Source organism: Klebsiella sp. KE9456 (assembly GCF_043832615.1).
Taxonomy (GTDB): domain Bacteria; phylum Pseudomonadota; class Gammaproteobacteria; order Enterobacterales; family Enterobacteriaceae; genus Klebsiella; species Klebsiella indica.
On the sequence record NZ_JBDYQK010000008.1, the window covers coordinates 57,672 to 115,342 of the forward strand.

48 protein-coding genes, 6 tRNA genes, 1 other RNA gene and 1 pseudogene (2 of these 56 cut by a window edge) are annotated in these 57,671 nt (G+C 53.2%); 25 read left to right on the forward strand and 31 right to left on the reverse strand.

What is annotated here, in order from left to right:
• Positions 1-2,415 carry the 5' portion of a multidrug efflux RND transporter permease AcrD gene (gene acrD, locus ABK821_RS09890; protein ID WP_343178220.1) on the reverse strand. The gene continues 699 nt to the left of window position 1, outside the view, so only the first 2,415 of its 3,114 coding nucleotides appear in the window; its start codon is at positions 2,413-2,415; its stop codon lies beyond the left edge, outside the window.
• Between the two features lie 388 nt (positions 2,416-2,803).
• On the opposite strand from acrD, the gene aegA reads away from it, so the two are divergent.
• From aegA to ABK821_RS09905, 3 genes and pseudogenes are all read left to right on the forward strand, one after another.
• Complete coding sequence (gene aegA, locus ABK821_RS09895) at positions 2,804-4,786, forward strand: formate-dependent uric acid utilization protein AegA (RefSeq protein WP_142502370.1); 1,983 nt, start codon at positions 2,804-2,806, stop codon at positions 4,784-4,786.
• Positions 4,787-4,844: 58 nt separating this feature from the next.
• Positions 4,845-5,442 (forward strand): annotated as a pseudogene (gene nudK, locus ABK821_RS09900) (GDP-mannose pyrophosphatase NudK).
• 65 nt (positions 5,443-5,507) lie between these two features.
• The gene (locus ABK821_RS09905) at positions 5,508-6,554 is read left to right on the forward strand and encodes a DUF1176 domain-containing protein (protein ID WP_138361137.1); all 1,047 of its coding nucleotides are present in this window, start codon (positions 5,508-5,510) and stop codon (positions 6,552-6,554) included.
• On the opposite strand, the gene tkt is transcribed toward ABK821_RS09905, so the two are convergent.
• On the reverse strand, positions 6,544-8,538 hold the full coding sequence (gene tkt, locus ABK821_RS09910; RefSeq protein WP_308561015.1) for a transketolase: 1,995 nt from the start codon (positions 8,536-8,538) through the stop codon (positions 6,544-6,546). The genes ABK821_RS09905 and tkt overlap by 11 nt on opposite strands.
• Positions 8,539-8,829: 291 nt before the next feature.
• Here tkt and maeB point away from each other — a divergent pair, with 291 nt between their 5' ends.
• Complete coding sequence (gene maeB / locus ABK821_RS09915; protein WP_138361094.1) at positions 8,830-11,109, forward strand: NADP-dependent oxaloacetate-decarboxylating malate dehydrogenase; 2,280 nt, start codon at positions 8,830-8,832, stop codon at positions 11,107-11,109.
• A gap of 411 nt (positions 11,110-11,520) precedes the next feature.
• Here maeB and hemF read toward each other — a convergent pair whose 3' ends face one another.
• Positions 11,521-12,420 (reverse strand): oxygen-dependent coproporphyrinogen oxidase, encoded by a 900-nt coding sequence (gene hemF / locus ABK821_RS09920; protein WP_138361095.1) that lies wholly within the window; start codon positions 12,418-12,420, stop codon positions 11,521-11,523.
• Entirely contained in the window at positions 12,420-13,292 is an 873-nt protein-coding gene (amiA, locus tag ABK821_RS09925) for an N-acetylmuramoyl-L-alanine amidase AmiA (protein WP_138361096.1), read from the reverse strand. The genes hemF and amiA overlap by 1 nt, the downstream gene beginning before the upstream one ends.
• Positions 13,293-13,503: 211 nt before the next feature.
• Between amiA and ABK821_RS09930 the strand changes: the two genes are divergently transcribed.
• From ABK821_RS09930 to cysM, 9 genes are all read left to right on the forward strand, one after another.
• Entirely contained in the window at positions 13,504-13,929 is a 426-nt protein-coding gene (locus ABK821_RS09930; protein ID WP_138361097.1) for a GNAT family acetyltransferase, read from the forward strand.
• Complete coding sequence (locus tag ABK821_RS09935) at positions 13,916-14,365, forward strand: DUF2919 domain-containing protein (protein WP_138361098.1); 450 nt, start codon at positions 13,916-13,918, stop codon at positions 14,363-14,365. Before ABK821_RS09930 ends, ABK821_RS09935 begins: the two co-directional genes overlap by 14 nt.
• 61 nt (positions 14,366-14,426) lie before the next feature.
• Complete coding sequence (locus ABK821_RS09940; RefSeq protein ID WP_138361099.1) at positions 14,427-15,002, forward strand: RpoE-regulated lipoprotein; 576 nt, start codon at positions 14,427-14,429, stop codon at positions 15,000-15,002.
• Positions 15,003-15,096: 94 nt separating this feature from the next.
• Positions 15,097-15,996: a Dyp-type peroxidase gene (locus ABK821_RS09945; RefSeq protein WP_138361100.1), complete on the forward strand. Its 900-nt coding sequence runs from the start codon at positions 15,097-15,099 to the stop codon at positions 15,994-15,996.
• 346 nt (positions 15,997-16,342) lie between these two features.
• Positions 16,343-17,359 carry a sulfate ABC transporter substrate-binding protein gene (locus ABK821_RS09950; protein ID WP_142502367.1) on the forward strand — a complete coding sequence of 339 codons (1,017 nt, stop codon included), beginning with the start codon at positions 16,343-16,345 and terminating at the stop codon, positions 17,357-17,359.
• Complete coding sequence (cysT, locus tag ABK821_RS09955) at positions 17,359-18,192, forward strand: sulfate/thiosulfate ABC transporter permease CysT (protein ID WP_138361102.1); 834 nt, start codon at positions 17,359-17,361, stop codon at positions 18,190-18,192. Before ABK821_RS09950 ends, cysT begins: the two co-directional genes overlap by 1 nt.
• Positions 18,192-19,067 carry a sulfate/thiosulfate ABC transporter permease CysW gene (gene cysW / locus ABK821_RS09960; RefSeq protein WP_343178221.1) on the forward strand — a complete coding sequence of 292 codons (876 nt, stop codon included), beginning with the start codon at positions 18,192-18,194 and terminating at the stop codon, positions 19,065-19,067. The genes cysT and cysW overlap by 1 nt, the downstream gene beginning before the upstream one ends.
• Complete coding sequence (gene cysA / locus ABK821_RS09965) at positions 19,057-20,151, forward strand: sulfate/thiosulfate ABC transporter ATP-binding protein CysA (protein WP_138361104.1); 1,095 nt, start codon at positions 19,057-19,059, stop codon at positions 20,149-20,151. Before cysW ends, cysA begins: the two co-directional genes overlap by 11 nt.
• A 112-nt stretch (positions 20,152-20,263) precedes the next feature.
• Positions 20,264-21,175 (forward strand): cysteine synthase CysM, encoded by a 912-nt coding sequence (gene cysM / locus ABK821_RS09970; protein ID WP_142502365.1) that lies wholly within the window; start codon positions 20,264-20,266, stop codon positions 21,173-21,175.
• A 132-nt stretch (positions 21,176-21,307) separates the two neighbouring features.
• Here the strand turns inward: cysM and ptsJ are convergent, their stop codons facing one another.
• Positions 21,308-22,609, reverse strand: a complete 1,302-nt coding sequence (gene ptsJ / locus ABK821_RS09975; protein WP_343178222.1) for a transcriptional regulator PtsJ — start codon at positions 22,607-22,609, stop codon at positions 21,308-21,310.
• 82 nt (positions 22,610-22,691) lie between these two features.
• On the opposite strand from ptsJ, the gene pdxK reads away from it, so the two are divergent.
• On the forward strand, positions 22,692-23,579 hold the full coding sequence (pdxK, locus tag ABK821_RS09980; RefSeq protein WP_142502363.1) for a pyridoxine/pyridoxal/pyridoxamine kinase: 888 nt from the start codon (positions 22,692-22,694) through the stop codon (positions 23,577-23,579).
• A gap of 59 nt (positions 23,580-23,638) precedes the next feature.
• Here the strand turns inward: pdxK and crr are convergent, their stop codons facing one another.
• The 5 genes from crr to cysZ all read right to left on the reverse strand — a co-directional run bounded on the left by crr (position 23,639) and on the right by cysZ (position 28,492).
• Positions 23,639-24,148 carry a PTS glucose transporter subunit IIA gene (gene crr / locus ABK821_RS09985; RefSeq protein WP_101978383.1) on the reverse strand — a complete coding sequence of 170 codons (510 nt, stop codon included), beginning with the start codon at positions 24,146-24,148 and terminating at the stop codon, positions 23,639-23,641.
• A 40-nt stretch (positions 24,149-24,188) separates the two neighbouring features.
• Complete coding sequence (ptsI, locus tag ABK821_RS09990; RefSeq protein ID WP_138361108.1) at positions 24,189-25,916, reverse strand: phosphoenolpyruvate-protein phosphotransferase PtsI; 1,728 nt, start codon at positions 25,914-25,916, stop codon at positions 24,189-24,191.
• A gap of 44 nt (positions 25,917-25,960) precedes the next feature.
• Positions 25,961-26,218 (reverse strand): phosphocarrier protein Hpr, encoded by a 258-nt coding sequence (ptsH, locus tag ABK821_RS09995; RefSeq protein WP_002913505.1) that lies wholly within the window; start codon positions 26,216-26,218, stop codon positions 25,961-25,963.
• Between the two features lie 380 nt (positions 26,219-26,598).
• Positions 26,599-27,570, reverse strand: a complete 972-nt coding sequence (cysK, locus tag ABK821_RS10000) for a cysteine synthase A (RefSeq protein WP_142502362.1) — start codon at positions 27,568-27,570, stop codon at positions 26,599-26,601.
• A 160-nt stretch (positions 27,571-27,730) separates the two neighbouring features.
• Complete coding sequence (gene cysZ, locus ABK821_RS10005) at positions 27,731-28,492, reverse strand: sulfate transporter CysZ (protein ID WP_138361110.1); 762 nt, start codon at positions 28,490-28,492, stop codon at positions 27,731-27,733.
• A gap of 231 nt (positions 28,493-28,723) precedes the next feature.
• Here cysZ and zipA point away from each other — a divergent pair, with 231 nt between their 5' ends.
• The 3 genes from zipA (at position 28,724) to ABK821_RS10020 (ending at position 32,050) form a co-directional block, all read left to right on the forward strand.
• Positions 28,724-29,740 carry a cell division protein ZipA gene (zipA, locus tag ABK821_RS10010; protein WP_171034870.1) on the forward strand — a complete coding sequence of 339 codons (1,017 nt, stop codon included), beginning with the start codon at positions 28,724-28,726 and terminating at the stop codon, positions 29,738-29,740.
• Between the two features lie 74 nt (positions 29,741-29,814).
• Positions 29,815-31,839, forward strand: coding sequence for an NAD-dependent DNA ligase LigA (ligA, locus tag ABK821_RS10015; RefSeq protein WP_343178223.1), 2,025 nt, complete (start codon positions 29,815-29,817; stop codon positions 31,837-31,839).
• Positions 31,832-32,050: a DUF3820 family protein gene (locus ABK821_RS10020; RefSeq protein ID WP_138361112.1), complete on the forward strand. Its 219-nt coding sequence runs from the start codon at positions 31,832-31,834 to the stop codon at positions 32,048-32,050. Before ligA ends, ABK821_RS10020 begins: the two co-directional genes overlap by 8 nt.
• Here the strand turns inward: ABK821_RS10020 and ABK821_RS10025 are convergent.
• The gene (locus ABK821_RS10025; RefSeq protein ID WP_138361113.1) at positions 32,047-33,045 is read right to left on the reverse strand and encodes a bile acid:sodium symporter family protein; all 999 of its coding nucleotides are present in this window, start codon (positions 33,043-33,045) and stop codon (positions 32,047-32,049) included. The two genes, ABK821_RS10020 and ABK821_RS10025, sit on opposite strands and share 4 nt — an antisense overlap.
• A gap of 89 nt (positions 33,046-33,134) precedes the next feature.
• Here ABK821_RS10025 and ABK821_RS10030 point away from each other — a divergent pair, with 89 nt between their 5' ends.
• The 4 genes from ABK821_RS10030 (at position 33,135) to ABK821_RS10045 (ending at position 37,313) form a co-directional block, all read left to right on the forward strand.
• Positions 33,135-34,061 carry a LysR family transcriptional regulator gene (locus ABK821_RS10030; protein WP_138361114.1) on the forward strand — a complete coding sequence of 309 codons (927 nt, stop codon included), beginning with the start codon at positions 33,135-33,137 and terminating at the stop codon, positions 34,059-34,061.
• A 114-nt stretch (positions 34,062-34,175) separates the two neighbouring features.
• Entirely contained in the window at positions 34,176-35,009 is an 834-nt protein-coding gene (gene xapA / locus ABK821_RS10035; RefSeq protein WP_138361115.1) for a xanthosine phosphorylase, read from the forward strand.
• A 67-nt stretch (positions 35,010-35,076) separates the two neighbouring features.
• Positions 35,077-36,333 carry a nucleoside permease gene (locus tag ABK821_RS10040; protein ID WP_138361116.1) on the forward strand — a complete coding sequence of 419 codons (1,257 nt, stop codon included), beginning with the start codon at positions 35,077-35,079 and terminating at the stop codon, positions 36,331-36,333.
• Positions 36,334-36,428: 95 nt separating this feature from the next.
• Positions 36,429-37,313, forward strand: coding sequence for a LysR family transcriptional regulator (locus tag ABK821_RS10045; RefSeq protein ID WP_138361117.1), 885 nt, complete (start codon positions 36,429-36,431; stop codon positions 37,311-37,313).
• Between the two features lie 184 nt (positions 37,314-37,497).
• On the opposite strand, the gene focA is transcribed toward ABK821_RS10045, so the two are convergent.
• The 17 genes from focA to ABK821_RS10130 all read right to left on the reverse strand — a co-directional run bounded on the left by focA (position 37,498) and on the right by ABK821_RS10130 (position 52,374).
• Positions 37,498-38,355, reverse strand: a complete 858-nt coding sequence (gene focA, locus ABK821_RS10050; protein WP_138361118.1) for a formate transporter FocA — start codon at positions 38,353-38,355, stop codon at positions 37,498-37,500.
• A 115-nt stretch (positions 38,356-38,470) separates the two neighbouring features.
• Positions 38,471-40,483, reverse strand: coding sequence for a sigma-54-dependent Fis family transcriptional regulator (locus ABK821_RS10055; protein WP_138361119.1), 2,013 nt, complete (start codon positions 40,481-40,483; stop codon positions 38,471-38,473).
• Between the two features lie 111 nt (positions 40,484-40,594).
• Positions 40,595-41,008, reverse strand: a complete 414-nt coding sequence (locus ABK821_RS10060; RefSeq protein ID WP_343178224.1) for a formate hydrogenlyase maturation HycH family protein — start codon at positions 41,006-41,008, stop codon at positions 40,595-40,597.
• A complete protein-coding gene (locus ABK821_RS10065; RefSeq protein ID WP_138361121.1) occupies positions 40,989-41,768 on the reverse strand; it encodes an NADH-quinone oxidoreductase subunit B family protein in 780 nt (259 codons plus the stop codon). The genes ABK821_RS10060 and ABK821_RS10065 overlap by 20 nt, the downstream gene beginning before the upstream one ends.
• The gene (hyfH, locus tag ABK821_RS10070) at positions 41,765-42,313 is read right to left on the reverse strand and encodes a hydrogenase 4 subunit H (RefSeq protein ID WP_138361122.1); all 549 of its coding nucleotides are present in this window, start codon (positions 42,311-42,313) and stop codon (positions 41,765-41,767) included. The genes ABK821_RS10065 and hyfH overlap by 4 nt, the downstream gene beginning before the upstream one ends.
• A gap of 10 nt (positions 42,314-42,323) precedes the next feature.
• A complete protein-coding gene (locus ABK821_RS10075) occupies positions 42,324-44,042 on the reverse strand; it encodes an NADH-quinone oxidoreductase subunit C (protein ID WP_171034872.1) in 1,719 nt (572 codons plus the stop codon).
• Complete coding sequence (hyfF, locus tag ABK821_RS10080) at positions 44,029-45,621, reverse strand: hydrogenase 4 subunit F (protein WP_138361124.1); 1,593 nt, start codon at positions 45,619-45,621, stop codon at positions 44,029-44,031. Before hyfF ends, ABK821_RS10075 begins: the two co-directional genes overlap by 14 nt.
• 4 nt (positions 45,622-45,625) lie before the next feature.
• Positions 45,626-46,276 carry a hydrogenase 4 membrane subunit gene (gene hyfE, locus ABK821_RS10085; RefSeq protein ID WP_138361125.1) on the reverse strand — a complete coding sequence of 217 codons (651 nt, stop codon included), beginning with the start codon at positions 46,274-46,276 and terminating at the stop codon, positions 45,626-45,628.
• A gap of 11 nt (positions 46,277-46,287) precedes the next feature.
• Positions 46,288-47,727 carry a hydrogenase 4 subunit D gene (locus ABK821_RS10090; RefSeq protein ID WP_138361126.1) on the reverse strand — a complete coding sequence of 480 codons (1,440 nt, stop codon included), beginning with the start codon at positions 47,725-47,727 and terminating at the stop codon, positions 46,288-46,290.
• A gap of 16 nt (positions 47,728-47,743) precedes the next feature.
• Entirely contained in the window at positions 47,744-48,691 is a 948-nt protein-coding gene (locus ABK821_RS10095; RefSeq protein WP_343178225.1) for a respiratory chain complex I subunit 1 family protein, read from the reverse strand.
• Between the two features lie 10 nt (positions 48,692-48,701).
• Positions 48,702-50,723: a hydrogenase 4 subunit B gene (gene hyfB / locus ABK821_RS10100; RefSeq protein WP_142502355.1), complete on the reverse strand. Its 2,022-nt coding sequence runs from the start codon at positions 50,721-50,723 to the stop codon at positions 48,702-48,704.
• The gene (locus ABK821_RS10105) at positions 50,723-51,340 is read right to left on the reverse strand and encodes a 4Fe-4S dicluster domain-containing protein (RefSeq protein ID WP_395033937.1); all 618 of its coding nucleotides are present in this window, start codon (positions 51,338-51,340) and stop codon (positions 50,723-50,725) included. Before ABK821_RS10105 ends, hyfB begins: the two co-directional genes overlap by 1 nt.
• A gap of 362 nt (positions 51,341-51,702) precedes the next feature.
• A non-coding RNA gene (locus ABK821_RS10110) (RtT sRNA) lies at positions 51,703-51,834 on the reverse strand.
• A gap of 24 nt (positions 51,835-51,858) precedes the next feature.
• A tRNA-Lys gene (locus ABK821_RS10115) sits at positions 51,859-51,934 on the reverse strand.
• Positions 51,935-51,938: 4 nt separating this feature from the next.
• Positions 51,939-52,014, reverse strand: a tRNA-Val gene (locus ABK821_RS10120).
• A 43-nt stretch (positions 52,015-52,057) separates the two neighbouring features.
• A tRNA-Val gene (locus ABK821_RS10125) sits at positions 52,058-52,133 on the reverse strand.
• Between the two features lie 165 nt (positions 52,134-52,298).
• Positions 52,299-52,374: transfer RNA gene (locus ABK821_RS10130), tRNA-Val, on the reverse strand.
• Between the two features lie 258 nt (positions 52,375-52,632).
• Here ABK821_RS10130 and gltX point away from each other — a divergent pair.
• On the forward strand, positions 52,633-54,051 hold the full coding sequence (gene gltX, locus ABK821_RS10135) for a glutamate--tRNA ligase (protein ID WP_343178226.1): 1,419 nt from the start codon (positions 52,633-52,635) through the stop codon (positions 54,049-54,051).
• Between the two features lie 55 nt (positions 54,052-54,106).
• On the opposite strand, the gene ABK821_RS10140 is transcribed toward gltX, so the two are convergent.
• Together ABK821_RS10140 and ABK821_RS10145 are read right to left on the reverse strand one after the other, a co-directional pair.
• Positions 54,107-54,499, reverse strand: a complete 393-nt coding sequence (locus ABK821_RS10140; protein WP_138361456.1) for a YfeC-like transcriptional regulator — start codon at positions 54,497-54,499, stop codon at positions 54,107-54,109.
• Positions 54,500-54,507: 8 nt separating this feature from the next.
• The gene (locus ABK821_RS10145; RefSeq protein ID WP_138361455.1) at positions 54,508-54,861 is read right to left on the reverse strand and encodes a YfeC-like transcriptional regulator; all 354 of its coding nucleotides are present in this window, start codon (positions 54,859-54,861) and stop codon (positions 54,508-54,510) included.
• Between the two features lie 219 nt (positions 54,862-55,080).
• Between ABK821_RS10145 and ABK821_RS10150 the strand changes: the two genes are divergently transcribed.
• From ABK821_RS10150 to ABK821_RS10160, 3 genes are all read left to right on the forward strand, one after another.
• Positions 55,081-55,156 (forward strand) — tRNA-Ala (locus tag ABK821_RS10150).
• Positions 55,157-55,197: 41 nt separating this feature from the next.
• Positions 55,198-55,273: transfer RNA gene (locus ABK821_RS10155), tRNA-Ala, on the forward strand.
• Between the two features lie 423 nt (positions 55,274-55,696).
• Positions 55,697-57,460, forward strand: a complete 1,764-nt coding sequence (locus ABK821_RS10160) for an EAL domain-containing protein (RefSeq protein WP_343178227.1) — start codon at positions 55,697-55,699, stop codon at positions 57,458-57,460.
• A gap of 41 nt (positions 57,461-57,501) precedes the next feature.
• Here the strand turns inward: ABK821_RS10160 and ABK821_RS10165 are convergent, their stop codons facing one another.
• Positions 57,502-57,671, reverse strand: partial view of a NupC/NupG family nucleoside CNT transporter gene (locus ABK821_RS10165; RefSeq protein WP_138361453.1) — the end only. Its footprint extends 1,033 nt past the window's final position; the window shows 170 of its 1,203 coding nt (coding positions 1,034-1,203); its start codon lies beyond the right edge, outside the window; the stop codon is at positions 57,502-57,504.

Below are 57,671 nucleotides of genomic sequence, written 5' to 3' on the forward strand. Positions count from 1 at the left end.
GGAGGTGGCGAAGGCGGAGAAGGGGACCATTGTGCCGCTACTGTTGCGCACGTACCATAGATTGATATCGTCTGGTAGCATGCGATACGGCGCAGCCGCCTGGACATAGACTTTCTTTACGCGCCCACGATCCATAAAGTCATTGACGTAGCTTGAACCCCATGCGGTTTGCAGCGTGTCGTTGATATCGTCGATGGAAAGGCCCAGCGCCTGAGCTTTACGTTGATCGATATCGATCTGCAATTGTGGGCTATCGTCGAGGCCGTTGTGGCGTACGCGGGTTAGCTGTTTATTTTGCGCGGCCAGTTCCAGCAGAGTATCGCGGGCGGCCATCAGCGCATCGTGCCCGTTGCCCGCGTGGTCCTCCAGTTCCATATCGAAACCGGCTGAACTGCCGAGTCCGCTGATAGCCGGTGGGCTGCTGGCAAAGACGCGAGCCTCTTTAATCTTGTTAAACGCTTTCGTTGCGCGTTCGATGATGGCGAAAGAGGAACCGCTCGTCGGATCGCGCTGGTTCCAGTCTTTCAGGCGTATGAACATTCGCGCCACGTTCTGGCCGTTGCCACCGGGGCCGGCACCGATTGTTGCGAACACCGATTCAACGTTCGCTTTCTCCTTTTTCAGGAAATAATCTTCTACCTTCTGCACCACTTTCAGCGTTTGTTGCTGGGTCGAGCCGCCAGGCAACTGTACTGAAGTGATAAACATTCCACGGTCCTCCTGCGGCAGGAACGACGTCGGCAGATGCAGAAACAGAAAGACCATGCCGCCCAGCAGCAGAATGTAGATCATTATCCAGCGCAGCGAACGATGAAGAATTTTCGCCACCGCGGATTCGTAGCGGCTGGCGTTGCGGTTAAATAGGCGGTTAAACCCGCCGAAGAAGCCCCGTTTCCCGTGATCGTCTCCGCGGTGAATCGGCTTCAGTAAGGTGGCGCACAGGGCGGGCGTCAGAATCATCGCCACCAGAACAGACAGTACCATCGCTGAAACAATGGTAATTGAGAACTGACGATAGATCGCGCCGGTTGTGCCGCCGAAAAAGGCCATTGGCACAAATACCGCCGACAGGACCATCGCGATGCCAACCAGCGCGCCCTGGATCTGCCCCATCGATTTACGCGTCGCTTCGCGCGGCGAGAGGCCCTCCTCGCTCATGATACGTTCGACGTTTTCCACCACCACGATAGCATCATCCACCAACAGACCGATTGCCAGCACCATGGCGAACATGGTTAAGGTGTTGATACTGTAACCGCAGACATAGAGGATGGCGAAGGTGCCCATCAGCACCACCGGTACGGCAATCGTCGGGATAAGCGTGGCGCGGAAGTTTTGCAGGAACAGATACATCACGAGGAACACCAGTACGATGGCCTCAAGCAGCGTTTTGACGACGTCGGTAATGGATGCTTTGACGAAAGACGTCGTCTCGTAAGCGACTTTGTATTGCAGGCCGTGCGGGAAGTATTGCGATAGTTCGTTCAGGCGATCGATAACGCGCTCGGCGGTTGCCATTTCGTTAGCGCCGGAAGCCAGCTTGATCCCCAGGCCGGAGGCCGCCTGGCGGTTGTAGCGACTGAGATAATCATATTTCTCCGCGCCCATTTCGACGGTAGCCACGTCGCCAAGGGTGACTTCGGAACCATCCGGATTCACTCGTAACGTGATATTGCGGAACTGCTCCGGGGTTTGTAACAGCGATTGCGAATTAATGGTGGCGTTCAGCGCCTGCTTATCCACCGATGGCGTGCCGCCCAGTTGACCGACAGCGATTTGCGCATTTTGCGCGGAAATGGCGTCAGTGACATCGCTCGCCGTCATCTGAAAACTATTGAGTTTGGCCGGATCGAGCCAGATGCGCATCGCGTACTGCGAACCGTAAGCGTCGATATCGCCGACGCCGTTCACGCGACTGAGCGGCTCCTGAATATTACTGGCGACGTAGTCGGCGATGTCTTGTTTATCCATACTGCCGTCGGTGGAGACGAAAGCAAGAGTCAGGATGTTGGTGTCCCCGGTTTTTCTCACCGTCACGCCCTGGTTTTGTACGGCCTGGGGGAGCTTGCGCATTGCCGATTGCAACTGGTTTTGTACCTGCTGGACGGCTTCATCCGGGTCGGTGCCGGCGGTAAAACTTAGCGTAATCGTGGCCTGGCCGGAACCGCTGCTTTGCGATGACATATACATCAGGTTGTCAAGGCCCGTCATGTTTTGTTCGATAACCTGGGTGACGGTATTTTCCAGCGTCTGTGCTGAAGCGCCGGGATAGTTCGCGGTGATCCGCACGTTAGGCGGGGCCAGTTCGGGATATTGCTCAACGGGAAGCGATAAGATTGCAAGCGTTCCGGTCAGGCATAAAAGGATGGCCAGAACCCACGCAAAAATGGGGCGATCGATAAAAAAATTCGCCATCAGAATCAGGACCTCATTGTGTGCATTTTTTTGTTATTGCGCAGCCTGTGACACTCTAGCGGCAAGCTCTCAGACAACTGTGGAGAAAGCAAGGAGAACGTGTAAGTTATCGTGCGCCGTTTCTGGTAGCGTAAAGAATCGTCCTTCTCTCTCTACCTTTATCAATATTTCCACGTTCTTCCCGTCGCCGCAGCTTCTCTGGCGTAAGCAATTATTACCTGAATAAATAAAACGCAATTTCATTTAAGTCAAAAAAATTGATCCAACTCGGGTTATTACCAAAAAATCGCCATCCTGGGCAAATGTACATTGTTCCGGTACCGCCTTGTCGGTTAATAGATAGGCATGCGAATTGAGGGGTTATTCACCACTAATACTGAAGGATGTCATGAACCACTTTATTTTAAGCGATAGTCATAAGTGCATCGGATGCAAGGCTTGTGAAGTTGCCTGCGTTATGGCGCACAACGATGAGCAGCATGTATTGACCCCGCAGCGTTTTTTGCCGCGTATCACGGTTATCAAAGGCGAGCAAAAGCGTAACGCAGTAACATGTCATCATTGTGAAGGGGCTCCCTGTGCCCGCAGTTGTCCAAATGGCGCCATCAGCCAGCTTAACGGCAGTGTCCAGGTTAATCAGGAGAAATGCATTGGTTGTAAATCCTGTATGGTCGCCTGTCCGTTTGGTGTGATGCAAATCGTCCTTACGCCGGTAAAGGCGGGAAGCGTCAAGGCGACAGCACACAAATGCGATTTGTGCAGCGGTCGTGAAGAGGGGCCTGCTTGCGTACAGAATTGCCCGGCCGAGGCACTGCAGCTGGCGACGGACGACACGCTGCTGAATCTGGCGAAACAGCGCCGGCAACGCGCGGCGCGGATGGACGCTCAGCCGTGGCACAGCCATTCCGGCGCGGTGGTCCCACTGCGCTCTGTCGGAAAAGCGGCGCGCATGGCCGCCACGCCGCCGCGTGGCGAGGCCGATAAACTGTCTGCTGAGGCGCGTAAAGCTAATTTCGCCGAAATATATCTCCCGTTTAGCGCCGGACAGGCCAGCCGTGAGGCGGAACGCTGCCTGAAGTGCGGCGAACACAGTATTTGCGAATGGACCTGTCCGCTGCATAACCATATTCCGCAGTGGATTGAGCGCGTCAAAGCGGGCGATATCTCCTCCGCGGTGGAGCTTTCTCATCAGACCAACTGTCTGCCGGAAATTACTGGCCGTGTCTGCCCGCAGGATCGCCTGTGCGAAGGGGCCTGTACGCTGCGCGATGAGTACGGTTCGGTCACTATCGGCAACATTGAACGCTATATTTCCGACCAGGCGCTGGCCAGCGGCTGGCGGCCGGATCTCTCGCAGGTGGTTGAAAGCGGCAGGCGAGTGGCGATTATCGGCGCCGGCCCCGCCGGGCTTGCCTGCGCTGATAATCTGGTGCGCAACGGCGTTCGGCCAGTGGTGTTTGATCGCCACCCGGAAATCGGCGGCTTGCTGACCTTTGGTATTCCGGCGTTTAAGCTGGATAAATCGCTCCTTGCCCGGCGGCGTGAAATCTTTACCCAGATGGGCGTGCGCTTTGAGCTTAACTGCGAGATAGGCAAAGATCTCCCGTTGACCACGCTGCTTGACGACTACGATGCGGTGTTTATCGGCACCGGAACCTACCGTTCAATGAAAGCGGATCTGCCAAATGAAGACGCGCCAGGCGTGTATGATGCGTTGCCATTCCTGATTGCCAACACCCGGCAGGTGATGGGGCTTGCTGAGCTGCAGGATGAGCCTTACATCAACACCGAGGGGCTGAATGTTGTCGTGCTGGGCGGCGGCGATACGGCGATGGACTGTGTGCGGACTTCGCTGCGCCACGGCGCGAAACAGGTCACCTGCGCCTATCGTCGCGATGAAGCCAACATGCCGGGCTCGAAGAAAGAGGTTAAAAACGCGCGTGAAGAGGGGGCGATGTTTGAGTTTAACGTCCAGCCAGTGACGCTGGAACTGGATGCGGAAGGCCACGTTAACGGCGTACGCTTCCTGCGTACCCAACTTGGCGAGCCGGATGCTCAGGGGCGTCGCCGTCCGTCGCCGATCCCGGGAAGCGAGTTCGTGATGCCTGCCGATGTGGTGATCATGGCTTTTGGTTTCCATCCACACGGCATGCCCTGGCTGGAGTCGATCGGCGTACAGCTTGATAGTCGCGGTCGGATTAAAGCCAGCGTTGAAAGCCGCTATCGTTATCAGACTACCCATCGTAAGGTGTTTGCCGGGGGGGATGCCGTGCGCGGCGCTGACCTTGTGGTGACGGCGATGGCGGAAGGACGCCATGCTGCGCAGGGGATAATGGATTTCCTCGGTGTGAAATCGAATCCGCTTCACTAACGACAAAGCGGGTCCCGCGGCGTAGTATGACGACGTCATTCTATGCTGTGGGGCCTGTATGTCACTCAATATCAACGTCATCAAAGATAAAATCCTCTCCGAAAACTGGTTTGTTTTACGCAATATGACCTATGAACTCACGCGCAGCGATGGCAGCGTGGTGCGCCATAAGCGTGAGGTTTACGATCGCGGAAACGGCGCCACCATCATGCTGTATAACCGGCGTAAGCAGAGTGTCGTGCTGGTACGCCAGTTCCGCGTCGCCACCTGGGTAAACGGTAATCAGGATGGCATGCTGATCGAAACCTGTGCCGGGCTACTGGATAATGACGAGCCGGAAGTCTGTGTGCGCAAAGAGGCCATTGAAGAGACCGGTTTCGAGGTTGGGGAAGTGCGTAAACTGTTTGAGCTGTATATGTCTCCAGGCGGCGTCACCGAGCTTATCCATTTCTTTATCGCCGAATACAGCGATGCCCAACGGGCAAACGGCGGTGGCGGCGTTGATGATGAAGATATTGAGGTGCTGGAACTGCCTTTTAGCCAGGCGCTGGAGATGGTCGCGAACGGGGAGATTCGCGATGGCAAAGCGGTGATCCTCCTGCAATATTTGCAAACATCCGGGCTGATGACGCGGGATATCTGATAAATCTGATTGAGTAAAACCTTGCCGCTGGTGAACATGGCCGCTGTTTATCGCGTTTTCACCGGGGTTGTGCCGCTCATGTTGTATCGGGTTATTCTTTTTCTGCTCTTCGGTTTGCTGCCGATGTCGCAGGTGCGGGCGGCACCTGCCCAACAGCTATTCAGCGACTGGCTGGTGACCTGCAATAATCAGAATTTCTGCATCGCCCGCAACGTCGGGCTGCACTATGGTCTGGTTATGACGGTCAGTCGTAGCGCCGGGGCGACGACTAACGCCAGTCTGCGTATTGAACTTGGCGGCGTGGGCAACCCCGTCTCGGCGCTGGCACCGATCGCACCGCGTCTCCAGCTTGACGGCCATCCATTGATCCTCAGCGATAAACAGTGGCAGATCACCGATAAACTGCTTAAAACCGACGATAGCCTCACCATTGATGCTTTCCTGCAGCAGGTGCAGGACGCGCAGGCCATTACCCTGGAGAATGGCCTGCAGAGTATTTCTCTGCAAGGGCTGAAAGCCGCTTTATTGTTCATTGACAGCCGACAAAAGCGTGTGGGGAATGAAACCGCGTGGGTAGGTAAGGGAGAGACTCTGTCGTTTAGCGTTCCGCCCGCGCCCGCTTTACGCGCGGTGGGAAAAGTCGATATGGCGCAGTCACCCCTCAGTCGCGATGAACTTAACGATCTGATGGATTACGGCAACGAGAAGATGAACAGCAGCGCTTGTTCACTGGACCCTTTTCGCCGCGAAGTACGGGTTAGCGCATTGACCGATGACAATGTTCTACTGATGACCAGTTGTGAAGCGGGCGCTTACAACACCATTTGGCTGGCCTGGCTGGTTTCGCGTCAGCGGCCATTCATTGCGCGTCCGCTCCATCTGGCGTTGCCGTTTCAGCCGCCCGGCGATGCCGCGCGCGACATTGAGCTGGTTAATGCCAGCTATGATGACCAGCGTCAGGAACTGGTGACGCTGGATAAAGGGCGCGCGTCCGGCGATTGTGGCACACAAACTCGCTGGCGTTACGATGGTCAGCGATTTAATCTCGTACGTTATGCGCAGCAGCCGCGGTGCGATAACTGGCAGGGGCCAGATGCCTGGCCCACGCTGTGGGTTACCCGTTGAGTATCTCATTTGCCACATTAACAATATGCTCAACGGTAAAGCCGAAGTGAGGGAAGAGCTTGTCCGCGGGTGCTGATTCGCCATAACTGGTCATACCGACGATTTTTCCTTTTAGCCCCACGTATTTATACCAGTAGTCGGCGATTCCGGCCTCGACGGCGACGCGGGCGTCGACGTCTGCTGGCAATACCGATTCCCGATAGGTTTCGTCCTGAGCATCGAACACGTCGGTCGATGGCAGGGATACCACACGGACATTCACTCCCCGGGCGAGCAGTTTTTCTGCCGCCAGCACCGTTATCTCTACTTCTGAACCGGTCGCTATCAGGATCAGGTCTGGTTTACCTCCGGCATCTTTCAGTACATAACCGCCGCGGGCGATATTCTGTACTTGTTCCGGCGTCCGCGCCATTTGCGCCAGGTTTTGCCTTGAGAGGATCAGCGCCGTCGGGCCGCAGTGTCTTGCTACTGCTGCCTGCCATGCGACGGCTGTTTCGACCTGATCGCATGGTCGCCAGGTGCTGAAGTTGGGCGTCAGTCGCAGGCTGGCCAGTTGCTCAACCGCCTGATGAGTCGGGCCATCTTCGCCAAGACCGATAGAGTCATGGGTATAAATCATGATTTGTCGCGCTTTCATCAGCGCCGCCATCCGCGCCGCATTGCGGGCATACTCGACAAACATCAGGAACGTGGAGGTGTAGGGGATAAAGCCGCCGTGTAACGCGATGCCGTTAGCAATAGCGGTCATGCCGAATTCACGTACGCCATAGTGGATATAGTTGCCTGCGGGCTCTTCTTTAATTGACTGCGAACCGGACCAGATGGTCAGGTTGCTGGGCGCGAGATCCGCCGAACCGCCCAGTAGTTCAGGCAGGATGGGGCCGTATGCGTTCAGCGCGTTTTGTGAGGCTTTTCGGCTGGCGATTTTCGCCGGTTCCGCCTGCAATCCGGCGATATAATGCTGAGTGACTTCCGTCCAGTTTTCCGGAAGCTTGCCGCTCATCCTGCGGGTGAGTTCCGCTGCCAGTTCCGGATATTGTTGTTGATAATCGGCGAATTTTGCGTTCCACGCCTGTTCGGCCTTTTCGCCGCGCGGACGGGCATCCCAGCCCTGATAGATTTCTTTGGGAATGTCAAACGGCGGATATTTCCAGCCCAGTTTCTCGCGGGCCAGAGCGACCTCTTTTTCCCCTAATGCGGCGCCATGTGACTCTTCGGAACCGGCTTTATTCGGTGAGCCAAAGCCAATAATGGTGCGGCAGATAATCAGCGAGGGCTTATCCTTAACGCCCTGCGCTTCAACAATGGCCTGTTTGACTGCCTGTGGATCGTGGCCGTCAATATCGCCGATGACGTGCCAGTGGTAGGCGTTGAATCGCGCGGCGGTATCATCGGTAAACCAGCCTGCGGTTTTACCATCAATAGAGATGCCGTTATGGTCGTAGAAGCCAATGAGTTTCCCTAACCCCAGGGTGCCCGCCAGTGAACTGGCTTCGTGAGAAATCCCCTCCATCAGGCAACCATCGCCCATAAACACGTAAGTGAAATGATCGACTACCTCATGCCCTGGACGGTTGAACTGAGCAGCGAGCGTGCGTTCGGCAATCGCCATTCCCACGGCGTTGGCGAGCCCCTGACCCAGCGGACCGGTGGTGGTTTCGACGCCAGGCGTATAGCCATACTCCGGATGACCGGGGGTTTTCGAATGTAGCTGGCGAAAGTGTTTGAGTTCCTCTATCGACAGCGCATAACCGGTCAGGTGCAGCAGGCTATAGAGCAGCATGGAAGCATGACCGTTGGAGAGAATAAAACGGTCGCGATCGTACCAGTGAGGATTCTGCGGATTGTGTTTAAGAAAATCGTTCCACAATACCTCGGCGATATCCGCCATTCCCATTGGCGCGCCGGGATGGCCTGAGTTGGCTTTCTGGACCGCATCCATACTGAGGGCGCGGATGGCGTTAGCAAGTTCTCTACGGGACATAATGTACTCCTGAAACAATACGTTGCATGAGTTTTTATTGATTTAGGATAGAGAGGACGATGAGTTGCATAACTAAAAAGCATAGCAGACAGGGCCATCCTTGCTTTCAAGGGCAAGTTACATACACATTATAAATCTATAACAAATATAACGTTGTTATGGCGAGAGTTTGGCGGTGTTCAAAGTTTGCGACGCCGTCAGGCGAGATACTGGGTCACCCTTTAGGGTGAACACCAGGTACGCTATTACGTTTCACCCTCCCTACGATCGATACGTGAAAGGAACGATAAAATGGATGAGCAGTTAAAACAAAGCGCCCTTGATTTCCATGAATTCCCGGTTCCCGGAAAAATCCAGGTTTCCCCGACCAAGCCCCTTGCGACCCAGCGCGATTTGGCGCTGGCCTACTCGCCGGGCGTCGCTGCACCCTGTCTTGAAATCGAGAAAGATCCGCTGGCGGCCTATAAATATACCGCGCGTGGCAACCTTGTGGCGGTGGTCTCTAATGGTACGGCAGTGCTGGGGTTGGGCCATATCGGCGCCCTGGCCGGTAAACCGGTGATGGAAGGGAAAGGTGTTCTGTTTAAGAAATTCGCCGGTATTGATGTTTTCGATATTGAGGTTGATGAACTGGACCCGGACAAATTTATCAATGTTGTCGCGGCGCTGGAGCCGACGTTTGGCGGGATTAACCTCGAAGATATTAAAGCGCCGGAATGCTTCTACATTGAGCGCAAGCTACGCGAACGCATGAATATTCCGGTCTTCCATGATGACCAGCACGGAACCGCGATTATCAGCACCGCCGCTATTCTTAACGGCCTGCGGGTGGTGGAAAAAAATATCTCTGACGTGCGGATGGTGGTCTCCGGTGCGGGCGCGGCGGCGATTGCCTGTATGAACCTGCTGGTGGCGCTGGGGATGCAGAAACACAACATCGTGGTCTGCGACTCGAAAGGCGTGATCTACAAAGGCCGCGAGGCGAATATGGTGGAAACCAAAGCGGCCTATGCGGTGGAAGATAGCGGTAAGCGCACGCTGGATGATGTGATTGACGGCGCGGATATTTTCCTTGGTTGTTCCGGGCCGCGAGTGCTGACGCAGGAGATGGTGAAAAAAATGGCTCGTGCGCCAATGATTCTGGCGCTGGCCAATCCGGAGCCGGAAATTCTGCCGCCGCTGGCGAAGGAAGTGCGTGCCGACGCCATTATCTGTACCGGTCGTTCTGATTACCCGAACCAGGTTAACAACGTGCTGTGTTTCCCGTTTATCTTCCGTGGGGCGCTGGACGTTGGCGCAACCGCGATCAACGAAGAGATGAAGCTGGCAGCTGTTCGCGCCATTGCCGAACTGGCCCATGCCGAACAGAGCGAAGTGGTGGCCTCCGCCTATGGCGATCAGGATCTGAGCTTCGGCCCGGAGTACATTATTCCGAAACCGTTCGATCCGCGTCTGATTGTCAAGATCGCCCCTGCGGTGGCGAAAGCGGCGATGGATTCCGGCGTGGCGAAGCGTCCGATTGCCGACTTTGACGCTTATATCGATAAGCTGACCGAGTTTGTTTACAAAACCAATCTGTTTATGAAACCGATTTTCTCGCAGGCGCGCAAAGCGCCGAAGCGCGTGGTGCTGGCGGAAGGGGAAGATAGCCGGGTGCTGCACGCAACCCAGGAGCTGGTCACTCTGGGGCTGGCGAAACCGATCCTGATTGGTCGTCCGGGAGTGATCGAAATGCGCATCCAGAAGCTGGGGCTGCAGATCAAATCAGGTATTGACTTTGAGATCGTCAACAATGAATCCGATCCGCGCTTTAAAGAGTACTGGAACGAGTATTACCAGATTATGAAGCGTCGCGGCATCACGCAGGAGCAGGCGCAGAGAGCGGTTATCAGCAACACCACGGTGATCGGCGCGATCATGGTGCATCGTGGTGAAGCGGATGCCATGATTTGCGGCACTATCGGTGATTACCATGAGCATTTCAGCGTGGTAAAAGAGGTGTTTGGCTACCGTGAAGGCACCCATGCGGCGGGCGCGATGAACGCATTGCTGCTGCCAAGCGGCAACACTTTTATTGCCGACACCTACGTCAATGACGATCCGACACCGGAAGAACTGGCGGAAATCACCGTGATGGCGGCGGAAACCGTGCGTCGCTTCGGGATTGAGCCGAAAGTGGCGCTGCTGTCGCACTCTAACTTCGGTTCGTCCAGATGCCCATCGTCCGGCAAAATGCGTGCAGCGCTGGAGCTGATCAAAACCCGCGCGCCCGATCTGATGATTGACGGGGAAATGCACGGCGATGCCGCGCTGGTGGAAAGCATTCGTAATGACCGGATGCCGGACAGTCCGCTGAAAGGCTCTGCCAATATTCTGGTGATGCCGAATATGGAGGCTGCGCGTATTAGTTACAACTTACTACGGGTCTCCAGTTCCGAAGGTGTGACGGTTGGACCGGTGTTAATGGGCGTAGCCAAACCGGTTCACGTATTAACACCGATCGCTTCTGTTCGTCGTATTGTTAATATGGTGGCGCTGGCGGTCGTGGAAGCGCAAACACAGCCATTGTAATCTCTATTTAATTCATTCAGGCGCGGGAATTCTCCCGCGCTTTTTTATCGACAAAAAAATAGCCGGAGACTGATAATAAACCGGTTCAGATACCGTACTGGTGTTTTATACCCGTCATACTTCAAGTTGCATGTGCGTAGGCTACCCCAGTCACGTACTGGAGTACGCTCCTAGGGATTCACTGCGTCGCCGCCTTCCTGCAACTCGAATAATTTAGGGTATAGTCGGGTGGTGGCTGACGCTCTTCCCGCGCCGTGAAGCCAACAATATGATCAAGTTATGCATCTATTGTCGGCCCGGCCAGGGAAGCGGCCCGGGCGATTTCAGAAGAACTCACTTTGCAACATTCTGAGTCATAACCGTATCTACAAGACGAGTCGTGCAGGCCAGATAAATGTCACCCATACGGGTTCACACCCAGTCGCGCACCTGAATAAATTCGCTCAGCGCCGCTTCCGGGCTGCCTTCTTCTGGCCGCCAGTCATATTCCCAGCGCACCAGCGGCGGCATCGACATCAGAATCGACTCTGTGCGCCCGCCGGTTTGCAGGCCAAACAGGGTGCCGCGGTCCCATACCAGATTGAACTCGACGTAGCGTCCGCGGCGGTAGAGTTGAAAATCACGCTCACGTTGACCCCAGAGCATTTCCTTGCGCTGCCCGACAATCGGCAGATACGCGTCGGTATAGCCTTTTCCTACCGCCTGCATAAAACGGAAGCAACTGTCGAAATCTGGCGTATTCAGATCATCGAAGAAGATCCCGCCGATGCCGCGCTGTTCATTACGGTGTTTGAGAAAGAAGTAGTCGTCGCACCATTTTTTATAACGCGGATAAACCGCTTCGCCGAAAGGCTGGCACAAATCCCGCGCCGTGCGGTGCCAGTGAACGGCGTCTTCCTCAAAACCATAATATGGCGTTAAATCGAACCCGCCGCCAAACCACCAGACCGGCTCCGCGCCGGGTTTCTCGGCGATAAAAAAACGCACGTTGGCATGGCTGGTGGGAATATAGGGATTGAGCGGATGCACCACCAGCGACACGCCCATCGCTTCGAAGCTGCGACCCGCCAGCTCAGGTCGATGAGCGGTAGCGGACGCCGGCATCGCATCGCCGTGTACGTGCGAAAAGTTAACGCCTGCCTGTTCAAAGATACCGCCATCGCGCAGTACCCGACTGCGTCCACCGCCGCCAGCTTCCCGCTGCCAGTTATCTTCAACAAAATTGCTTCCGTCGGTCGTACTTAGCTTCTGGCAGATGACGTCCTGCAACTGAAGCAGGAAGGCTTTGACCTGATGGGCGTCGGGTTTCATTAACGTCTCTTCGAATGGGCTTTCTGGTTATCGAACCAGTGGAAATAACTCATAATGCCGTTAGCAATTGCCGTGGCGATTTTGTGGCGGAACGCGGTGGTCCCTAACAGCTTTTCTTCGTTCGGATTGGTAATAAACGACGTTTCTACCAGCACGGAAGGGATCGAGGGCGATTTTAGCACCACGAACGCCGCCTGCTCGGTATTACGGCTGTGCAACTTATGCACCGGCTTAATTTTTTTCAGAACATACGAACCGAGCGTCAGGCTGTTTTTGATGGTGTCAGTCTGGACCAGATCGAACAGTACCTGCTGCAGAAGGTGGTCCCTGTCTGTCGTTTTTTTGCCCGCGACTTCGTCGGCGCGGTTTTCCCGATCGGAGAGATACTTCGCCATCGCGCTACTGGCTCCACGGTTGGACAGGGCGAAAACAGAGGCTCCTGCCGCGCTCGGATTGGTAAAACCGTCGGCGTGAATCGACATGAAAAGATCGGCGCCATGCTTATGGGCGATCTCTACGCGGTCATATAGCGGGATAAAGGTATCGTCAGTTCGCGTAAGCCGCGCGTCAATACCGTTGCTGCGTAAAATGCTGCGCACGTTTTTCGCGATCGCCAGAACAACGTGTTTCTCTTCTGAACCGTTATGACCAATAGCGCCGGTATCAATGCCGCCATGGCCGGGATCGAGCATGACGATACGTTTAGCGCCCTTTTTCTTCGCGGCGGGTTTGCTGTGACCATTGGCTGTCTTCAATGGCTGTTCTTTCGCGCTGGCCGGAGAGGCGATCCCTGAAAGCGTGATTGCTGCCAGCCCGGCTTTCAGTACCTGGCGGCGCGAAGCAAGTATTTTTAATGGTTTAAAAGTGCTCATTCGGCCTGAATTGCAAACAAGTGGTAATCAATGTTATATCGTATCGTGTTTTCCGTTACGACCATTCCAAATAAGAATTGTTTTACTTTTCATTTCAATACATGACAAAGTCACATTATGCCATTTTTTGAGACGCATTGCGCCTGATATTGGCTATCCGGCGCAATCGCGCCATAATCTCAGTTTTTAACCGTCAATGGTGGGCAATACCATGGAGATACGCGTTTTTCGCCAGCAAGATTTTGAAGAGGTGATAACCCTGTGGGAGCGTTGCGATCTTCTGCGGCCGTGGAACGATCCGGAAATGGATATTGAACGTAAGCTGAACCACGATGCCAGCCTGTTTCTGGTTGCCGAGGTTAATGGTGAGGTGGTTGGTACGGTGATGGGCGGCTATGACGGTCATCGCGGATCTGCTTATTATCTTGGCGTTCACCCTGAATACCGTGGTCGCGGTATTGCTAATGCCCTGTTGAATCGGCTGGAAAAAAAGCTGATCGCGCGTGGTTGCCCGAAAATTAACATTATGGTGCGCGAAGATAACGAGATGGTTCTGGGGATGTACGAGCGCCTTGGCTATGAGCATTCTGACGTGCTGTGCCTCGGTAAGCGTTTGATTGAAGATGAAGAATATTGAGTATACCCCCGCCGATTTTGATTCCCACGGTCGCCTGCGCTTACCGTTCCTTTTTTGGTGCGTGCTGTTGTTGCAGGCCCGAACATGGGTGCTATTTCTGATGGCCGGCGCATCGCGTCAGCAGGGGGATGCGTTGCTGAATCTGTTTTATCCGGACCACGATAACTTTTGGCTGGGATTGCTGCCCGGCATCCCGGCGGTTATGGCGTTTATTATCAGCGGATACCGTCAGCGCTTTCCCCGCTTCTGGCCATTAATGCGTTGGCTTCTGGTGATCTCTCAGCTATTGCTGCTGGTCTGGCAACCGCTATTGTGGGTGGGTGGCGAATCGCCTTCGGCAGTGACCAGCGTCCTGCTGGCGGCGGATCTTTATGCGTTGTGGTGGCTGTTAAGTAACCGGCGCCTGAAAGCCTGTTTCCATGAAGAACAGCTTTAACGGCACTTTTTGCCGATCGCGTACTCCAACTTGCGTTGAATTAATCAGAAAGGACTGAGTCATGACATCGCTACGTATACTTCTCTGCGCATTACCGCTGGCTTTAACCGGCTGCTCAACGATGAGCGCGGTCAACTGGTCGGCGGCTTATCCGTGGAACTGGTTTGGTTCTTCGACGGAAGTGACTGAGCAGGGCGTCGGTAATCTGACAGCGGCAACGCCACTAAGCGAGCAGGCTATCAGTGATGCGATCGGTAGCGGTTATCATCTGCGCAGCGGTATGAAAATGGATAATGGCAGGATTGTGCGCTACTTCGAAGCGTTAAAAGATGGCAAAGTGGCGCTGACCATCAATGGCGACAACGGTACCCTCAGCCGTATTAACGTACGTGATAGCCGTATCGCAACCGCCAGTGGGGTGAAAATTGGTACGCCGTTCAGTGCTATCTACAGCAAAGCTTTTGGTAACTGTCAGCAAGGCCATAACGACAGCGGCAGCGTAGTGGAGTGTAAAGCCAGGGATAGCCAACATATTAGCTATGTTTTTACCGGTAGCTGGAGTGGCCCTGACGCGCTAATGCCTGCCGACGATACGCTGAAAAACTGGAAGGTGAGTGAAATTATCTGGCGCCGCTAATTTGATCTGAAGTGATTCGGCTCCCTGAAAAAACGGGTACAATAGCGCCTTAAAAAGGCCACCGTATGGTGGCTGTATAATTTCAGGAGGAGCGATGTCTCAGGTTCAGAGTGGCATTTTGCCGGAACATTGCCGCGCGGCGATTTGGATTGAAGCCAATGTCAAAGGTGACCTTGATGCCCTGCGGAAAAGCAGTAAGGTTTTTGCCGATAAATTAGCGACCTTTCAGGCAACATACCCGGACGCTAAGCTGGGCGCGGTCGTGGCTTTCGGCCATAACATCTGGCGCCAGTTGAGCGGCGGCGTGGGGGGCGAAGAGTTAAAAGCGTTCCCGGGCTACGGCAAGGGGCTGGCCCCGTCCACGCAGTACGATCTGCTGATCCACATTCTTTCCGCACAGCATGAGGTGAACTTCTCTGTTGCCCAGGCGGCAATGGCGGCGTTTGGCGCAGTGGTGGACGTTAAAGAAGAAGTTCATGGTTTCCGCTGGATTGAAGAGCGCGATCTGAGCGGCTTTGTCGATGGTACGGAAAACCCGGCTGGCGAAGAGACGCGCCGTGAAGTGGCGATAATCAACGATGGCGTGGATGCGGGCGGCAGCTATGTTCTGGTGCAGCGCTGGGAGCATAATCTTAACCAGCTTAATCGTATGAGTATTCCCGATCAGGAAATGATGATTGGCCGCACCAAAGAAGCCAATGAAGAGATTGACGGCGATGCGCGTCCGGCAACTTCTCATCTGAGCCGCGTGGATCTGAAGGAAGAGGGTAAAGGGCTGAAGATTGTTCGTCAGAGCCTGCCGTATGGCACCGCCAGCGGTACCCACGGCCTTTACTTCTGCGCTTACTGCGCGCGCCTGTACAACATCGAGCAACAACTGCTGAGTATGTTTGGCGATACCGATGGTAAGCGTGACGCGATGTTACGTTTCACTAAGCCCGTCACTGGCGGGTACTATTTCGCGCCGTCGCTGGACAGGCTGCTGGCGCTGTAAATTCCCCCTTATCCTGGCCCTCTCCCCACAGGCTGAGAGAGGGCCGGGGTAAGGGTATCGGTGCGTCGCGCTTCACATATCCTCGCTATCACCGCCTTCTCATAATGCGCAAACGTATTATTCCGGAAGCGTAGAACTCTTGCCGCCATCGGGTACTGTGCCAGCTTGCCAGCGTCTGTCAGAACGCTATCCTGATTCTGGATGCACGATTCAGAAAAACGTTGCGGTTCTCTTATTCTCTTTTCGACTTCCAAATCGCCAAACGGTATATAAAACCGTTACTCCTTTCGTACCTGTTATAAATATTATGACTATAAGAAAGTCATCAAATTTATAAGGGTGCGCAATGGCGATAAATTCACTGAAAAAAGGATATCTGGCGCTGGCGGCTTCTGTGCTGTTGGTTGCGCAGGCGCAGGCGACGGAACTGCTCAACAGCTCATATGACGTTTCCCGCGAGCTATTTGCCGCCCTTAACCCGCAGTTTGAACAGCAGTGGGCGAAAGATAACGGCGGCGATAAGCTGACGATTAAACAATCTCATGCCGGGTCATCAAAACAGGCGCTGGCGATCCTGCAAGGGTTGAAGGCCGATGTGGTGACCTATAACCAGGTGACTGACGTACAAATTCTGCATGACAAAGGCAAACTGATCCCGGCCGACTGGCAAAGCCGCCTGCCGAATAACAGTTCGCCGTTTTACTCGACAATGGGATTTCTGGTTCGCAAAGGGAATCCGAAAAATATCCACAGCTGGAATGATCTGGTGCGTCCCGACGTTAAGTTAATTTTTCCGAATCCGAAAACGTCAGGTAACGCGCGTTATACCTATTTAGCTGCGTGGGGTGCGGCGGATAAAGCGGACGGTGGCGATAAAGCGAAAACCGAACAGTTCATGACGCAATTCCTGAAAAATGTCGAAGTCTTTGATACCGGCGGTCGCGGCGCCACAACCACTTTTGCCGAACGCGGACTCGGCGACGTGCTGATTAGCTTTGAATCAGAAGTGAATAACATCCGTAAACAGTACCAGGATCAAGGATTCGAGGTCGTTATTCCTGAAACCAATATTCTTGCTGAATTCCCGGTGGCCTGGATAGACAAAAATGTGAAGGCCAACGGGACTGAAAAAGCGGCTAAAGCCTATCTGAACTGGCTCTACAGCCCGCAGGCGCAGGCCATCATTACCCGTTTTTACTACCGCGTGAACAACCCGGAAGTCATGGGGAAACTGAAAGATAAATTCCCGCAGACCAAACTGTTCCGCGTGGAAGACCAGTTTGGTTCCTGGCCAGAAGTGATGAAAACCCACTTTGCCAGCGGTGGTGAACTGGACAAACTGCTGGCTGCGGGGCGTAATTAATGTTTGCTGTTGCGACAAAGCGTGTGCTGCCGGGCTTTACTCTGAGTCTTGGTACCAGCCTGCTGTTTGTTTGCTTGATTCTGCTGTTGCCGTTGAGCGCGCTGGTAATGCAACTGGCGCAAATGACCCTGAGCCAATACTGGGATGTGATCACCAATCCCCAGGTTGTGGCGGCATATAAAGTGACCTTGCTATCGGCCTTTGCGGCGTCGATTTTTAACGGCGTATTTGGTCTGCTGATGGCATGGGTCCTCACGCGCTACCGATTTCCGGGCCGCACGCTGCTGGATGCGCTGATGGATCTGCCGTTTGCGCTACCGACAGCGGTGGCGGGCCTGACCCTGGCATCGCTGTTTTCGGTCAACGGTTTTTACGGCGAATGGCTGGCGAAGTTTGATATCAAAGTGACCTATACCTGGCTGGGGATCGCGGTCGCGATGGCTTTTACCAGTATCCCGTTTGTGGTTCGGACGGTACAACCTGTACTGGAAGAGCTCGGGCCGGAGTATGAAGAAGCGGCGGAAACCCTGGGCGCGACGCGCTGGCAAAGCTTTCGCAAAGTCGTCCTGCCGGAGCTTTCTCCCGCGCTGTTGGCTGGTATTGCGCTGTCCTTTACTCGTAGTCTGGGGGAGTTTGGCGCGGTGATCTTTATCGCCGGCAACATCGCGTGGAAAACGGAAGTGACCTCGCTGATGATTTTTGTTCGTTTGCAGGAGTTTGACTATCCGGCGGCCAGCGCGATTGCCTCGGTGATCCTTGCGGCGTCGTTGTTGCTGCTGTTCTCGATTAACACCCTGCAAAGTCGCTTTGGTCGACGTGTGGTAGGTCATTAATGGCGGAAGTGACTCAATTGAAGCGTTATGACGCACCCCGTATAAACTGGGGAAAATGGTTTCTGATTGGTATCGGAATGTTGGTGTCCGCTTTCATTCTGATCGTGCCGATGGTCTATATCTTCGTGCAGGCCTTTAGCAAAGGCCTGATGCCGGTGCTGCAAAACCTTGCCGACCCGGACATGCTGCATGCCATCTGGCTGACGGTGATGATCGCCTTAATTACCGTGCCGGTAAATCTGGTATTTGGCACATTGCTGGCGTGGCTGGTGACGCGTTTTACTTTTCCGGGGCGTCAGCTGTTGCTGACGCTGCTGGATATTCCGTTTGCCGTCTCGCCGGTGGTGGCGGGGCTGGTATATTTGCTGTTTTACGGTTCTAACGGTCCGCTTGGCGGCTGGCTTGACGAGCATAATCTGCAGATCATGTTTGCCTGGCCGGGTATGGTGCTGGCGAGCATTTTCGTGACCTGCCCGTTTGTGGTTCGTGAGCTGGTGCCGGTGATGATGAGTCAGGGCAGTAATGAAGATGAAGCGGCGATTCTGCTTGGCGCATCAGGCTGGCAGATGTTCTGTCGGGTTACGTTGCCAAATATCCGCTGGGCGCTGCTTTATGGTGTGGTGCTGACCAACGCCCGGGCGATCGGTGAATTCGGCGCGGTTTCGGTGGTTTCAGGCTCGATTCGTGGTGAAACCTTGTCACTGCCATTACAGATTGAATTACTGGAGCAGGATTACAATACCGTCGGCTCCTTTACCGCCGCCGCGCTGCTGACGCTGATGGCGATTATTACCCTGTTTTTGAAGAGTATGTTGCAATGGCGCCTGGAAAATCAGGAAAAACGCGCGCAACAGGAGGAAAATCATGAGCATTGAGATTGCCAATATTAAGAAGTCTTTTGGTCGCACCCAGGTGCTGAATGATATCTCGCTGGATATTCCTTCCGGGCAGATGGTTGCGCTACTGGGGCCGTCAGGCTCTGGTAAAACCACGCTGCTGCGCATCATCGCCGGGCTGGAGAATCAGTCCAGCGGTCATATTCGTTTTCATGGAACTGACGTCAGCCGGGTACATGCCCGCGACCGTAAAGTGGGTTTTGTGTTCCAGCACTATGCGCTGTTTCGTCATATGACGGTGTTTGACAATATCGCCTTTGGTCTGACGGTGCTGCCGCGTCGTGAACGGCCAAATGCAGCCGGAATCAAGGCCAAAGTCACTCAGTTGCTGGAAATGGTCCAACTGGCGCACTTGGCCGATCGCTATCCGGCCCAGCTCTCTGGCGGGCAGAAGCAGCGCGTAGCGTTAGCGCGTGCGCTGGCGGTCGAACCGCAAATTCTGCTGCTGGATGAACCCTTCGGCGCGCTGGATGCTCAGGTACGTAAAGAGTTGCGACGCTGGTTGCGTCAGTTGCATGAAGAGTTGAAGTTTACCAGCGTATTTGTGACGCACGACCAGGAAGAGGCGATGGAAGTCGCTGACCGCGTTGTGGTGATGAGTCAGGGGAATATCGAGCAGGCCGATGCGCCGGAGCAGGTGTGGCGTGAACCTTCCACCCGTTTTGTGCTGGAGTTTATGGGCGAGGTTAATCGCCTGAAGGGCACAATTCGCGGCGGTCAGTTTCATGTCGGCGCACATCGCTGGCCGTTAGGCTATACTCCCGCGTACCAGGGGCCGGTCGACCTGTTCCTGCGCCCGTGGGAAGTGGATATCAGCCGCCGTACCAGCCTGGATTCACCCTTGCCGGTACAGGTGCTGGAAGCCAGTCCCAAAGGGCACTATACCCAACTCGTCGTTCAGCCGCTTGGGTGGTATGACCAACCGTTAACCGTGGTACTGCAGGATAATGACGCTCCGTATCGTGGGGAGCGCCTGTTTGTCGGCTTGCGGAACGCCCGTTTGTACAACGGCGATGAGCGCATTGAGCCGCGTGAAGAGCTTGCTCTGGCGGAATCAGCCTGATAGGTTAATATCACGTAGTTTTGCCGGGTGGCGCTGCGCTGACCCGGCCTACAATATGATCTGCGTAGGCCCGGTAAGCGAAGCGCCACCGGGCTTTTTACTGGACAGAGAAGTGAACACATTAGAACAAACAATTGGCAATACGCCTCTGGTGAAATTGCAGCGGATGGCGCCGGATAACGGCAGTGAAATTTGGGTCAAGCTGGAAGGCAATAACCCTGCCGGGTCAGTGAAAGACCGGGCGGCGCTGTCGATGATCGTCGAAGCGGAAAAACGCGGAGAGATTAAGCCTGGCGATGTGCTGATTGAAGCGACCAGCGGCAATACCGGCATTGCGCTGGCGATGATCGCCGCGCTCAAAGGCTACCAGATGAAACTGCTGATGCCGGACAACATGAGCCAGGAGCGCCGCGCGGCGATGCGCGCCTATGGCGCTGAACTGATTCTGGTCAGCAAAGAGCAGGGGATGGAAGGGGCGCGCGATCTGGCGCTGGAGATGGCCCGGCGTGGGGAAGGTAAGTTGCTCGATCAGTTTAATAATCCCGATAACCCGTACGCGCACTACACCACCACCGGGCCGGAAATTTGGCAACAGACTCACGGGCGTATTACGCATTTTGTTTCCAGCATGGGCACCACCGGCACGATTACGGGTGTTTCACGCTTTCTGCGTGAGCAGGATAAAAAGGTCAGCATCATCGGGTTACAGCCGGAAGAAGGCAGCAGCATTCCGGGGATCCGCCGCTGGCCTGCTGAATATATGCCGGGTATTTTTAACGCGCAACTGGTGGATGCGGTGCTGGATATTCATCAACGGGATGCAGAAAACACCATGCGGATGCTGGCGGTGAAGGAAGGTATTTTTTGCGGCGTGAGCTCAGGTGGCGCGGTAGCCGGCGCCTTACGCATTGCGCGGGAAAATCCCGGCGCCGTGGTGGTGGCGATCGTTTGCGATCGCGGCGATCGCTACCTTTCTACCGGCGTCTTTGGTGAAGAGCATTTCAGCCAGGGCGCGGGGATTTAAGCCGTCGGGCTGAGCGGTATCACCGGTGTCTGCGTCGTCAGCATGGAGGCTCGTGCTCCTCAGATTCGTTCTCTGTGTATCAGGCTTGAACGCAAGTGACCCGTTTGGACGCAACGACGACATTATGAGCTGTTACGGGATATCGCCTGTTACCTGGTATAAATCATTGGCAAGTTTGTGAATTTCATCATCATTCAGCGTTGCAAGTGAAAGCCGTAGCCCGTGGGATGGTGTGCCAATACCGAAAGCTTCCCCTTCGCGAACCCGCCAGCCTGCATGCGCCAGGCGAAGCGCCGCCTGTTGGCTCGGCTTCTCCAGCGGGAACCAAAAATTCAGCCCATCCCCTGGCGTCAGGTGGGTGATCCCGCACTTTACCAGTGCGGCAATGAGTTTTTCATGTTGCTGACGGTAGTGGCGCCGACTGGTCGCCAGGGATGCCATAAAGATCTCATCGTTCAGGCAGGCCAGCACCAGATCCTGCAATAAATGGCTGACCCATTGGCTGCCGGAATTGAGCCTAAGGCGTAGCGCCGCAGAAGTCTCAGCGTCGCTGGCGACAATAGCCAGACGCATGTCCGGCCCCAGGGTTTTCGATAGCGAGCGCACCAGCGCCCAGCGCTTTGTTTCCGGGGGAAGCGGTGAGTACCAGGGGGTGGCGGATAACAGCGCGAAATGGTCATCAATAATTACCAGAACCTGCGGGTAACGGGCGAGTATCTGGCGTATCTTGCGGGCGCGGGTTGCGTTGAGGCTACAGCCTGTCGGATTATGCGCCCGGGGGGTAATCATCACCGCCCGGGCGCCGTTGCTCAGCGCCTTCTCAAGTGCGTCTGGCTGCATGCCTTTACTATCGACCGGAACGGGGGAGGGGTGAAAGCCGGTATAGCGCAGCATATTGATACTACTGAGAAAGCAAGGGTCTTCGATGGCCACACTATCTCCCGGAAGCAGCAGAGCGCACAGCAACCGTTCAAACGCATCAATAGCGCCGTTGGTAAGATTAATCGCGGCGTCTATCCCCAGATCGTTGTTCATCCAGTTCCGGGCCCAGGCTGCCAGTTGTGGTTCAACTGCCGCATCGCCATACAGACGCGGCGCCTCTGCGATAGCGTCAAAGTAGTTCTTGATGTGCGCCAGGCGGGCAGGGTCGGGGTTCCCGCTGGAGATATCCTTGAGCGGAGAAGACGGATCGCCACCTTCAAGGGCAGGAAGAGGAGTCGGTGCCTTGATGGCTGTACCATTGCGTCCCTGACCCGTAGCCAATCCTGAAGTCACCAGTCGCTTATAGGCGGCAGCGACGGTGTTGCGATTGACCGCCAGGTCGATCGCCAGGTCGCGCACTGGCGGTAAAACATCCCCTGGTTTGAGTTCACCATTTTGTACAAGGTGACGGATGTTGTCGAAGATTTCACTGGCTGTTTTCCCGCCAATCATTATTGACCTATGACAAAATGAATTTTAGCATAGGACAAATGATAATCAGGGGATGACAAGCTGTCCAGTGGGGGAGAAAAGGATGGAGCAAGAAGACGAAATACAATCGGTGCTCTTTAGCGATAAAAGCCGGGCGCAACAGGCTGATATCGTGGCCGTTCAATCGCAGGTCGTTTACGGTAGTGTGGGAAACAGTATCGCAATACCGGCAATCAAGCAGCATGGGCTGCGGGTAGTGGCGGTACCGACCGTGTTGTTCAGCAATACTCCGCATTATGATACCTGGTATGGTGGCGTGATCCCGGAAGAGTGGTTTGTCGGTTATTTAAAGGCGCTGGAAGAGCGTGATGCCCTTCGCGAGCTCAAGGCGGTGACGACCGGCTATATGGGAAGTGCGGTACAGATTGAGCGGCTCGCGCAATGGTTACGTCGAATCCGCAAACGCCACCCTGGAGTATGTATTCTGGTCGATCCGGTCATTGGCGATGTGGATAGCGGTATCTACGTGAAGGCTGAGATCCCGGAAGCCTATCGCAGCCATTTACTGCCCCTGGCGCAGGGGATTACGCCAAACCTGTTTGAGCTGGAGATGCTGAGCGGCCTTCCTTGCGCGAATCAACAGGAAGCGGTTGTTGCCGCCCGGAGCCTGTTATCCGAGTCACTGAAATGGGTGGTGATTACCAGCGCGCCGGGAATGGACAGCTCGACAATCAACGTGATGGTGGTCAGCGCTGAAGCGGTTGAGGTGGTGGCGCATCCACGGGTGGAAACCGACCTGAAAGGAACTGGTGACCTGTTCTGTGCAGAGCTGGTGAGCGGTCTGGTTTGCGGGGTCTCATTGCATGATGCGGTTCATACCGCTGCGCGACGGGTACTGGCGGTAATGACCTGGACCGAGGAACAAGGTTGTGATGAACTTATTCTTCCTCCGCAGGGGAAGGATACAGAAAATGGCGATACCGTGGCGTGAGAAAACAGAGTGTGATAAAAAATGGCGCCCTTGAAGGCGCCATTTTTCTGCAATAAGAATTACTTCTTAATGCGGATAACCGGGGTTTCACCGACGGTCACGCTACCGGACAGTTTGATCAGCTCTTTGATCTCGTCCATGTTGGAGATAACAACCGGGGTCAGCGTTGATTTGGCTTTTTCTTCCAGCAGCGGCAGATCGAATTCGATAACTGTATCGCCGACTTTCACTCGCTGGCCTTCTTCAGCAATGCGTTTGAAACCTTCACCTTTCAGTTCAACGGTATCAATACCAAAGTGAACGAACAGTTCAATGCCGCTATCAGATTCGATTGAGAACGCATGGTTAGTTTCAAAAATTTTACCGATGGTGCCATCTACCGGAGCAACCATTTTGTTGCCAGTAGGTTTGATTGCAATGCCATCACCCACAATTTTTTCCGCAAAAACGACATCCGGCACGTCTTCGATGTTGACGATCTCGCCAGAGAGCGGAGCAACAATCTCAATAGTTCCGGTGTCTTTTTTGTCATCAGAAACCAGAGATTTCAATTTATCGAACAAACCCATGATCTTCTCCTAAGCAGTAATTTGGGCCGCATCTCGTGGATTAGCAGATTGTTTTTTCTTCAATGAACTTGTTAACCAGCGTCATTAACTCGTCCGTTGTCGGTTGAGCAAGAGCTTGCTCTGCTAATACCTTCGCATCTTCGAAGTTCGTGTTACGGATAATCTTCTTAATGCGCGGGATAGAAATGGCGCTCATAGAGAACTCGTCCAGCCCCATCCCCAGCAACAGAAGTGTAGCACGTTCATCGCCCGCAAGCTCACCGCACATGCCAGTCCATTTGCCTTCAGCATGAGAAGCATCAATAACTTGCTTAATCAGCGTCAGTACAGACGGCGACATTGGCTGGTAAAGATGTGAAATCATATCATTACCACGGTCAACCGCCAGAGTATACTGCGTTAAATCATTGGTACCGATACTAAAGAAATCAACTTCTTTGGCTAAGTGATGAGCAATGGTCGCCGCGGCAGGGGTTTCTACCATGACGCCAATTTCAATTGCTTCATCAAAAGCTTTACCTTCGCCGCGCAGTTCCTGTTTGTAGGACTCAATCTCTTTTTTCAGTGCGCGCACTTCTTCAACAGAGATGATCATCGGGAACATGATGCGCAGTTTACCGAAAGCAGAGGCTCGCAGAATTGCGCGCACCTGATCGCGCAGAATCTCTTTGCGATCCATTGCGATACGCACGGCGCGCCAGCCGAGGAACGGGTTCTCTTCTTTCGGGAAATTCATGTACGGCAGCTCTTTGTCGCCGCCGATGTCCATGGTGCGAACGATAACGGCCTGTGAGCCGCACGCTTCGGCAACCGCTTTGTAAGCGGAAAACTGTTCTTCTTCCGTTGGCAGCGAATCGCGATCCATGAACAGGAATTCGGTACGATACAAACCCACGCCTTCCGCGCCGTTACGCTCCGCGCCTTCGACGTCACGAACGGTACCGATGTTGGCGCAGACTTCAACCTGATGGCCGTCAAGGGTAATCGCCGGCAGGTCTTTCAGCTTAGCGAGCTCTGCTTTTTCTTCCGCGACCTGAGACTGCAGATTGCGCAGCTCTTCGATTTTTTCGTTGTCTGGGTTAACCAGAACCTGATTATTCACCGCGTCGAGGATCAGATAGTCGCCGTTTTTCACCTGCGCTGTCACGTTACCAGTGCCCACGATGGCTGGCAGTTCAAGGGAACGCGCCATGATGGAGGTGTGGGAAGTACGACCGCCTGCATCAGTGATAAAACCCAGCACTTTGTCCAGGTTTAGCTGTGCGGTTTCTGACGGCGTAAGATCGGCGGCAACCAGGATCACTTCGTCCTGAATCGCGCTCAAATCAATGATCGCCAGACCAAGAATATTGCGCAACAGGCGCTTACCGATATCACGTACGTCAGCCGCACGCTCTTTCAGGTATTCATCATCCAGCTCTTCCAGTGCAGAAGCCTGACCTTCGATAACTTCATGCGCAGCTGCGTCAGCCGTCATGTTCTTATCTTTAATCAGGGCTATGATTTCCTGCTCCAGCTCCTCATCTTCCAGCAGCATGATGTGCCCTTCGAAGATGGCTTCTTTTTCTTCACCGAAAGTTTCACCAGCTTTGGTTTTGATAGCCTCCAGCTGGGCGGAGGCTCTGGCGCGGCCACTCAGAAAACGTTCAACTTCCTGATCAACCTTATCGGCAGAAATTTTTTTCCGGTCGATGACAATTTCATCTTCTTTCAGCAGAAGCGCCTTGCCGAAAGCGATACCCGGGGATGCTAAAATGCCTGAAATCATAACCCTACCTTACTTGTGACTGATATTAAAAAGAACCCGTGAACTTATTCGAGCTCAGCCATCAGTTTTACCAGATGCTCAACGGCTTTTTGCTCATCTTCGCCTTCGGCAGAGAGAGTCACAACAGTCCCCTGAGTCAGACCCAGAGTCTGCAGTTTGAACAAGCTTTTGGCGCTGGCGCTTTTGCCGTTGGAGGTTACAGTGATCTCAGAAGTGAAGCCTTTAGCTTCTTTAACAAACTGAGCGGCAGGGCGGGTGTGCAGACCGTTCGGAGCGGTAATAGTAACTTCTTGCTGGAACATTATATTTCCCCAACTTATAGGTTTAGTGTTGTGGACCTAAAGTTTAGCTTAACGGCTAAACTTTAGCCTGTATCGTTAGCGCCGGCATCACATGTCCGGCTCAGGCACCAGGAGCAGAGTATTGCTGTGGAAACCTTCAGGCCGTTGACATCTACATGTCATTAAACATTATGCCGCTAAAGGAAGACTTGAACCAAATCATAAAATCGATTCAGCCTACGGAAATCCAAATCGGAATAATTTCGCGCATCAAAATAAATGTGCTGGTTAAATACCAGACCCAACGAAGTGAATCAATGCCAGGAGGGGTAAAAGTTTGACCTGTGCCACAAAAAAGCACCTGAAAAGGTGCTTTTTTACACAATATTAACAAGCTGGCATTACTGTTGCAGTTCTTTCTCAGTGAAAAGATCGGCAAACAATGCGGTGCTTAAATAACGTTCACCTGAGGAAGGTAGGATAACCACAATATTCTTATTGGTAAAGGATTCATCTTCCTGTAGCTTCAGTGCCGCGGCAACGGCAGCGCCAGAGGAGATGCCGGCCAGAATACCTTCTTCTTCCATCAGGCGACGTGCGGTGGAAATCGCCTCTTCGTTGGTAATCGTAACCACTTTATCAACCAGCTTCAAATCCAGGTTGCCCGGGATAAAGCCGGCACCGATACCCTGAATTTTATGTGGCCCAGGTTTCAGTTCTTCACCGGCCAGCGCCTGGGTGATAACCGGAGAATCGGTCGGTTCAACTGCAACGGTAATCAGATCTTTTTTGCCTTTCGTGCCTTTGATATAACGGCTTACGCCGGTCAGCGTACCGCCCGTGCCGACACCGGAGATGAATACATCGACCTGGCCGTCAGTATCTTCCCAGATTTCCGGGCCGGTGGTTTTTTCATGAATTTCCGGGTTTGCCGGATTGCTGAACTGCTGAAGCAGGAGGTATTTTTCCGGATTGCTGGCGACGATCTCTTCGGCTTTCTGGATGGCGCCTTTCATGCCTTTCGCGCCTTCGGTCAGAACCAGATTGGCGCCCAGCGCTTTCAGCAACTTGCGACGTTCGATGCTCATGGTTTCCGGCATCGTCAGCGTGAGCTTATAACCGCGCGCGGCAGCGACATAGGCCAGGGCGATACCGGTGTTACCGCTGGTCGGCTCGACCAGCTCAATGCCAGGTTTCAGCACGCCGCGTTTTTCGGCATCCCAAATCATATTGGCACCGATGCGGCATTTAACGCTAAAGCTTGGGTTACGAGATTCTACTTTTGCCAGAATGCGCCCGTTACCGATGCGGTTCAGTCGTACCAGCGGCGTATGACCGATAGTCAGGGAGTTGTCTTCAAAAATCTTACTCATGGCCCGTCCTTAACTGTATGAAATTTGGGAGTACAGCTTCAGCATACCCGCTTAAAGAATATGCGGAAGTAAGGATTTAGCATATCTATATTCGGAAGAGAAATAATGGCAAGCCAGAAGTAATAAGGAGCGGTATAAGCCGCTCCGAATAAAGACAGTGTTACTTCCACATGGCGTGTTTGTCGCGATAGCAATCGACCCACATAGCCGTTGCGCCGCAAATGGCTACCGGCAGGATGACCAGATTTAATACCGGGATCATGGTAAACAAGCTGGTTAAGGCGCCAAATTGCATATTGGTCACTTTGCGGGTACGCAGCGCTTCACGCATGGTTTTAAACGGCACTTTATGGTTATCAAACGGGTAATCGCAGTACTGAATGGCCAGCATCCATGCGCTGAACAGGAACCACAATACCGGGGCAACAGTCTGGCCGATGCCGGGAATGAAGTAGAGGAGTAACAGTACGATCGCGCGTGGCAGATACCAGGCGAATTTTTGCCATTCCCGTTTCATAATACGCGGCACGTCTTTCATTATGCCGAAAACCCCCACATCCGGAGGTGTTGCGCCGGTGAGGCGGGCTTCAAGCTGTTCGGCCAGCAGGCCGCTGAAGGGTGCGGCAATCCAGTTGGCAATCGTGGAGAAAAAGTAGCCAAAAACCAGCAGGATTGAAATGACCGCGATTGGCCATAACAGATAGTTGAGCCAGTGCAGCCAGTCTGGCACATGGTTCATCAGCGAAGGGATCCAATGACCCAGACGATTGAACAACCACCAGAATGCGCCGCCCATCAGAACAATATTGACGAGTAAAGGGAGGAACACGTATTGACGGATCCCCGGCAACCTGATTAGTTTCCAGCCTTGTGAGAAATAGTAAACGCCACTACGTGGGGCCGTTACGGATGATGAAACCATAGTCAGGTAATGCTCCTTTTTTTAACATCCGGGCTGAATGCCGGGCTATTTTATCGGGTTAACGGATAATAACCAGTTAGGAAATGTTCGAAAAAACAGCAAAAAGCACGATTTAGTTCATCTTTATGTAGTGAAAGTTCCTGACGCACTTGCACTTGGTGTAATCGCCAAATACTCTTAGTGAGTAAATGTTTGCCGTGGTGGCAAGGTGTTAGAACAACAGAGAATATAATGATGCAGGATTTGCGTCTGATATTAATCATTGTTGGCGCGATCGCTATAATCGCTTTACTGGTACACGGTTTCTGGACCAGCCGTAAAGAGCGCTCCTCGATGTTTCGCGATCGTCCACTTAAACGTATGAAGTCTCGCGACGAAGAAGCGCTGGAAGGCGATGACTTTGATGATGATGATATTGAAGGTGTAGGTGAAGTTCGGGTTCATCGAGCCAATCATGCGCCGAATAGCGCTCATGGGGAGCATGAAGCACCCCGTCAGCCGCGGCAGCACCAGTATCAGCCTCCCTATGAGCGTCAGGCGCAACCGCAGCCAGTGCGCCAGGAAGAGCCTGTTCGCGCACCGCAGCAGCCGCATCCGCCGCAGCCACATCACCAGCCAGTTGTTCATACTCAGGCGCCGGTTCAGCAGCCGCAGTCGGTGACGCAACCTCAGCCGGTACAACAACCGCAGCCGGTACAACAACCTGTGCCCCGGCCACAGTCGGCGCAACAATCTGCTGCCCAGCCGGTGGCCGCACCTCCGTCGCAACCCGCGCCTGAACCGCAGGCGCCTGAACCACCGCCGGCGGCGCCAAAGCCAAAAGAGCGCAAGGAGACGGTGATTGTGATGAACGTCGCCGCGCATCATGGTTCGCAGCTTAATGGCGAGCTGTTGCTCAACAGCATCCAGCAGGCTGGCTTTACATTTGGTGATATGGACATTTTCCATCGTCATTTAAGCCCGGATGGCAGCGGGCAGGTTCTGTTTAGTCTCGCGAATATGGTCAAACCAGGGACTTTTAATCCGGATAGTATGGCGGATATGCTAACCCCCGGGGTGACGATCTTTATGCAGGTTCCGTCCTTTGGCGATGAACTGCAAAACTTTAAACTGATGCTACAGTCCGCCCAATACATCGCTGATGAAGTCGGCGGCGTGGTGCTGGATGATCAGCGTCGCATGATGACGCCGCAAAAACTGCGTGAATACCAGGACCGCATCCGTGAAGTGAAAGAGGCTAACGCCTGATTCATCTTCCTGCGTTTCGTCTGCTGAGCCTGAACCCCCGCCCGTCGGGGGTTTTTTATCATTGATGGTGTGATATGGAATCGAATGAACAAAAACTGACTGAACTGCGAACCACGCTTCGCCATCATGAATATCTGTACCACGTCATGGATGCACCGGAAATTCCTGATGCTGAATATGACCGCTTAATGCGTGAGCTGCGTGAGCTGGAAGCGCAACATCCTGAACTGATTACGCCGGACTCGCCAACCCAGCGCGTCGGCGCCGAACCGCTGGCCTCATTTAGCCAGATTCGTCATGAAGTCCCGATGCTGTCGCTGGATAACGTTTTTGATGAAGAGAGCTTCCTCGCGTTTAATAAGCGCGTTCAGGATCGCCTGAAAAACACCGACGATCTTGTCTATTGCTGTGAGCTAAAACTGGATGGCCTGGCCGTCAGTATTCTGTATGAAAACGGCATACTGGTACAGGCGGCGACTCGCGGCGACGGAACAACCGGGGAGGACATTACGTCCAACGTGCGTACTATTCGCGCTATCCCGCTGAAGCTGAGAGGCGACAATATCCCACAGCGGCTGGAAGTTCGCGGTGAAGTTTTTCTCCCTCAGGCTGGATTCGAAAAAATCAATGAAGAGGCTCGCCGAACCGGCGGGAAAGTGTTCGCTAACCCACGTAACGCGGCTGCCGGTTCTTTACGTCAGCTCGATCCGCGCATTACGGCGAAGCGACCACTTACATTCTTTTGCTATGGCGTGGGTGTGCTGGAAGGCGGCGTGTTGCCGGAGAGCCATTCAGCGCGTTTACAGCAATTTAAAGCCTGGGGATTGCCGGTCAGCGATCGCGTAACGCTCTGTCACACGCCAGAAGACGTGCTTACTTACTATCGCAAAGTGGAAGAAGATCGGCCGAGTCTGGGGTTTGATATTGATGGCGTGGTTATCAAAGTTGATTCACTGGAATTGCAGGAACAGTTGGGCTTTGTGGCCCGCGCGCCGCGTTGGGCGGTGGCGTTTAAGTTTCCGGCGCAAGAACAGATGACCTTCGTACGCGATGTTGAGTTTCAGGTTGGGCGTACCGGCGCCATTACGCCCGTTGCGCGTCTGGAGCCGGTCCATGTCGCCGGGGTGTTAGTCAGCAATGCGACGCTGCATAATGCGGACGAAATCGAACGTCTGGGGCTACGAATTGGTGACAAGGTGGTTATTCGCCGGGCCGGGGATGTTATCCCCCAGGTGGTCAATGTGGTTCTCTCGGAACGCCCGGAAGGGACGCGCGAGATTGTATTTCCCACCCATTGCCCGGTGTGCCACTCCGATGTTGAGCGCGTTGAGGGTGAAGCCGTTACTCGCTGTACAGGCGGTCTGATCTGTGGCGCGCAGCGTAAAGAGTCTCTCAAGCATTTTGTCTCTCGTCGTGCGTTAGATGTCGATGGTATGGGCGATAAGATCATCGATCAACTGGTTGAGAAAGAGTACGTGCATACGCCGGCCGATCTTTTCCGGTTGACGCCGGGTAAACTCACCGGGCTGGATCGCATGGGGCCGAAATCCGCGCAAAATGTCGTGGACGCACTGGAAAAATCCAAAGAAACCACGTTTGCCCGTTTTCTTTATGCGCTAGGTATCCGTGAAGTTGGGGAGGCCACGGCAGCAAGTTTAGCCGCGCATTTCGCCACCATTGAGGCACTGGAACAGGCTTCCATTGACGACCTGCAAAAAGTGCCCGATGTGGGGATTGTTGTCGCTACGCATGTGCGTAATTTCTTTGCTGAAGAGAGCAACCGTGACGTTATTGCGCAATTGCGTAAAGAAGGCGTCCGCTGGCCCGCGCCTGTCATGGTCAACGCCGAAGAGATTGATAGCCCATTTGCCGGTAAAACGGTGGTTCTGACGGGCAGTCTGAGTCAGCTGTCGCGGGACGATGCGAAAGCGCAGCTCGTTGCGTTGGGCGCGAAGGTCGCGGGCAGCGTGTCGAAGAAAACTGATCTGGTCATCGCCGGGGAAGCCGCGGGGTCTAAACTGGTCAAAGCGCAGGAACTGGGGATTACGGTGATTGATGAAGCCGAAATGCTGCGCCTGCTTGGAGAATCGCGTGGATAAAGCCCGGCTTATTGAGATTGCCAACACGGAAATGCCGTTTGGTAAATACAAAGGACGTCGTTTAATTGATGTGCCGGAAGAGTATTTGCTGTGGTTTGCCCGTAAAGATCAATTTCCCGCCGGGCATCTTGGCGAGCTGATGGCGTTGACGTTGCTGATTAAAACGGAGGGGCTGACCGACCTGGTTCAGCCCCTGAAGCGTCCTCGTTAAGCCTCGGAGGCGCGGGTCTTTTCCTGTGCCTGTAATGCTTCGTTCTGGCGTTTATAGCGCCTCGCCAGAACGGCGCACACCATTAACTGAATCTGATGGAAGATCATCAGCGGCAGCACCATTATCCCCAGTATTGAGGTCGGGAAGAGAATATTGGCCATCGGGATCCCGTTTGCCAGGCTCTTTTTCGACCCGCAGAACACAATGGTAATTTCATCCGCCTTATTGAAGCCGCATTTACGCGCGACAACGACGTTAATCGTAATCACAATGGCCAGAAGTACCAGGCATACAATGACGATAAACAGCAGCGATCCGATACCGACTTTATGCCAGATACCGTTAACGACCGCTTCGCTGAAGGCCGAATAAACAACCAGCAGAATGGACGTCTGGTCGGTTTTTGAGATCCACTTTTTATGTTTTGCCACCCAGTCGCCAATCCAGGGACGAGAAAGATGCCCCAGCACAAACGGCAGAAGCAGTTGTAGCATAATTTTTCCGACCTGCTCCAGACTTCCGCCTGCGCCGTGCAGATTCATCAACAGACCGACCAGCAAGGGCGAAATAAAAATCCCCAGCAGGCTTGAGGCCGAAGCCGAGCACACGGCAGCCGCGACGTTACCGCCAGCCAGCGAAGTAAACGCAATCGCCGACTGGACGGTCGCGGGCAGAATACACAGATAAATAAAACCGGTGTACAGCGCCGGATCAACGTTGATGGGGGCCCACTTTGCGAACAGTACGCCGAGCACAGGGAATACGATAAACGTGCTGCATATTACCCAGAGATGCAGGCGCCAGTGGCTTCCTCCGGCAACAATCGCCTCACGAGAGAGTTTCGCACCATGCATAAAAAATAACAGGGCAATGGCGGCGGTGGTCAAATGCTCGAAGAAGGGAACAAACCCACCGCGGGCAGGGAAAAAGGAGGCCAGCAGGACCACGGTGACTAACGTGAGAGTGAATGGATCAATAATGCGGAAAAATTTCATAAACGCTCCTGAAAATCGATGCCGCTATTGTGCTTTCTTTAGTTTGAGAAATAAAATTGATTTATTGCATCTATTCATGAAAAAAAGAAATGAATTACTCGCTACGTCAATTAAGAGTGTTTGTGGCCGTCGCACGCGCTAAAAGCTTTAGTCGGGCGGGGGAGAATATCGGTCTCAGTCAGTCGGCGGTCAGCCATAGTGTTAAAGACCTGGAGCATCGCACCGGCGTGCGTTTGCTCGATCGAACGACCCGGGAAGTGGTACTCACGGAGGCCGGTCAGCAACTGGCCGTCAGGCTTGAACGTCTGCTAGATGAACTGAACAGTACGTTGCGCGAAGCGGGCCGTGTCGGACAGCAACTGACGGGAACCGTCCGGGTTGCGGCCAGTCAGACCATTTCTGCGCATCTGATCCCGCAGTGCATTGCCTATAGTAATCAGTATTATCCGGAGATCGATTTCGTTCTGCACGATCGCCCTCAGCAGTGGGTGCTGGAGAGCATTCGTCAGGGCGAGGTGGATTTTGGCATTGTGATCGATCCCGGCGCTGTCACTGATCTACAGTGTGAGACGGTTCTCGCGGAGCCTTTCTTGTTGCTTTGCCGTCGGGATCACTCTTTTTCTTCTCGTGACTCGGTGAGCTGGCAGGCGCTACAGCATCAGCGACTGGTGTTACAGGATTATGCATCAGGTAGCCGTCCGCTTATTGATACCGCGCTTGCGCGATTTTCGGTTGAGGCAAATATTGTGCAGGAGATTGGCCACCCGGCAACGCTGTTTCCCATGGTTGAGTCGGGGATAGGTATCAGCATATTGCCAGCGTTAGCTCTGCCGCTTCCGCAAGGCAGTCAGTTACAGGTGAAACGGCTTACGCCGGTGGTTGAGCGGCAACTGATGCTGGCACGACGTAAAAATCGCTCGTTATCTACCGCGGCAGAAGCGTTGTGGGAGGTGGTCCGACATCAGGCCGGCCAATTAACCGCGTTGCGCGAGCATGACCCCTTGTATCAGATATAAAATCAATAGCTTTTAGGTATTGAACGTCCTGGAAAACTGTATTGGTAATCGATTGCGTAGCATCGTTATAACAATCTGGTGCCAGATCAATTTTTCAGTTTTTAAGGACATTTCATGAGCCATTCTCTTTTCTCACAGAACCCGTGGTATAGCGCAGACATTATTCGCGGCTATAAGCCAGATTTTACGCCGCGGGTCGCGTTTATTCTTGGCTCAGGCCTCGGGGCGCTGGCAGAACAAATTGACGATGCCGTGGCGATTTCTTACGAGAAGCTGCCGGGATTCCCTGTCAGTACCGTGCATGGACATGCAGGTGAACTGGTACTCGGCTATTTGGCTGGCGTTCCTGTCGCATGTATGAAAGGTCGCGGGCATTTCTATGAAGGGCGTGGCATGACGGTGATGACCGATGCCATCCGGACGCTAAAACTTCTGGGGTGTGAATTGCTGTTCTGCACTAACGCGGCGGGCTCTTTACGCCCGGAAACCGGGCCCGGCAGTCTGGTGGCGTTAAGCGATCACATTAACACCATGCCGGGGACGCCAATGGTTGGCCTGAATGATGAACGCTTCGGCGAGCGTTTCTTTTCTATGGCCAATGCCTATGACGCGGATTATCGCGCCATTTTGCAGCGTGTTGCGGCCGAAGAAGGTTTTCCGCTTACCGAAGGTGTGTTTGTTTCTTATTCGGGGCCTAATTTTGAAACCGCGACAGAGATTCGCATGATGCAGATTATTGGCGGCGACGTGGTGGGGATGTCCGTGGTACCGGAAGTGATTACGGCCCGTCATTGCGGGTTGAAAGTGGTGGCCGTCGCGGCAATCACCAATCTGGCTGAAGGTCTGGGGGATGTGAAATTATCTCATGCGCAAACCCTGGCGGCGGCAGAACTTTCCCGGCAGAACTTTATCAACCTGATCTGCGGCTTCCTGCGCAAACTGGTCTGAATAAACCATAACACCAATAATATTGCTCCCATTTGCGGAGTTTTACTTTAAGGGCAAGGAACGGAAAATGGGTATCGTATCTCGCTTAAAGCTCATGTCGTTTTTGCAGTATTTTATCTGGGGAAGCTGGCTGGTAACTCTGGGTTCTTACATGATCAACACCCTGCATTTCACCGGGGCGAATGTCGGTATGATTTATAGTTCCAAGGGACTGGCAGCGATTATTATGCCGGGCGTTATGGGGATCATTGCCGACAAATGGTTACGTGCGGAACGCGCCTATATGCTCTGCCATCTGGTCTGCGCCGGGGTGTTGCTTTATGCGACGACCGTTACCGACCCGGAGACGATGTTTTGGGTGATGCTCATTAACGCGATGGCCTATATGCCGACGATCTCGTTGTCCAACAGTGTCTCCTACGCTTGTCTGGCGCAGTCTGGCCAGGATCCGGTGACCGCATTTCCACCAGTTCGCGTATTTGGCACCATGGGTTTTATTGTCGCGATGTGGACGGTGAGCCTGATGGGACTGGAACTGAGCAGCGCGCAACTGTATATCGCCTCTGGCGCTTCGTTATTTCTGGCGATGTATGCGTTTACGCTACCAAAAATCCCTGTTGCCGGGAAAAAATCGGCGGCAACGTTTGCCAGTAAACTGGGGCTGGATGCCCTGGTGCTGTTTAAAAATGCGCGAATGGCGATTTTCTTCCTGTTCGCTATGATGCTGGGGGCGGTGTTGCAAATTACGAATGTCTTTGGTAACCCGTTCCTGCATGATTTTGCCCGCTATCCGGCGTTTGCAGATAGTTTTGTGGTGAAGTATCCCTCTATTTTGCTTTCGGTTTCGCAGATGGCGGAAGTCGGTTTTATTCTCACTATTCCGTTCTTTCTTAAGCGCTTTGGCATTAAAACAGTGATGCTGATGAGTATGCTGGCGTGGACGTTGCGCTTCGGTTTCTTTGCTTTTGGCGATCCTTCTCCGCTCGGTTTTGTGCTACTGCTGATGTCGATGATCGTCTACGGGTGCGCATTTGATTTCTTTAATATTTCGGGATCGGTGTTCGTGGAGCAGAGCGTCAGTCCAGACATTCGTGCCAGCGCGCAAGGGCTGTTTATGACAATGGTGAACGGTTTCGGCGCGTGGCTGGGGTCAATTCTGAGCGGCATGGCGGTGGATTATTTCTCTGTCGATGGCGTGAAGGACTGGCAGACCATCTGGCTGGTGTTTGCGGCCTATGCGTTGGCGGTGGCGGTTCTTTTTGCGCTATTTTTCCGAGAGCGGCATGAGCCTGAGGCGTTGACGAAGAAAGAAATGGCGCCGTAGCTTTCCGGTGGCGGGGTCATTTCCCCGCCGTTTCATTTTCTATGATGCCATGTGGTAACTTTGCGTATTCTCTTCCGCTCAGGAACGCATTACATATGGAACGCACGCATCGTATCGATCTGAAGTTATTGCGCTACTTTCTTGCTGTCGCAGAAGAGCTGCATTTTGGACGAGCGGCCGCCCGCCTGAATATGTCGCAGCCTCCGCTGAGTATTCATATTAAAGATCTGGAACAGCACCTCGGTACGCCGTTGTTTGTTCGTCATTCCCGCAGCGTGGCGTTGACGCATGCCGGAAAAATTCTGATGGAGGAATCCCGCCGTCTGCTTACCAACGCGAACCAGGCCCTGGCGCGAGTGGAGCAGATTGGGAGGGGTGAAGCGGGGCGGATAGAATTAGGTGTGATCGGCACGGCAATGTGGGGAAACATGCGCCTGGCGATGCGCCATTTTTTGCAGGAAAATCCGAATGTTGAAGTCCTTTTTAGAGAGAACATGCCTGCTATGCAGATGGCGATGCTGGAACGACGGGAGCTGGACGCCGGGATCTGGCGAATGGCAATAGAGCCTTCTCCAGGGTTTACCAGCCAGCGTTTGCATGAATCCTCTTTTCTGGTTGCAATGCCGGAAGAGCACTCACTTACCGTGCTTGAGGAGATCCCTCTTGCGTTGCTGCGTAACGAATATTTTGTCACTATGCCGTCAATACATACCGACTGGACGTTTTTGCAACGCGTATGTCAGCGGGCGGGATTTTTGCCGATGATTGTCCGCGAAGTGATGGAGCCGCAAACGGTTCTGGCGATGATCAGCATGGGAATGGGTATCACACTGATCGCCGATAGCTATGCGCAGATGCAATGGCCTGGCGTCGTGTTTCGTCCACTGGAGGAGCGTATTCCGGCCGATTTATACATCGTATATGACCACCAGCAGGTGACCCCCGCTCTGGAGAAAATGGTCTCAGTGCTGACGAATTGAATGCCGTATGCCGCGGGCGAGGGAAATGAGCGCGTTACCCGGCCTGGGCAGACGCAAAACGCTCCCGACGGACTCGCAGACTGAGATATCCATCTGAAGTCCGAACGGTTGTCCGGACTTTGAATCGTATTTTTCAGACGCGGGCGCCTGACTTCAGAATAAGGCGCCTCGCGGGGGCGATAGCTTAATGTTCATGTTTCTGTTCGCGCAAATAGATTATCCAGTAGGTAATACTGACCAGAACGCCGCCGCCGATAATATTGCCGATGGTTACCGGGATTAAATTATCGATAATAAAATTATGCACCGTCAGCATCGGGAAATTATCCGCTGTGGTCTGCGTCATACTCCAGAATTGATCGGGGGAAAAGTCGCGAATCACGATCGCCAGCGGGATGATAAACATATTGGCAATACTGTGCTCAAAGCCACTGGCGACAAACATGCCGATAGGCAACAACATTGCGACGATTTTGTCCGTCAGAGAGTGGCCGGAATAACTCATCCAGACGGCAAGGCAAACCATTAAATTACACAACGTCCCCAGGCAGACCGCCTCAATAAAGGTATGGTGCATTTTATGATCGGCGGTTTGCAGAACATTGAGCCCCCATAAGCCATTGCTGCTCATGGCTTGTCCGGAAAACCAGATCAACAAAACAAAAAAGAGCGCCCCGACAAGATTGCCGAAATAAACAATAATCCAGTTCACAATTAACTGCCGCCAGCTAATTAAGCCGCTGGCTTTCGCCATGACCGTCATTACTGTCGACGTAAAAAGATCGGCACCACATACGACAACCAGAATCAGACCGAGTGTAAAACAGAGGCCACCGGCGAGTTTTGTTAATGATGTTGCCGGCGTTGCCCCCGTGGTTACCGTGATATAAAAAACAAAGGCAATAGAAATAAAGACTCCCGCGGTTATAGCCAGAAAAAATGCGAGATCTTTTCTCTTGGAAACTTTATAGACACCGGCCTGTTCCGCGACTTTTGCCATTTCTGCGGGCATGCGCAAATCGAAAGAAATATCATTCTTCATCGAAGGCTCCTGGATTACATTAAGACATGCATGATTACCTTCATATATGCATAGTGCGTACCAGAATGCCTTCGTCATTCGGTGCTAATATGTGATCCATTTCACTTTACAACCGCTAGAGTACTTCCCGTGCGGCAATGCCCAGACGCTGCATCCGCGACAGCAGGGTCGTGCGCTTCATCCCCAGGCGGGTTGCCGCGCCGCGCGGCCCGGCGACAATACCATTCGTCTCCCTGAGCACCTGGATAATTCGCTGGCGTTCCTCTTCATCGGTTTCCGGCGCGGCGGGATTTAACATTTGCGCCATTGAACCTCGCGGCTGAACGTCATGACTTAAAGACGGCAACAGGTGAGTTTGCGGGGTATTAAGATGTAAATTCAGGGTGGTGCCGCGAGTGAGCAACACGGCGCGTTCAATAACGTTTTCCAGTTCCCGTATATTACCAGGCCAGTCCCATGACATCAGTTGCTGGAGCGTTTCGGAGGAGATGCTATCAATGGTACGATTCATCCGTTTCGCCATTTTTTGCGTAAAATATTTCGCCAGCAGAGGAATATCTTCCGGCCGCTCGCGCAACGGCGGTAATTCCAGAGGGAAGACATTAAGCCGATAAAAAAGATCGCTGCGAAACTCCCTGTCTTCAACCATTTGCCATAAGTCACGATTGGTGGCGGCAATGACTCTGACATTAACCGGAATAGTTTTATTGCTGCCGAGGCGCTCAATTTCCCTTTCCTGTAATACGCGCAATAATTTGGGCTGTAGCTCTAATGGAAGGTCGCCGATCTCATCAAGAAACAGCGTACCCCCATCGGCAATCTCAAAACGACCGCGATGGGTGTTAATTGCGCCGGTAAAGGCCCCTTTATCGTGGCCAAATAATTCACTTTCCAGCAGGCTGGCGGGGATGGCGGCGCAGTTAATTTTCACCAGTGGTTTATCGCGCCGCAGACTTAACTGATGTACGGCGCGGGCGATAACTTCTTTGCCGGTTCCGGTTTCTCCGCAGATGAGAACCGTGCTGTCGCTTTGCGCCACAATTTCGACCTGCTGTAGCAGCTCGTCCATAGCCCGGCTTTTATAAATAATATCGCCCATCCCCTGGCTGGAAAATAACTGCTCGCTGAGCTGGCGATTCTCCTGTTTAAGACTTTCCTTCAGCTCTGTCATATTGCGCCAGGCGTTGGCATTATCGACAGCAATAGCGATGCGATCGGCAATATGCTGCAGTAATTCACAATTTTCTTTGCTAAATACACTGGCTGAAGTATGTGCCAGGAACAGTATGCCTGGCGTACGATTGCCGAAGGTCATTGGGAGTATCACTGCGGCTTCCAGGCCCCGTTCCGCGATTTTCTCCAGCAAAGCGTCCCGTTGCCACAGGGCCGGATCTTCAGCAAGATGAAGTAAGCGATGCTGGTTCTCACGCAGCGTTTGCATGAGAATCTCGCTGCTGCCAGGCAGATGATATTGCGTGTACTCAGGCTCCGAATCTGAAAAGTGGGTGCACCACACATGGAACTTATCCGCCTGTCGGCTATCACGCAAAACCAGACTCACGGATGTTGTGCCAAAGAAATGATGAATTTCGTTGCCGATGTCGGCGACAAGTTCTTCCAGATCGAGATGGGACAGAACAGAATTGGTGATATCGACCAGCACCCGGTGATGATCGCGCTCTTTCGCCACTGCCTGTAGCGTTACCCGCTGTTTGGTTTGTTCAATCATCGCGGCGAGAACGGGCGTGATGATGCGCGTTAGCCAGTTGAACAGCATGATATCCTGGGGTGAGAACGGGTCGCCAGTGATACAAATGAAACGCAGTTCTATCATCAGGGCATTGTCAGGCTGCACCACATGTCGCGAACAGTCTGCGTAGTCACCTTGCCAGGCTTCTGTTGCCGTCTCGTCGCTTCCGTCATCAAAGCAACGATACCAAATCTCGCTGCCAATAATGTGGAGCTCAATAAGCTGTACAGTACGAAAAGAGGGCGGGAGCGGAATGAAAGCGCGCAACAGAGACGCCTTATCATTCTGCTGAGTCAAAAACTGTAACAGTGCATTGATGAGATTATCTTGCGGTATCTCTTCAGGCGGGGCAGGAGTTGCCTCGTCAAACATAGTCATCAAGAGTCCTTTTTAATGAAGGGACATTCCACGTAACGATGGCGCGTTAGATTGATTATCCTGGCCTTATAATACTATAGCCTATCCCTTCATTTTGTAATGTTATCCTTCTCACGAGATCTTTTTTGCCATCAGATAAATGGCGGGTTCGCGAACAATATCATCCAACAAATGAATAAACTGGATACTCAGCGATTTCCAGGAGGCCGCGCCATCGTCAGCCAGCGTCGCGAAGGCGTGAGTCAGCATGGCGGTGTGCGACGCATCAATCACAATTTCCCCAAAGGTTAAGACGCCAGCCATTTTTCGCCGCGCCTGCTCGTCACTTAACAAGTCAATCCATTCACGATATTCCTGCAGAGGGCAACGCAGCGCCACATTGAGACAATCAATCACGCCGACATGATGGCCAATCGCCAGTGAGTAATACATAACCTGACGACTTTTCTCTGGCATGGAGACACTGCTGTCGATAAACTTTTTCCGCAGCGTCCAGAAGACGATCTCACCGCTGTTTTCCGTCATATCCCCCCCGAACCGTCAGTAATAATTGATGGACAATATCATTCAGTCGCGGATCGTTCGCTTCCCGGAGCCAGTGTTCAACCTGCTTTCCGGTGGGATCGCGGGTAAGTACCGTGAAAAGCCGATCGCATATTTCCCGTCCCTGACGGTATCCCGCAAGACGTCTGGCTTCGCGTTCTACGGCAACACGCTGTGCGGGAGGAATGTGCGGCCACAGGAGTTGAGGGGATTCGGCGGCGGCCTCCAGATAATCGACCGCATGGATCTTTTGCTGAAGTAGGCCAAGCGCGACCGCAAAACCATGAATCGTGGCGGCAGGCGTCGGAGGGCAGCCCGGAATCCACACATCGATAGGCACGATTGTGTCGCTGCCTCCCCACACGCAATAAAGATCGTGGAAAATACCGCCACCGACGCCGCAGGCACCGTAGGAGAGGCATATCTTATGGTCCGGCGCCGAATGATACGCCCGCAGCGCAGGCATGCGCATGGCGCGCGTTACCGCGCCGGTAAACAGCAGAATATCGGCATGGCGCGGCGACGCGACGACTTTGATCCCAAAGCGTTCGGCATCAAACAGCGGCGTAATGGCTGAGAAAATTTCAATTTCACAGCCGTTGCAACCGCCGCAATCCACCCGATAAACATACGCTGAGCGGCGAATGTCCTGCAGAAGCAGCTGTTTCATTTTCTGCGCCTGGTCATCCAGGGTGATGGGCTGGCTGACATGATGGCGATGCGTTTCAAACGAGGTCGTCATAGTTTTTCCTTAATCGCAAAGGAAATATTTTCACTGCCGCCATGAAATAACGCGGCATGGCGTCGGCATTCCGGGCAAATGCATGCCTGTTGACGCAGCGTTTCCAGAAGGTCCGGGGTATGTTGCTGTTGCGCCAGTAGCTCTACCGCCATCTCAATAGATTTTTCCGCCGCGAAGGGCCGCTGGCAGCGCGTACATTTCTGCAAACGGAAGGTGGCGCGCGTATAGAGATCCGTCTTATTGGTGACGGCGAGCTCAAAGTTTTCCGACAGACGTATTGCCCGGGTAGGGCACACTTCTTCACAGCGCCCACAATAAATGCACCGCCCCAGATAGAGTTGCCAGGTCCGGGTGTTATTTTTATCGTCCGTTTCCATTGTCAGAGCATTGGCCGGACAGGCGGAGGTGCAGGCCGCACAAGCAATACACTGGCGCGGATCCAGCTCAGGCTTTCCGCGAAAACCAGGGCAGACTTCCAGTGGGGCAAAAGGGTATTTCACCGTCGGTTCGCCGGCCCGCATGATTGTTTTCAGTAATTTCAGCATTTTTCTGTCCTTACTTTAGCGGTGAGCGATTTCGCTCCAGGCCATAACGTTCGATCTCTTTATATGGCACGGTCCTGGACTGACGTTTACGAACGTCGACCAGCGTCACACGGTCAGTGCATGAATAGCAGGGATCGAGGCTACCTATAATCAACGGCGCGTCAGAAACCGTGTTTCCGCGTAACATGTAGCGCAGTACCGGCCAGTTGGCATAGGTGGCGGCGCGGCATCGCCAGCGAAACAGTTTCTGATTATCGCCGAGCATACTCCAGTGAACGTCTTCGCCACGCGGCGCTTCAACGTAGCCAAGCGCGAAGGCGTGCGGACGATAGCTGAAGCCTTCTGTGAGCAACGGCGTGTTGGGCAAGTTGTCGAGGGCGAATTCGATCATCGCCATCGAATCAAAGGTCTCTTTGACCCTGACCATCACTCTGGAGAAAACATCGCCGCCAGCGAAGGTGAACAGCGTTTTTGGCAGGTTGCCGTAATCGGCGTAGGGGTGATCGAATCGCAGATCGCGGGAGAAGCCACTGCCGCGAATCAACGGCCCCACGGGGCTGAAATCACGGGCGATCTGCCGGTCAAGGATACCAACCCCCTGCGTGCGCTGCTCAATATTTGGCGTGTCTAATAGCATTTCAACCAGCTCAGTGACTTCCGCGCGCATCTCTCTGACCAGTTGCAGCGTTTTCAGGCGCTGTTCTTTCAGAATATCCCGGCGAATTCCGCCAATCAGGTTAAGTCCGTAGGTTTTGCGTGAACCGGTTAACAGTTCCGCTATGGTCATTGATTTCTCTCGTACGCGGAAAAACTGCATAAAGCCGGTATCAAAGCCGACGAAATGGCAGGAAAGACCAAGATTGAGCAGATGACTATGCAGTCGCTCCACCTCCAGCAGGACGGAGCGAATGGTGTGTGCCCGCTGCGGAACCTCAATACCCAGCGCATTTTCCACAGATGTGGCGTAGGCCACGCTATGCGCAAAGCCACAAATGCCGCATACGCGATCCGACAAAAAGGTTACTTCGTTGTAACCCATGCGCGTTTCAGCAAGTTTCTCCATACCACGATGGACATAGAACAGGCGATAGTCCGCATCGACAATCTGCTCACCATCAACGAACAGCCGAAAATGGCCCGGTTCGTCAGACGTGATATGCAGCGGACCGATGGGAACAATCCGTGCGTCATTGTCGCCATCGTTAATGAAAGAATATGTTTCCGTATCAGTGGTCGGTTCCGGCCGCAGACGATAATCCATCGCATCTTTACGTAGCGGATGCATATCGTCTGGCCAGTCATCCGGTAACACCAGACGGCGTTGATCCGGCAGGCCGACAGGAATCAGACCGTACATGTCGCGAATTTCCCGCTCCCCCCAAACGGCGGCCGGGACGCGCGGTGTGACGGAGGGGAACTCCCGGCTATCGGCATCAACCAGTGCTTTAACCACAATCCAGCACTTTTCTTTTCCTTCAATTGAGAGCGCATAGTACACCGCGTAATGTCCGTTCAGGCTACGCTCGTCGTTGCCAAACAGAACAGGCAACCAACCTTCATGCTGGTAATAGAGATAATGCACCACATCCGGCAGCAGGTTAGTCTTCACGGTAATCGTAACCTGCGTTGGCGTCTGTCGCTCTTCCTCCAGTATGGCGCCGGGAAACTGTGCTTTTACCGCGGCCAGACAGGTTTCGCCGCAGTTTGAAGATAAATTAACGCTGTCCAAATAGTTCACTTTTATTCTCCGGTACTGAGGCGGTCGTGGGATTCATAAAATCTTGCCAGCCGTTTATTTGCACAGGCTGTTCATGCGAGCCTGAAAGGACAATGGCCGAGGCATTTTCCAGAATCTGGCTTACGGGGTGTGGAATATGCGTCCCCATGACCAGCATCATGACCAGCAGAATGGCCATCGGGGCAGTGGTCAGCCAGCCCAGTTCGCCGCGGCTCACGGCTTCCGGCGGGTGGGCAAACAGCACCCGCGCCACCATGCGCACCAGCCCTGCCAGTACCAGCGTCAGCAGCAGCAACAGCAAAATGGTGATGGCGATATGATCGCGGGCGAGGCCCGCCGCGACGGTCATGAATTCACTGAGGAAAATGTTGAACGGCGGCATTCCTCCCAGCGCCAGCGCGCCGCCGCCAAGTAACACGGCGCTAAAGGGCATGATCTTCAGCATACCGCAGACGACATCCAGATTGCGGGTGCCGTACTTCAGCAGTACGTTCCCCGAACCGCAGAACAGAAGGGTTTTCGCCAGACTGTGGTTGAGGGTATGGAGCAGGGCCGCCAGAATGCCCAGCGGACCGCCAATCCCCAGCGCGACGGCAATCAGCCCCATATTTTCCACGCTGGAATAGGCCAGCAGACGTTTCATATCCTGCTGCACGAGGATAAAAAATGCTGCCACGGCGACCGAAAGCAGACCAAATATCAGCAGTAGCTTGCTGGGGAAATCGCTGCCGATGGCATGGCAGATAATGATGTAGTAGCGAATCAGCACCAGTAATGCGCAGTTCAGCAACACCGCTGAGAGCAAGGCGCTGACCGGACTCGGCGCTTCGCTATGGGCATCCGGCAGCCAGGCGTGCATCGGGAACAGCCCGGTTTTGGTACCGAAACCAATCAGAATAAATACAAAAGCCAGCAGCATCAGCGTTGGATTCAGCCGCGTCGCCTCTTTAAGGACTTCCGTCCAGAAAATCGCCTGATTAGGGTCGGGCATAAAACTGGCGGCGTTGGCGTAGACCAGCACCGTGCCAAACAGGCCGAAGGCGACGCCGACCGTACAGATGATAATGTACTTCCATGCCGCTTCGAGCGAGGAACGTTGCCCATAGATACCCACCAGAAACGCCGAACTTAGCGTCGTGGCTTCGATCGCCGCCCACATGACAATCAGATTGTTACTGGTGACCACCAGCAGCATGGTAAATAAAAAGAGATGGAAGAATCCGTAGTAGTCGCAGAGCGTGACCGGTGAGATCTCACCATGCGCGACTTCGTGGCGCATATAGCCAATCGAATAAATACCGGTGAGAAAGCCGATCGCGCCGAGAATCGCCAGAAACAATCCGCTCAGGCTATCAATATGCAGCCACTGGTGTGCGGCGAATATTTCGCCTTCACGTAAAGCTTCATTTACCGTCCATAGCGCCAGAATCAGCAGCAGTGTTATGCCCGCCGCATGCAGGATGGTGACTGTCCCGACAGCGGCATTTCCCATTATCCGGCAGGCAAAGCACAATAACGAGAAAACCAGTGGTACCAGCAACAGTAAGGTGAAGATGACAGAATGACTCATTTCATTATCCCTTAAGCGCAGTCAGGTTGTTCACGTCCAGCGTGCCGTGAACACGCCCTATCTTTCTGGCCAGCAGAACCATCACAATGACGGCGAAAATCGCGTCGGTGGCTATCCCGATCTCCACCAGTTCCGGCGCGCGCCAGGCGAGCAGCGCCAGTACCAGATGGGAACCGTTCTCCATCAGACAGTAGCCAAAGATTTGCCGCAGAATATTGCGCTGGCTGACGATGCACAGAAGGCCTAACAGGAAGTGGCCTAACGCCACCGCCAGCGCGGGTTTGAGATCAACCGCCATCGGTAAATTCACCGGCTGAACGACGAAAGCGCATAGCAGAACGATGAGCGCTGCCAGCAACGCCATAATGGCGGGGCCGAACAATGCAGGTTGCGTATTAATCGTGGTCAATTTGCGCATGGCGAATCCCATAATTAATGGCACCATGACCACTTTGGTGATAAACGCGCCAATGGACCACATGAGTAATTGTTCAGCCGCAAAGACTCTGGATAACGTGACGAAGATAGATACCAGCACCAATGACTGGATGGCATAAAAAACACATGAAAGGCGGTGGCTTTTTACACTGATGACCAACAGCGATGTCAGCATCATCAGGCCCGCCAGATTATTAACAATCATTGTTCCGCTCATCCTTCACCTCCTTACTGAAGCCAGGCTGCGGCGATGACGCTGGATGCAAGCGACATCACAATCAGTACGACCAACACCACGCGCATAGAAAGCGGCAGCGGCGACGCGTGGGCAACCTCGTCGCTCGGCTTGCCTGGCACTACGCGCCCAAACCAGTAAATAAACCAGCCAAAGCTGGCGACAGATTCAATCAAAACCAGAATCATGGCGGGCAACAGTAGCCAGTACTGGTTTGAAAGGGTGAAGCCCGCGGCAAACAGCGGGTATTTACTGAAGAATCCATTGAACGGGGGCACGCCGGTAATCGCCAGCGCAGCGACGCAGAAACCCACGCCAGCCAGCGGCAACGTATGCAAAACGCCGCGTAGACGAGGCAGGAGACGTGTCCCGCAGCTATAGCTGAGGGAACCCGCCACCAGGAAGAACAGACTCTTAGCGAAAGCGTGGTTGACGATATAGGCAACCCCGCCTTCAAATGCGAGACGCGATCCAAAGGTTGCCAGTGAGAGTGCGAGGAAAATATACGCCAGCTGGGTAATTGTCGACCAGGCCAGCAAACGCTTCATGTCTTTCTGGGGGAGATACATCAGGAAACCATAAATAAGGGTTACCAGCGCCATCACCGCGCCGATCCCGCCAATGAGATGCGGGATATTCCCGCCCTCAAGAATGGCTCGCGCGAAGATATAGACCCCGACTTTAACCATCGATGCTGCATGGAGATAGGCGCTGACCGGTGTCGGCGCTTCCATCGCGTCGGGTAACCAGGCCTGCAACGGCAACTGGGCCGATTTCCCCCACGCGGCGAAAAGAATGCCGCCGTATACCAGATAACGGGCATTTCCCTGCAGCTCACTCAATGCGCTTAACGAGAAGGTGCCGGTTTGCAGGAACAGCGTGGCGGCAGCAAGATAGAGCCCAAGAGAGGCGATATGGGTAAGCAGAAGCGCCTTCAGTGCCGAACGTTGCGCTTTCTCGCTCTGATAGTAGCCAATCAACGCCCAGGAGCAGCCGCCGGTGATTTCGAAGAATATCAGCTGACCGAGAATCGTTGACGAGAGTACCAGCCCGGACATAGCGCCGATAAAAATCAGCAGAAACGCATAGTACCGGTTGCCGCCGTCATGCGGATGCTCGCGGTTCTTTTCCGTTAAATAGCCGGTGGAATAGAGGGCGACCAGCAGCCCCAGAAACACGACAACAAACAGGATCAGCGTGCTGAGCCTGTCGATGGTAAGACCAAAAAGCACGACATCGCCAATACTGGCGAGGGAAATGGTGACAGCCGCTTTCCCTGCCAGATAAAAAACCGCTTCAAGCCACAACATGCTAAGGGTCGCCAGCAAGGCGAACAGCGTGCCCAGTTTCGCGGCCTGGCGCTGGGGCGAGAGCGAAACGACGAGTGCGCCGACGAAAGGCAGCAACAGTGTCGTCAGAGCAAGAGTTTCCATAATATGACGATGCTCCTTACAGACCGGTTAACCAAAAGACATACGACAACGCGGCAAGGCCGAAGCCGAGCCAGGTCACATGATGCGTCAGTAAAAATCGTCCCCGCGCTAACGAGTTTTCTACGATGGATGCAATCACAAAAATCAGCAGTAGCTTGATGAGCGTGACGACCAGGGAGAGCAGCAGAGAACCGAAAGAGAGGGTTTCAGCGCTGCCAAATGGCAGAAACAGGGTGATAAATAGCGATGCCATCACCACTTGTTTGAGGCCCACTCCCCACTTCACTAACGCCAGCCCGGCGCCGGAGTACTCTGTCAGCGGCCCTTCCTGTAGTTCCTGCTCGGCTTCAGCCACATCAAAGGGAATTTTCCCCATTTCGATGAAACAGGCGAACGCGCAGGACAGGAATGCCAGCATCGTCGCGACAGGCGAAAGCCAGCCTGACGCCAGCGTGGTGCTGATGGCGGCGATATGGGTTGACCCTGCGATTAACGCGACGACCAGTAAAGCGAGGATCAGCATCGGCTCCACCAGAATGCCCAGCGTCAGTTCACGGCTGGCGCCGATCCCGGAGAACGGGCTACCGGTGTCCAGGCCGGAAAGAGCAAAGAAGAAGCGGAACAAGGCAAACAAATAGATCAGCGTGATGATGTCACCGCCGCCAGCAAGAGGCGACGCCTGGACAAACAGCGGCAGCGCCATCGTGACAACCAGCATGCTGCTCAACAGCACCCAGGGCATCAGGCGGAACATCAGACCCGAAGAGGCCGGAGCCACCTCCTGGCGTTTTAATAGTTTGTTGAGGTCCCGGTAGTCCTGCCAGATGCCCGGTCCACGACGAGAATGCATTCTGGCGCGGATTTGCCGTGAAATGCCCGTGAATAATGGCGTGATCAACAGCAATATAAGCGCCTGTAACAGGGCAAAAATCACCAGATATCCGTCGGAGAGTTGATGTGTCATAGCGGTTTCCTCAGACGGCAATAGCCAACAGTAGAACAATCAGCGTGGCGACAACGTACAGGCAATAAAGGCGAAAATCGCCGCTTTGCAAGTGCTGTACGCGTTGCGCCAGCCTGTGTGTCGTCTGTACGATCGGGCGAATGATGTATTCATCCCAGAACGGTTCGGTGTGTTGCGCCACATGGGTCATGTGTGCCAGCCCCCCGGCAAGTGAGGCGCTGGGGTCGAGTTGTTTACGCATTCGGTAAAGCGCGGAGAACATGACGCGCAACGGCTGGGTAAAACTGCCAGCGGAAGGCGCCATCAGACTCTCCCAGCCGTACCCGCAGGCCCAGGCCTCGCCGGTGCGGCGGAAGGCGCCACGGCGTGGACGGTTTACCAGCCAGAACAGGCCCGGCAAAATGGGCAGGGCGATAAGCAACAGGAAGATTGCCGAGGGCGTCAGCAGGGTTTGATGCATTTCACCTGGAATGAGCGCTACGCCCTGGGTCGCCGGTATGGCCGAAACGGTGGTAAAGGTAAGCACGACAGACATGATTTGCGGCGCGACCCAACAGGCGAAAACACCGGTTAATACACATAGCGCAGCGAGTATCAACATGGCTACGGTCATCTGCCAGGGGGCTTCCTGCGCCTTTTCTGCTGCTTCACTTCGCGGCGCGCCGCAGAAACTGATACCGTACACTTTGACAAAACACATTGCCGCCAGCGCCCCGGTGATTGCCAGCATCACAATGGCGACAGGGCCAGCGAGACGCAGCACGATGTCGTCAATGCGAGTCATCGCGAAGAGTGACTGATAGGTGTACCACTCGCTGATAAATCCGTTGAGTGGCGGCATGGCTGAAATCGCCAGGCAGCCAACAAGAAACGCGCCTGCGGTCCACGGCATTCGCTTCGCCAGCGCGCCCATTTTTTCCATATCGCGGGTGTGCAGACGCCAGATAATTGAACCGGCGCCAAGGAAGAGCAGACCTTTGAACAGGGCGTGATTAAGCAGATGAAAGAGGGCGCCCAGCAGGCCAACCGCCGCCAGCACGGGATAGTGCAGCGATAGTCCAATCATCCCGACGCCAACGCCGAGCAGGATGATGCCGATATTTTCGACGGTATGCCATGCCAGCAGGCGTTTGATATCGTGCTCCGCCAGGGCGTATAACACGCCCAGTACCGAGGATACGGCACCGAATGCCAGAACGACAATGCCCCACCAGAGCGCGATGCCGCTATGTCCCAGCAGATCGATACCGACTTTCAGCATACCGAAAATACCGATTTTCACCATCACGCCGGACATCAGGGCCGAGGCGTGCGACGGTGCCGCGGGGTGGGCGCGCGGTAGCCAACTGTGCAGCGGCAACATCCCGGCTTTGGCGCCAAAGCCGAAAAATGCTAACAAGAAGATGGCGGATGCCACGCCAGGTGAAAGCGAAGTTTGGCGGAAGCTGGCAAAATCGAGGCTGTCGGTCTCCCGCCAGAACAGGAAAAAGGCGATCATAATGAGCACAGATCCCGCATGGGCGATAAAGAAGTAGAGCATCCCCGCCCGGATAGATTCTTCATCTTGCTCAGCAATGACCAGAAACCAGGAGGCCAGCGACATCATTTCAAACAGCACGATGAACCAGAACGCGTTGTCCATCACCAGTAATCCGACCATTGATGCGATAAAGAGATTCATAAAAAAGCCCATTACCGCCGCACCTTTGCCGATGTATTCGCGCATATAAGCCAGCGAATAGAGCGCGCAGACCGTAACCAACAGTGAAATGACCAGCACCATAAAGGCAGAAAGCGTGTCCATGCGCACGCTGAGTTCAGCGAAGGGGAAGGGGGTTACAGCGTGCCAGGTTAGCGTTGTGCCGGATTTGAGCTGCGTGACGGCGCCAGCAATGCCGGCAATGCCGCCGAGCATGGCGCAAATGCCAGCCATATTAATGGCGCTTTTATCCCGTCCACAGAGCAACAGTGACGCTACCCCGCCAACGAGATACAGCGTCAGTGACCACATCAATAATTGCAGAGCATCCATTACAATTTTTCCGAAGTAAAGGAAAGAGAAGCCACACCGCCGTCGTTCAAATACTCTGCGGTAAGACGATGCTTCTGTTTCACCTGCTGTTTTAAGAGATCGTCGGTAACCAGGTGCAGGGCATGAGTAACGCACGCACGCACGCAGGCTGGCCCTTCCGGAAGGAAATAACAGAGATCGCATTTCACTGCGATGGCCTGTACCCCCGCCTCCCAACGTAAAAAAGGATGCAGAGACGGCGTGCTTTCCGGTGTGTCGCTAAGCTCTCCTTGCGCCAGATGCGCAAACTGTTCTGGCGCGTTTACTGGTCGGCTTCCGGAAGGAACAATCGCGCCAAAAGGACATACCAGACCGCAAAGTTTGCAACCGATACAGAGTGTTTCGTTCAGTTGAATCGCATCGTTCTGAAGGGAGATGGCGTTAACCGGACAAACCTGCTTACAGGGGGCATCCTCACAGTGACGACAGAGGATGGGCGCGGTTTGTGTTGTCGTCTTTACCATCGCCAGTCTTGGATGTCGTTGTAGACCTTGTGTTTTATGCACCTCGGAACATGCGGCAAGACAGGTGTTACATCCTATGCACCACTGAGGATCGGCAACCACAAAGCGGTTCATGTCGGCTCCTTAACGAAGAAACAAAAAGTTCAGCTTTGTAATGCACAAACAATGCCATTATTTAAATTTAATAAAATCAAATGGTTGTGTTTTTATTCTCAAAAGGGAGAGGCAAAAGTGATGGTCATTAACGTTCGGGCGGAGGGACATTCGGCATTTTTGTCGAGGTAGTTGGAGGCGTAAATTTGCTGAAATTTTTAGCCTGTTTTTATGGCCTTCAGCGTCTGGGGGTTATAGCGTGTTAGCGGGTTTAGCACAGGGAGGTGGGCCTATCGTTGCCGCGGGCGGCTCGTGTACTGTGGCAGGTAAAAATCTTTACATCGCTGATAGCAAAAAAGCGCCTTTAGGGCGCTTTTTTACACTGGTGGGTCGTGCAGGATGACTCGCTTTGCTCGCCCTTCGGGCCGTCGCCGCGGGCGGCTCCGTTGTCTTCACTTCGTTCGACCCGAACCTGCTGCAGGTTCGAATCTTATCTATCACAGATAGCAAAAAAGCGCCTTTAGGGCGCTTTTTTACACTGGTGGGTCGTGCAGGATTCGAACCTGCGACCAATTGATTAAAAGTCAACTGCTCTACCAACTGAGCTAACGACCCGAAGTGGTGGGTGATGACGGGATCGAACCGCCGACCCCCTCCTTGTAAGGGAGGTGCTCTCCCGGCTGAGCTAATCACCCACTTTAGTACTTCATTTTGCAAGAAATTTCGCTGGCGAGAAAGTGGTGGGTGATGACGGGATCGAACCGCCGACCCCCTCCTTGTAAGGGAGGTGCTCTCCCAGCTGAGCTAATCACCCACTTCTCAATTTCTTGCTTTAATCCCCATTTTTCACGTTATTACATCGACTTTCTTTATTTACTCCAATCGCTTACTTTATGTAAGTTCAACAGAGTTATTCAGTTGCCGCTTGACCACAACGCAAAATATAGTGGATTACACGGCGGAGACTACGTGAAGTAGTTGGTGGGTGATGACGGGTTCGAACCGCCGACCCCCTCCTTGTAAGGGAGGTGCTCTCCCAGCTGAGCTAATCACCCCCGCTGTGTGGAGTCGCATTATAGGGAGAGTTGAAAATGAGTCAACGCCTTTTCTAAATAATTTTTTTGTTCGTCGTAAAATTAAACAAAACGATTGCCATGCCATCTATGGCGCATGATTTATAAACAAAAAGATAAAGCGTGACGTTGAAATGGTAACAACATTGAGGAATCAGCCCACGGTGTTAGAATATTCGTCCATAAAATCTAACGAACACTGCCGCGTGTCGGCATCTTTATCAAACGTAAGGCCAATTCATGAAAATCAAAACTCGTTTCGCGCCTAGTCCGACAGGCTATCTACATGTTGGCGGTGCGCGTACTGCTCTCTATTCCTGGCTTTTTGCACGTCACCACGGCGGTGAGTTTGTGCTGCGTATTGAAGACACCGATCTTGAGCGCTCAACGCCAGAAGCCATTGAAGCCATTATGGATGGTATGAACTGGCTGAACCTGGAATGGGATGAAGGTCCGTATTTTCAGACCAAACGTTTTGATCGCTACAATGCCGTGATTGATGAAATGCTGGAGGCGGGCACTGCCTATAAATGCTATTGCTCCAAAGCGCGTCTGGACGCGCTGCGTGAAGAGCAAATGGCAAAAGGCGAAAAACCGCGTTATGACGGTCGTTGTCGCCATGGTCACGAACATCATGCTGATGACGAGCCTTATGTTGTGCGTTTTGCCAATCCAGAAGAAGGCTCCGTTATTTTTGACGACCAGATCCGTGGCCCTATCGAATTCAGTAATCAGGAACTGGACGATTTGATCATCCGTCGTACCGATGGTTCCCCGACCTACAACTTCTGTGTGGTGGTTGATGACTGGGATATGGCGATTACCCACGTGATTCGCGGCGAAGATCATATCAATAATACTCCGCGTCAGATCAATATCCTGAAAGCATTGAACGCGCCGGTGCCGGTTTATGCTCACGTCTCTATGATCAACGGCGATGACGGTAAAAAACTCTCCAAGCGCCACGGCGCGGTGAGCGTAATGCAGTATCGTGATGATGGCTATTTGCCGGAAGCGCTGTTGAATTATCTGGTGCGTCTGGGATGGTCCAGCGGCGACCAGGAGATTTTTTCGCGTGAAGAGATGATCAAACTGTTTAGTCTGAGCGCAGTGAGTAAATCGGCGAGCGCGTTCAATACTGAAAAACTGCAGTGGCTGAACCATCACTATATTAATTCGCTGGCGCCGGAATATGTAGCGACGCATCTGCAATGGCACATTGAGCAGGAAAATATCGATACCCGTAACGGTCCGCAGTTGGCTGAGCTGGTGACATTGCTGGGCGAGCGCTGCAAGACGCTGAAAGAGATGGCGACAAGCTGCCGTTATTTCTACGAAGACTTTGCTGAATTTGATGCCGATGCGGCGAAAAAACATCTGCGACCGGTTGCTCGTCAGCCGCTGGAAGTGGTGCGCGATAAGCTCGTCGCCATCAGTGACTGGACGGCAGAGAATGTTCACCATGCGATCCAGGCGACGGCGGATGAACTGGAAGTCGGTATGGGGAAAGTCGGTATGCCGTTGCGCGTAGCCGTCACGGGGGCGGGCCAGTCTCCGGCACTTGATGTAACCGTCCACGCGATCGGTAAATCGCGTAGCATAGAGCGTATTAATAAAGCGCTGGCCTTTATTGCCGGGCGTGAAAGCCAGCAGTCCTGATTCAGATAAGAGATACAGTAAAGCGGCGGAGTTATTCCCGCCGCTTTTTTAGCTATTATTCCGCCCCAGTAATACCAAGCCGGGATAAAAATCCGCTGATCCCCTCGCGCACCAGAAGATCGCGCAACTGTAACTGTTCTGACCGGGACATAAGGTGCAGCGTTTCGACGATTTGACGTCTGACCGCGTCTGCATCATTAACGAAGTAGTTAACGGGCGCTTCTGCAAGCTGGTTGTCAATGGTCAATCCCCGGAATTCCTTACTATTTGCCAGATAATCAATTACCGCCTGATCGATAACAATCAGACGAGCGCGCCCGCCTTTAATGCCTGGTATGGTTTCTGTTCGCCATTTTTGCTCTCTGGCCCAGCGGTTGATTGTTTGTCGGGTAAGTTTAAGGCCTTTAGCGAGCTCCGCTGCCGTCATTTTGTCTTTGAGTTTCATCATGATGTGACTTACTGGTCGCGAATACCCAGCCGATTGAGCAACCCGCTGATCCCTTCACGAAGCAGCAGCGACATCAACTGTTTTTGCTCTCCCGGCGTCATCTCTTTACTCAGGGTAAGCAGCAGCGATTCCAGATTGTTATCGGCGGGAGAATAGGGGACTGGATTCTCAGCCACGCGTTGTGCGCTGCGAATAAACTCGCGAACTTGTTCATTGACATGTACGAGACGCGCCTTTCCGCCCTGCACGCCAGGGCGCGGAGATGTTTGCCACCCCTCTTTGCGGACCCATTTGTTAATTGTTTGCCGACTGAAACCAGTCAGATGCGCTATTTCTTCAGGTGTCATTCGTTCCTTGAGCATACTATTTCCTGAGTAAATATATGGGAATTAGTTGTACATGTTATAGCATCCTTTTAGAGGAAAGGGTGACATGTTTGGCTTTTGGCTGCGATAATGCTCGCAATGTCAGCCGTTTGTCTGCTTTTTCAGCGATCAAAGAGTCGAGGTTGATTTTGCCGTTGACACCTGGCGAAGGAATTCATATTATGCCGCCCGTCAACACGACACGCTTTACGTTACGGGGCTATAGCTCAGCTGGGAGAGCGCTTGCATGGCATGCAAGAGGTCAGCGGTTCGATCCCGCTTAGCTCCACCAAAACCTGCACCCATCAGGTTTGGTTCGTAAAGAGTTTCTTCGGGGCTATAGCTCAGCTGGGAGAGCGCTTGCATGGCATGCAAGAGGTCAGCGGTTCGATCCCGCTTAGCTCCACCAAATTTCAATTCTCCCGTGGTTTCCGCAAAATATTCCATAATAAATGAATACGCTAAGCTTAGCGCTTCATCGTTAACGCGCTTGCAACTTGACCTGGATGCGTCCCCCTACGATGACTCCTTTGCTAGTCGCTGCGTGATGCATCACCTCCATGAAATGCGCTCTTAAGAGGCGTCGTCCGTGCATTCAGATCTGCTCCGACAGTTTTGTCGCTCACCACGGTTACTGACTCATACCCGCTCCAGGGAAGGCATTCAGTGGACCCCCAATGCATCTCGAATGATTTTTTGTCCATAACAGGCATATCCCTTAGCGAAAGGTAATTTCAGATTTTTTCTCGATTTAATATCTTGCCTGCCATTATTAAGCAGCATAATATTTGTTCATATAGATGTTATGCTGAGCGAGTTAATAACAACAATAATGATTAACTATTCTGCTGTTAAAATTAAAAGAACTCTGCTGGCGTTATTGATCTGTTTTATTACTATCCCTCTTTCCAGATTTATTTCCCCACAAATTTTCCTTGGTGAGAATCAACTCTATCTGGTGTGGTTACCGTTGAGCGCCATGTATTCACTCCTTTTTATATTTGGTCGGTATGCTGTTGTACCATTGATTATCACGTTTGCAATCGATAATACCCTGATTGTCGGTCTGGCGTTACCGCAGGCGATGATTTTGTTGTTTTGCCAGCTCATCCCGGTTCTTGTTTCCTGCGCGATTATTCGCTTTCAGTCTGGAAGACGCTGGCGCAGCGGCCTGAGGGGGAAGCATTGGGGCATGCGGATTTTTTGGGCCGGTTTCTTCGCCCCGCTGTTGTTGAAAGGTAGCATGTATGTGGTGGGGCAATTTTTCTCGTTTCCAGTGGCAATGTCTGGTTATTTCGGCCATATATCGATAATCTACACAATTATCGATATACAAAGTCTGATTAGTGCGGGATTAATTTTTACGGCGCTGTTCTATTATCCATTGCGGATGATTATCAGTCCGCGATATGCACGTGTATTTTGGCGCAATCATTGCCAGCCGTGTCTGGCGTATGGGCATAGAATATTTACGTTGTACTGGTTTATTGCCCTGGTCACCATATTATTTGTGCTTTGTACGCCTTATATTTCTGATTTGATTGGAGGTTATTTAGTTCCTCTTGTTTTTATTTTGTACTTCGTAGGTATTGGGCGTCTGGGACAGACGCTGATTCGCATTTTATGGTCCATATCAGCATTTTTACTCGTTGTTTATCATCCGAATTTTTTACATGGGGTAAGCATTGAGTATTCACTAGCATTTGTTCTTTCCGTGTTAATTTCGTTTACTGTCTGTTTGTTTTATATGGCAGATATCTATGCACGTAGCGAGAGGATGAGGATTAGATGGCGTGAGCAGGCTGGGGAAACCTCTCGCGTAGGGGCATTGAATATGGGGCAGGGACAAATTCCCGAGCGCTCAAGCGAACAGCTTCATCTGCTCAGACAGGTTGAACACGCCATTAATAAAGGCTCGTTGCTGCTATATGCTCAGCCTATTCAGAATGCAACTGGAGAAGGTTATTACGAGATACTCTGTCGGATGCGCTGCGGTAACGCCATCATCATGCCGCAGCAGTTTATTCCACTGGTTAGCCGGTTCAACCTGAGCCAGCGTTTTGATATGCAGGTGCTGGAAGCGTTATGCCGCGTCCTGCATCACTATCCGGGTAAGCATTTTTCGGTCAACCTGCTGCCTCACACATTGATGCAACAAGATAGCGCGGCGCAAATTATCATGCTGTTTAAACGTTACAACCTGGCGCCGGGGACGATAACCATTGAGGTGACCGAAGAGCAGGTATTTTCTGATATTGAAATCAGTATGTATAACATCCAACAGTTACGAAATTTCGGCTGCAGTATCGCTATTGATGACTTTGGCACCGGCTACGCCAACTATGAGCGCCTGAAAAATTTACAGGCTGATATTGTAAAAATAGACGGTTGCTTTGTGCGTGATATCGCAACCGATCCGCTAGATGTCATTATGGTTAAATCCATTATTGAAATGGCGAAGGCTAAAAATATGAAGGTGGTTGCGGAGTATGTCGAAACCCAGGAGCAGAGAACCCGGCTTTTGCAATTAGGCGTCGATTATTTACAGGGATATCTGATTGGTAAACCGCAACCCTTGAGTGAATTGCGGGTATGAAAAAGCCGGGGCTTGCCCGGCTTCGCAATACAGGTTGCTAATTACAGCACCAGGGCGGCGATAGACGCAGAGAGCACGCTCACCAGCGTCGAACCATAGACCAGTTTCAGGCCGAAACGGGAAACCACGTTACCTTGTTCCTCGTTCAATCCTTTAATCGCCCCCGCGATAATGCCGATAGAGGAGAAGTTGGCGAAGGAGACCAGGAAGA

Coding starts and splice junctions, on each gene's coding strand:
- ABK821_RS10060 (WP_343178224.1), bottom strand. CDS start 41,008: ATGACGGAAAACAGCGGTGAGATCGTCTTCTGGACGCTGCGGAAAAAG.
- ABK821_RS10095 (WP_343178225.1), bottom strand. CDS start 48,691: ATGACACATCAACTCTCCGACGGATATCTGGTGATTTTTGCCCTGTTA.
- ABK821_RS09940 (WP_138361099.1), top strand. CDS start 14,427: ATGACATCGCTACGTATACTTCTCTGCGCATTACCGCTGGCTTTAACC.
- hemF (WP_138361095.1), bottom strand. CDS start 12,420: ATGAAACCCGACGCCCATCAGGTCAAAGCCTTCCTGCTTCAGTTGCAG.
- hyfE (WP_138361125.1), bottom strand. CDS start 46,276: ATGAGCGGAACAATGATTGTTAATAATCTGGCGGGCCTGATGATGCTG.
- ABK821_RS10065 (WP_138361121.1), bottom strand. CDS start 41,768: ATGACGACCTCGTTTGAAACGCATCGCCATCATGTCAGCCAGCCCATC.
- cysW (WP_343178221.1), top strand. CDS start 18,192: ATGGCGGAAGTGACTCAATTGAAGCGTTATGACGCACCCCGTATAAAC.
- xapA (WP_138361115.1), top strand. CDS start 34,176: ATGAGCCATTCTCTTTTCTCACAGAACCCGTGGTATAGCGCAGACATT.
- ABK821_RS10090 (WP_138361126.1), bottom strand. CDS start 47,727: ATGGAAACTCTTGCTCTGACGACACTGTTGCTGCCTTTCGTCGGCGCA.
- cysK (WP_142502362.1), bottom strand. CDS start 27,570: ATGAGTAAGATTTTTGAAGACAACTCCCTGACTATCGGTCATACGCCG.
- ABK821_RS10105 (WP_395033937.1), bottom strand. CDS start 51,340: ATGAACCGCTTTGTGGTTGCCGATCCTCAGTGGTGCATAGGATGTAAC.
- ABK821_RS10160 (WP_343178227.1), top strand. CDS start 55,697: ATGATTAACTATTCTGCTGTTAAAATTAAAAGAACTCTGCTGGCGTTA.
- pdxK (WP_142502363.1), top strand. CDS start 22,692: ATGGAGCAAGAAGACGAAATACAATCGGTGCTCTTTAGCGATAAAAGC.
- ligA (WP_343178223.1), top strand. CDS start 29,815: ATGGAATCGAATGAACAAAAACTGACTGAACTGCGAACCACGCTTCGC.
- hyfF (WP_138361124.1), bottom strand. CDS start 45,621: ATGAGTCATTCTGTCATCTTCACCTTACTGTTGCTGGTACCACTGGTT.
- hyfB (WP_142502355.1), bottom strand. CDS start 50,723: ATGGATGCTCTGCAATTATTGATGTGGTCACTGACGCTGTATCTCGTT.
- ABK821_RS10025 (WP_138361113.1), bottom strand. CDS start 33,045: ATGAAATTTTTCCGCATTATTGATCCATTCACTCTCACGTTAGTCACC.
- crr (WP_101978383.1), bottom strand. CDS start 24,148: ATGGGTTTGTTCGATAAATTGAAATCTCTGGTTTCTGATGACAAAAAA.
- cysT (WP_138361102.1), top strand. CDS start 17,359: ATGTTTGCTGTTGCGACAAAGCGTGTGCTGCCGGGCTTTACTCTGAGT.
- cysZ (WP_138361110.1), bottom strand. CDS start 28,492: ATGGTTTCATCATCCGTAACGGCCCCACGTAGTGGCGTTTACTATTTC.
- cysA (WP_138361104.1), top strand. CDS start 19,057: ATGAGCATTGAGATTGCCAATATTAAGAAGTCTTTTGGTCGCACCCAG.
- ABK821_RS09935 (WP_138361098.1), top strand. CDS start 13,916: ATGAAGAATATTGAGTATACCCCCGCCGATTTTGATTCCCACGGTCGC.
- ABK821_RS10040 (WP_138361116.1), top strand. CDS start 35,077: ATGGGTATCGTATCTCGCTTAAAGCTCATGTCGTTTTTGCAGTATTTT.
- focA (WP_138361118.1), bottom strand. CDS start 38,355: ATGAAGAATGATATTTCTTTCGATTTGCGCATGCCCGCAGAAATGGCA.
- ABK821_RS09905 (WP_138361137.1), top strand. CDS start 5,508: ATGTTGTATCGGGTTATTCTTTTTCTGCTCTTCGGTTTGCTGCCGATG.
- zipA (WP_171034870.1), top strand. CDS start 28,724: ATGATGCAGGATTTGCGTCTGATATTAATCATTGTTGGCGCGATCGCT.
- ABK821_RS10045 (WP_138361117.1), top strand. CDS start 36,429: ATGGAACGCACGCATCGTATCGATCTGAAGTTATTGCGCTACTTTCTT.
- aegA (WP_142502370.1), top strand. CDS start 2,804: ATGAACCACTTTATTTTAAGCGATAGTCATAAGTGCATCGGATGCAAG.
- ABK821_RS10140 (WP_138361456.1), bottom strand. CDS start 54,499: ATGATGAAACTCAAAGACAAAATGACGGCAGCGGAGCTCGCTAAAGGC.
- hyfH (WP_138361122.1), bottom strand. CDS start 42,313: ATGCTGAAATTACTGAAAACAATCATGCGGGCCGGCGAACCGACGGTG.
- ptsH (WP_002913505.1), bottom strand. CDS start 26,218: ATGTTCCAGCAAGAAGTTACTATTACCGCTCCGAACGGTCTGCACACC.
- ABK821_RS10030 (WP_138361114.1), top strand. CDS start 33,135: ATGAATTACTCGCTACGTCAATTAAGAGTGTTTGTGGCCGTCGCACGC.
- ABK821_RS10055 (WP_138361119.1), bottom strand. CDS start 40,483: ATGACTATGTTTGACGAGGCAACTCCTGCCCCGCCTGAAGAGATACCG.
- gltX (WP_343178226.1), top strand. CDS start 52,633: ATGAAAATCAAAACTCGTTTCGCGCCTAGTCCGACAGGCTATCTACAT.
- ABK821_RS10145 (WP_138361455.1), bottom strand. CDS start 54,861: ATGCTCAAGGAACGAATGACACCTGAAGAAATAGCGCATCTGACTGGT.
- ptsJ (WP_343178222.1), bottom strand. CDS start 22,609: ATGATTGGCGGGAAAACAGCCAGTGAAATCTTCGACAACATCCGTCAC.
- ptsI (WP_138361108.1), bottom strand. CDS start 25,916: ATGATTTCAGGCATTTTAGCATCCCCGGGTATCGCTTTCGGCAAGGCG.
- ABK821_RS09950 (WP_142502367.1), top strand. CDS start 16,343: ATGGCGATAAATTCACTGAAAAAAGGATATCTGGCGCTGGCGGCTTCT.
- amiA (WP_138361096.1), bottom strand. CDS start 13,292: ATGAGCACTTTTAAACCATTAAAAATACTTGCTTCGCGCCGCCAGGTA.
- ABK821_RS09945 (WP_138361100.1), top strand. CDS start 15,097: ATGTCTCAGGTTCAGAGTGGCATTTTGCCGGAACATTGCCGCGCGGCG.
- ABK821_RS09930 (WP_138361097.1), top strand. CDS start 13,504: ATGGAGATACGCGTTTTTCGCCAGCAAGATTTTGAAGAGGTGATAACC.
- maeB (WP_138361094.1), top strand. CDS start 8,830: ATGGATGAGCAGTTAAAACAAAGCGCCCTTGATTTCCATGAATTCCCG.
- tkt (WP_308561015.1), bottom strand. CDS start 8,538: ATGTCCCGTAGAGAACTTGCTAACGCCATCCGCGCCCTCAGTATGGAT.